This is a genomic window from Alloyangia mangrovi, from assembly GCF_002300555.2.
GTDB classification, from domain to species: domain Bacteria; phylum Pseudomonadota; class Alphaproteobacteria; order Rhodobacterales; family Rhodobacteraceae; genus Salipiger; species Salipiger mangrovi.
This window is the reverse complement of sequence record NZ_NTHN02000030.1, coordinates 1-54,381: the sequence shown is the minus strand read 5'-3', so window position 1 is coordinate 54,381 and position 54,381 is coordinate 1. Positions and strand designations below refer to the sequence as shown.

Here is a 54,381-nt window from a genome sequence, read left to right as displayed (position 1 = left end):
GCAGCTTGCCCCTTGACCGTCTCTGTCGAAGTCCGGGTCCACGTGACCTCTGGATCAAAGATTTCGGCTGAGGCAACGCCGGTCTCCAGGGCAATCGCGACGTCCTGCACGAATGCATTCTTGGGGGAGTTTCCGCAGTCCGCGGTCCCGATGATCTCCGTCGGGCCCATAGTCATGGGTCCGGCTCGCCACGCAAAGCGGCCTTGATCGCCGCGATGTCGATCCTGCGCATTTCCATCATGGCCGCTTGTGCGCGGGCCGAGGCTGCAGCGTCCGGGTGCGACAGCGCCTCCATCAGGACCCGGGGTGTGATCTGCCAGCGAAAGCCCCAGCGATCCTTGGCCCAACCGCACATGATCTCTTCGCCGCCATTGCCGACGATCGCATTCCAAAGCCTGTCCGTCTCGGCCTGATCGTCGGTGTAGACCTGGAGCGAGTAGGCATCGTTGGGCCGCACATGCGGACCGGCATTGAGCAATGCATAGGGCAAGCCCAGCAGAGTCATCTCAACCACCTGAACGCTGCCCGCGGGCCCGCTCGGCGTCTCGCCCCGCAATCGCACGATCCGGTCCACATGGCTGTCCGGAAAGGTTGCGGCATAGAACTCGGCAGCGGCTTCGGCCTCGGTGTCGAACCAGAGGAATACGGCGGCCTTGCGCCCTGTCATGGCCTGTCCCATTTCCGGTCAAAGGCAGCATCGCCGGTTCCGGCTGTGGTGATCCGGTGGTCGATAAGGGGCAACAGCCAGTCCGAGCGGCTCGTGATCGAGAGATGTGTGGTGTCCGGCAGAACCGCCAGCTGTGCCCCGATGAGCGCCGCCATATGCGCGCCATGCTCAACCGGGGTGAAGTCACTGTCACCAAGGGCGAGCAGGGTCGGAACCGCGAGCGTGGCAAGCTCCTCGTCACTCCAACCCCAGTCGGTGACAATGAAGGCCTGCAGCTGCGCAAAGGTGCGCTGGAACTGCTCCGGGCCATCCGGGTTGTCGGCGAAACCCGCCCGCATGCGGGCGAAGTCCTCTTCGCTCGGCACCAGCTCCAGCGCCTCCGGTAAAGGCGTGGCCTGTGGGTTCCGGTTCATCTCCGCGATGGCCGGATGCATCCCGTCGAGGTTCTGGCTGGCCGAGATCGCAGTCAGCGTGGCAAGGCGCTCTGGCGCGAAAACACCCAGATCCAGCGCCAACATGGCGCCCATGGAGAAGCCCACGACATGAACCCGCTCGACGTCGAGCGCGTCCAGCACGGCCAGGGTGTCTGCGCGCATTGCCGCCAAGGTGACCGGCGTGTCACGTCCGCCGGTCCGCCCATGGCCCTGTTGTTCCACCCCGATCACCGGGCGCCTTGCGGCGAGGGACGGCAAGAGGGCACCGAAGTCCGCTTCGATGGTGCCCATGCCGCCATGGAGCACGAGAAATGGCACCGTACCGGAGCCGAGATCGCCGTGTACCTGATAATAGATCCCGAGGTCCCCGGACATGGCTCGGCCCTCGGTATCCTGCGCCAGCGCGGGCGTGGCCATCGCTCCGACAAGGACCGAGGCCTGCATGGCCCCCTTGCAGGAGCGTGAAGTCGAAGTCAGGTTCATCATTTCCTCCTCCCATGCGTTGTGGTCTTCCCCTGGGAACGGCAAGCTGCCGTTCATGCCTCGCGGGTCTCGTCGGCCCTGGAGAAATGCGCGATCTGGTCCGCATGTGCCCTGGCAAACGCCGGCCGCGCACAAATCCGCTCGATGTAGGCATCGGTTGCGGGATAGTGGCCGATCCCACGAACCCAGGGCGGACGCAGGACGTCGGCCAGAATCAAATCCGCCGCGGTGAAGCGATCATTCACCAGCCAGTCGCGCGCCGTCAGGACGTCTTCCAGCACAGCAAGACGGGCCCGCAGCCAGCCCTCCAAGGGGTTCTCCGGCGGGGACGACAGTCCGACGAACCACCAGGGCACGCTGACCATCTCGACAGAGTTCAGGGCCGACAGGATCCAGGACAAGGTTTCCGCCCGCAGCATCCTCTCCTGCGGCATGAGCGCTTCGCTCTTCTCCGAGAGGTGCAGCAGACAGGCACCACTTTCGAACAGGCTGACATCCCCGTCCGTCAAGTAAGGCACCTGCCCGAAAGGCTGCATGGCAAGATGCTCTGCCCCGCGATCCTCGAAGGGCACGGAGCCCACGCGATAGCTCAGCCCGGCCTCTTCGCAGGCCCAGCGAAGCCGCAGGTCACGCACATAGCCCCGCGGCCCCTCCGGCACCCAGTCGAAGGTCCAGATCGTCAGCTGCTCTGGTGCCGTCTGGTTCATGGCGTCAGGCCGTGTCTTCGAAGATCGGCGTGAAGCTGCCCCACATCATGCGCTTGCCATCGAAGGGCATGTCCATTTCCTGCCAGCGCGGATCGGTTGCCATGCTGGCGCCGCACCTGTCGTGGCTTTCCTTGTCGGGCCAGATCATCCACGAGAAACAGACCGTCTCGCCGTCTTCCAACGCGACGGCCCGCCTGAAATCGGTGTGCTCGCCCGCGGGGACCTGGTCGCCCCAGGTCTCCATGATTTGCAGGGCCCCATATTCCTTGAAGAGCGGCCAAGCCTTGCGGGCACTTTCGATGTAGGCCTGCTTGTTCCCGTTCGGCACGGGGGTCAGAAATCCGGCTACATAGGTCATGCGAGTTCTCCTTGTTTCCTTTTAAGCTCCGCCATCCATTCATCGAAGCCGGGCGGCGGATTGCCCGTGAAGCCAGCAAGCTGATCGGTCAGGGCCTGTTGGAAGGCCGGCCGTTCGGTGGCACGCGCGACATAGTCGGCGAGGTTGGGGAAGGCTTCGACGAGCCCCTCGTCTTCGATGATCCGCAGAACGCTGACCATCATCAAGTCGCCGGCGGAGAAACCGCCGCCGAACCATTCAGCTGTGCCGAGGCGATCGGACGCTTCCTGCAGGCGTTCGTTGATCCGCTCATCGACGCCGGGAAGTCGCGGCTTGGCCCAGGGCTCGGCCACTTCAAAAATCGTCATCTGTGCCCGATCCATGATCGGCGGCTCCAGAGTGTTCAGCGCGGCAAACAGCCATTCCAGCGACAAGCTCTGACCCGCTGGCTCCGTCGGCCGCAGACCCGGGAACCGCTCTGCGATATGCCAGACGATCGCCCCGCTTTCGAACAGCGTGAGATCACCTTCCTCGTAGGTCGGAACCTGGCCGAACGGTTGCAGCGCGCGGTGCGCGGCTTCCTTCTGTTGCCCTTGTGAGAGATAGCGAACGGCGTAGTTCTGGCCCGTTTCCTCAAGTGCCCATCGAACCCGCAGGTCACGGACCTGTCCTTGGGCAAAGTCCGGCACCCAGTCGTAGGCGGTGATGGTGATGGCGGCTTCGGGATCAACCGGCATTGGACACCTCCGCCGGACCATTCTCGACGGCCTCGGCGCTCATCCACATGGGCTCCCAGATATGGCCATCGGGATCCGCAAAACTGCGTCCATACATGAAGCCGTGGTCCTGCGCCGGGCATGGGTCGGCCATGCCTCCGGCAGAAACCGCCGCTTCAGTAATGGCATCAACGGCTGCCCTGTCTTCACGGCTGATGCAAAGCAGCACCTGCGCCTCCTGCGCCGGATCGACGCGGCGACGATCCGTAAAAGTTGCCCAGAACTCATGGGTCAGCAGCATCACGCAAATGGTGTCCGACAGGACCATGCTGGCCGCCTGGTCGTTGCTGAACCGCGGGTCCAGGGAAAAGCCGATGGCCTCGTAAAATTCGACAGATCGCCTCAGGTCCGCGACCGGCAGGTTCACGAAGATCATTTGCGGCATTGCCATTCCTCCCTTGCCGTATCGTAATTAGGGACAGCGTAGCGGCATGAGATTACAAAAAGCAACTATGAAGAAACAAAAAGTAACCCTGTCGGCGAAATCCCCCCACGGACGGTGGTATGCAGATGCCTGCGGCACTGCCTTCGGGCTTGAACTTCTCGGCGAACGCTGGGCGATGCTGATCGTGCGGGAACTCATGTTCGGGCCACGCCGTTTCAGTGGCATCCGCGCAGATCTGCCTGGGATCAGCGCCAAGGTGCTGACAGAACGCCTTGCCGGCCTCGAGGCCAATGGTGTCGTCGTTCGTTCCACCGCACCCGAGCCAGCTCCGGCGCAGCTTTATGGCCTGACGGAATGGGGATACGCGGCCGAGCCGATCCTGCAGGAGATCGGCCGCTGGGCCGCCGCATCGCCATTGCACGACCCGACGCTGCCACTCTCCCCTGTCTCCTTCATGCTGTCATTGCGCACCATGCTGGATAAGGCAGCCGCACGCGGCACGTCCTTGGTCATAGTCTTTGAAATCGGGACGGCGCAGTTCACCGCCCGAATGGAAGACGGCGCCATGCCAGTGGAACGCGGCGCGGCGGAACGGGCTGGTCTCCGCTTCAAAGCGCAAGCCGCTCCACCCCTCGCGGCTGTCTTTTACGGGGACGTGGCGCCAGAGGCGGCTGGCGTGGAAGTCTTCGGTGATGCCGCTCAGTGCCGAGACTTCATCGCGCTCTTCAACCTCCCGAAGGCCCAGGCGAACGTGGCCTGCCCTCGACCGGGAGAAGACTGACAAAGCCTGTCGCCTGATAGACTTGGCCTCTGTTGAATCTGCCTCGGCTCGCCAAAGCGCCGGTGTCTTTGGTTGACTTCGGCATCCACCGGTCATTCAGGGGAGCTCGCACGCCGGCCGCGACCTGCGCAGTGCCGTCGTTCTTGCGGGATGCAGCGAACGGCGGCTCTCCGCCCTTCTAGCCCACGGCTGACTCCGTGCCGTCGCTGGAAGGGTCGGCTGTAAAGGGTTGGAAGGGGTCTTCTGCCATCAACGTTTCGGCCTCTGCCGCGCCAGCGTGCGATAGACGGTTGGCCGCGAGACAGAGAAGAGCTCGGCCAAGTCCGACACTGAATACTCCCCAGTTGCGTGCATCCGTGTCAACTCCGCCGCCTGCCGGTCGGAAAGCTTTGGCTTCTTGCCCCTCAGCTTCCCTTTGGCGCGGGCCACCGCCATGCCCTCGCGGGTTCGAAGCCGGATTAAGTCGGCTTCGAACTCGGCGAAGGTCGCCAGCACGTTGAAGAACATCCGCCCCATCGGATCGGCTGGGTCGTAGACCGTGCTTCCTAGCGCGAGCCGTACCCCGCGCTCAGATAGCCCGTCGGCGATGTCGCGCGCGTCCGGCACCGAGCGGGCCAGCCGGTCAAGCTTGGGCACCACAAGTGTGTCGCCCTTCCGCACGGCGGCCAGCGCCTGGGCAAGCCCGGGCCGGTCGCGGTTGCGGCCGGTCAGCCCATGGTCTGTGTAGATTCGCTCGGAGGCGACGCCAAGCATTTCCAGCGCCGCGCGCTGCGCGGCGAGATCCTGAGCGTCGGTGGACCAGCGGGCATAGCCAATACGTAGGTTTGTCATGGGGCAAGCGTAACGCAAGCGGCCCCTTCAGCGATAAACAAATCGTACCACCCTATCGAGACATAGTTTCCCCAACGGCAGAAGGAGCGCGAGGCGAAATCAAAACGTCCGTTGAACGATCCTCTTACGGACGCGAGTAAGCCGATTACCAGGGCAGCACGATCCATGTCGCGACTATGGGACGTCTAGCGGAAAGGGCGGGAACCGGACCTTCTCTGCGTGTGCGAACGCACCCTTGCCAGGACGTAGAAGCGGACATCCGCCAGGATCACGCCGCCGGACCCGGCGTGACCTACCTAGCGGGCGGGAAACTGTCGTTCGCTGCATCTCTTACGAACTGCTGTAGCTCGCCAGAAGCCGACACCACATCGCAATCGGCCCATGATGGAAGGTGACATCGCGCGAGCTGAGCAGGAAAAATTCCGCGAGTGGTTTACAAACAGGTATCTTAGGGTTGATATGCAGTTGAATGTTTTGAAGTTTGGGGCAGAAAATTGTTTGCAATAGGTATTCGGGCGACACCTAAGAAAGTAATCTTCGCCATTTATGACACTGAAAGTCAGAGCATCGTTGCTGTCGATGAGATAAAGATTCCGATAGCCTTCACTACTCCCGACGCATTGAAATATGTCAGAAGCAATCTTCTCGACATCCTTCGCGAATACGACATTCAGGCGGCTGGCGTGAGAACGACAGAGCCCAATGCGCAGTCCACCAACATAACGAGAATTCAGATCGAAGGCGTCGTTCTCGAAGCTTTCGCAAGCAGCTCACTTAAATCTTACTATATAGGCCATGTGTCATCAATCAGTGCACGCTTAAATATGGAAAGAAAAGACTTCAAGCCAATGATCGACGGAGCCAAGACCCCTGCGGTGGAAAATTGGATGGGTTTAAATAAAGAACAAAGAGAAGCTGTTTTCTGTGCGATGGGGGCCGAAAATGCTTAAACCTCATAATATTGCTGAAGTCAAATTTGAGGCTGTAAAAGAAATTGGCCAAGAGGGGCGAAACTCTACGGCCTATATTGTTCAAGACTTACAACTCGACGCGCAAATAGTCATGAAGCGCATCGAGAAGAAGAGTATCGCATCTGCAGATGAATATTTCCAAGAGGCGCGAACTCTCTACGCCTCCAGCCATCAGAATGTGGTTCCTGTCATCTATGCCTGCGAAGATGCAGAGCATGTTTTTATTGCGCTGCCATTCTTCAAGAACGGATCTCTCAAAGCCCTGATGCAGGAACGCAATCTAACGGTCCGCGAGATCGTAAGAACGTCCTGCCAGCTCCTGTCCGGCATTCACAATATACACTCCAAAGGCCTAATTCACTTTGATATCAAGCCTGACAATGTCTTGCTTTCCGACAGAGGCGAAGCTTTGTTGTCGGATTTCGGGCTGGCTAAACAAATGCACTTGGGGCAAGCAGAACAAAGCCGACTCTACCTTCCCATCACAGCCCCCGAGGTTGTGAACGGTGGTGGACCTTACGATTTGCGGTTCGACATCTATCAATTTGGCTTGGTTCTTTACCGGATGTGTTGCGGCGAAGGTTGTCTACGCGATCAGCTTGGACAGCTGGACCCCAAGAACTTTCTTCCACATCTTGCCAAAGTGCTTGCGGACGGGACCTACCCAGACAAGTCAACCTTTCCTGAGCACATTCCAGATAGACTACGAAAGGTCATTGTGAAATGCTTGTCCACGGATCCAAACGATCGCTACGGCTCCGCGCTCGAGGTAGCGAACGCTCTGGCCGATGTTGAAGACTGCTTGGACTGGACTTATGTCGTGGAAGCAGGCGAACGGTCTTGGGTCCGCCAGGAAGGTGAAACGGAAAAACGTTTTCGAATAGCTGGTGATGGCTCGACGGAGTTTACTGCTACGAAAAATGGCACTACTCGCAGGAAAAAAAGCGCACTGCAAGGCCTCCATGACAACAGCTGGAATAAGAAAAGTATTGAAGGGCGAAGGATGAAAGTGGTCAAAAATAACCCTAAGACTTACAGGCGCCGCGAAACTGCGGCTCCTAAAAGTCATAAGGTTATTTCGGATGCCCAGAAGAAAAAGGCCCTCTCGGATTTCACCAACGCCAGGATTTCTAATGGACTCTACATTGAGTTGCGTCCAAATCTTCCGTCTTCAAAACGCTAAAACTGTCTTTGAGAATCGACCTTCGAAGATGGTGTCGCCTGCTATTCACACAAGCGCCCCATTCGTCATAGCCTTCAAGGCTATCTGGGACCTTCGAACGACAAGTCCTAACTGTGCTGGGACCGGCCATCCGCTTAACAAAGGGCGAAGGTCGGCTCAGGGCCGGACGCGTTGCTCACCACGCGAGCAGCGCCCCCGCATGCCGCGTCTGTTTCCTGCCGCGCAGCGGTCGCATCAACCATAGTGCCGACTTCCGATTTTGCCGCCTGTTTGAAATCCAATAGGGCGAAGCGAAGATCGGTCGCGGTCCTCCAATGTTACGTGAAGCTTTGGCCATCATTCGATCAGTCACACTCACGGCTGCAGGGATGACCAATGACAATCCTGTTGGCACAGCCTAACCTGGCCATATGAATTCCTCTGATTGGTCCGACATAGAGAACGATGCAGTCGTGGCATCCTATTTCGAGATGCTCAGTGATGAGCTCTCGGGACGAAGCTACAACAAGGCGGCGCAGAACCGTGCGTTGCAAGAGCAGACAGGGCGGAGCCGCGGCTCGATCGAGTTCAAGCTCTGCAATGTCTCGGCCGCTTTTGTCGGGCTAGGCCTGCCGATCATCAAGGGTTACCGGCCGCGGTTCAATTTCCAGATATCGCTCGCAGAGGCTGCCTCGCGTTGGTTGGCGCGTCATCCCGAGTGGGAACTCGCCCTTCACCGTAAGGAAACCGCCGCGCTGGCAGAGCCACCCTCTCTCTTCGTAGGGACAGCACCTACGCTTCGAAACGCACCGCCACCCGAAGAACTAGAACAGATGCAGCGGGTCGCGCGGCACTTTGATGTTGCAGGACGCGACGAGCGCAATCGGGCTTTGGGGCATGCGGGCGAAGAGCGTGTCTTCCATCACGAGCGCCAGATGCTCAAACAGCATGATCGGGACGACCTGGCCCAGCGTGTTCGCTGGGTCTCAAAGGAGGATGGCGACGGCGCAGGCTATGATATCGCGAGCTTTACCCCGGACGGGCGCGCACGTCTGATCGAGGTAAAGACGACCAATGGATGGGAGCGCACACCATTTCATATCTCACGGAACGAGCTGGAGGTCGCCGCCGAGCGCCGCGACGACTGGTATCTGTTCCGTCTCTACGATTTCGCACGCGCTCCTCAGGCCTTTGAGCTGAGGCCGCCGCTTGACGCGCATGTCACACTTACCGCCACCAACTTCCAGGCCAGTTTTCAATGACGCAAAGCCACCGCATATTCGCTCGCACGATCGGTATTGATTATTCGGGCGCTGAGACCGCCGAGGCTAGCCTGAAGGGCTTGAGGGTCTATGAAACCTTCGGCGACAGTGAGGCGTGCGAAGTCTTGCCTCCACCGGGTCCCAAGAAATACTGGACCAGAAGAGGGCTGGCGGAGTGGCTACAGCAAGAGCTTGATGGTGCTCGTCCGACGATCGTCGGCATTGATCACGCTTTCTCTTTCCCAATGCGCTACTTCGAACGCCACGGATTGGAGCCGGATTGGCCAACCTTCCTCGACGATTTCTGCCGGCATTGGCCCACCGATCAACCTCACACCTATGTCGATTTCGTCCGACACGGGCATGTCGGAAATGGTGGTGCGCGGACGGGCGAACGACGCTGGCGCCGGCTGACGGAAGAAGCGACCGGTTCGGCCAAATCGGTGTTCCACTTCGATGTGCAAGGCGCTGTCGCCAAGTCGACCCATGCGGGCATACCTTGGTTGAAGCGCATCCGGGCTGCGCGCCCCGAGCTACACTTCTGGCCGTTCGATGGGTGGACCCCGGCTGCGGGCACGTCAGTGATCGCCGAGACCTACCCGAGGCTTTGGAGCTCCGCTTACCCCAAGGATGATCGAAGCCCGGACCAGCATGATGCCTATGTGATCGCACGCTGGCTACAGGAGGCTGATCAGCGCGGCGAGATCATTAATGCGCTGACGGCTCCGGAGCCTGAGCCGATTGCGGCTACGGGGCTAGTCGAGGGGTGGATCTTGGGAGCATCTTGGCCGCCACAGAAGACCAAGAGCGCACCACGCAAGAAGCGCACCGCTTCCGAGGGCAAAACGACAGAGCCTGGCTTCATTAATCGCAACCTGCAGGAGGTCGTGACGCGCACCGACCTGCCGGGAAACGACCACAATCAGGTCACCTATATCTTGAGGTGCCAAAGCTGCGACCATCGGTACGGGGCAAACGGGTCTGATATTTTCCAGCGCCGTTGCCCCGTTTGTGGAGCCGGACGCCCAGGTCTCCCGATCAGCTAGGTGGCATCATGGCTTACGCGCAGCATGGCGGGCTGGGCGACAACAGCGCGAATGTCCGCGACCACCTTCTCGACATGAAGCGGTCAATGTCACGCCTGGTCGGTGGTGCTCGATTTTTCATCGAATGTCGCGGATCGGCCAAGCAAGTTCTGCTTTCACCCTGTCGACATGTTAAATGTCAAAATGACTTTAGACATCCCATTGAAAACAAACAGGAATGATTCGCTCCCCCAGTTGACTTGCGAATCGCGAACCCACATGATTCGGGCATCCGTCAATTAGAATTGCCCAAGGTTCGCACATGAAAATCCACGGCGCAGCCGAGATCATCAAATGTCGTCTGCGGATAGAGGCAGGCTTTACGATCAAAGAACTTGCGGCCCATCTCGGGCGCAATCCTTCTACGATCAGCCTGGTCATTGGCGGTCACCGGAAGAGCCTTCCGGTCATAACTGAAATCGCGCGCCTGCTTGGCGAGGACCCCGAGGAACTGGCTTCGCTTCTCGCCCAACCCGAAGGAGAAGCCTCAATGACCTAAACCATCGATCTCGATGAAAGAACAAAGGCCCCGCAGCGCGAAGCGTGCAGAGCCCTTGGTAGGTTGGTCCCTTCTTTCATCCCACCACACCAGCGAAAAGTCAACAGGCACGCGTGAGCGGCTTGCTCCTGCGTGTCCTCGCAATCCGGTGCCGAACGGCCCGGAAACAGGGATGCTTTGCCATGAATATGCCAATCGAACGCAGTCTATACGCCCCGGTCACGCCGGTAGGTCGCGACCTATCCGGGATGCCTGAAGCCTTCCGCAGGGCCTATGGCCCCACAGAAGCGTTTCCCGATGATCTAACGGGGGAAGTCATTCGCGAAGATTGCCCCGTGCTTGCTTACCGCGGTCAGCGTCGGATCAATCCAAGGTCGCGATCTTCATGCAGAATCTTCGCCGTGTATCCCGACCTTGAGACCGGCTTCCCACGTATCTATGGCATGGACAGTGGAATTGAACACGGCAACTTGGTGGTCACGTTGATCGATCCGAGAGTTCGCCAAGTCCATGAGCAATTCGGTCCGGTGAAGTTTCGCAAGCCGGACGGCACTAAGGGCAGGCATTATTTCGACCTGCTGATCACCTACAAGACCGGACGCAGAGTTGCAGTTGCTGTCAAACCAACGTCTCGCCTGGCATCCGGTCGCTTTCTAGCCGAGCTGGAACAGATTAAGCGTGCCGTGGTACCGGACTTGGTGGACGAAGTCCGCTTGGTTACAGAGCAGTGCTTTTCACGCACTGAAGCCATTAATGCGGCGACCTATCTGCGGTTCTCTCTGTGCCCGGATGCTGAAGCTGACGCTCGCCTAGAAGAGACGGTGTCAGAACTCGACGGGGAACTGACCATTGCTGATCTGATTGTCCTCAGTCGCACGGGATCTCGGGGTTTCCGTGCGGTTTACCGTGCCATCTTTGAACAGCGCTTGGGCTTGGTGAGCAGGGGCAGCATCAACCTTCACTCGATCGTTCGGAGGCCGCAATGACAATCCGAATGAACTTCGATAGGGTTACACGCTACTACATCAACTCGGTCCCATATTTTTTCGAAGAAGCGGACGATCAGCACGCGTTTTTCCGACGAGATGACGGATCGGCCGCAGTCGAGCGTTTTACCTGGCCGACGCTGCATGAGATCGTGCAGCAACCAGAGTGGGACTACGATAAGTTATCCAAAAGCGTGGACGAGGCAAAATATCAGCCGAACCTCTATGCGTGCTTGCAGACGTTGTCGAAGGCGAACCAAACACTTGTTTCCAATCGTTGGTGTTTCTTCTGTGGAATCGACCGAAGATACATGGAAGGCGGTCTTATCTTGAAACCGCGTTCGGTTGCAGAACACTATCCTCAAATTAAGGCTTACGCCGCTGAGGAATGGAAAGCTTTTCATGAGATTTATGGCAGCAAATACTTCAGCTCCACCAGCAATGGCTTTGGCTTCGATGCATCCCCGACTAGCATTTTGAGGTGGTACCGCGCGGTTAAAAAATCCGGAGGCCGGATGGATGCTCTTCTCGATCGGCGCGGTAAGGCCTCCAAGCTCGACATTGATCAGGATAGTTACCTCTTCATCCAACAGCACCTGAGAGAGTATCTGCTGAACCAGCGTCATACGGGGCGTGAGGTTGTTGAGAACACGATTCGCGCGGTGAGGTGCGAAAACGAGCGTCGTGGCGCCGCCGGACTCCCTCTTCTGCAGACACGAGGCAAGACCGCACTCTGGGAATGGCTACGACGGTTCGATCGCTTGGAGGTCGACGCTGGTCGCGAGGGCAGCGCGATCGCGAAGCGTAGATATCTCGGGGTTGGAAAGACCGACCTTCCCAGCCGACCGGGTCAGGGCTTCCTGGTCGACGAATGGGAAATCGATGCGCGCACAATCATTTTAAATGGGCCAATGCGTGAAGGCCTTGATCAAAAAACCATCGACAAGCTTCCGCGGGGGCGCCGCTGGCTTTACGTTGTCATAGATGTGGCCACCAGGTACATCGTTGGTCTGGTGGTTGCATCGTCGCAAAATTCTGCATCGGCCATTCGCGCGCTGGAAATGGCGACACGTGACAAAGCAGACCTTGCCGCAGCTGCGGAAACCCAATCCAGCTGGAAAGGCTTTCCCTTTGAGAGCGTTGCAAGCGATACAGGATCAGCATTCAGAGCTGGCCCGACGACGCGCGCGGTCACCGAATCTCATGCGACATATTCCTATCCAAACGTGGGAGAGCCACAGTTGCGTGGCACCATTGAACGTGTGTTTCGCACGTTCACGCATCGAGCAATGCCATACATCCCGGGACGGACTTTCTCTAACCCAAAAGAGCGTGGTGACTATCCGACAGAGGAGGCTGCCGTCCTGACCGACGATCAATTGGCATTGATCTTCATCCGATATATCGTCGACGTCTATCACAACACGCTTCATCTTGGTCTCTTCAAAGAGACGCCTGCGGCGGCATTAGAGCGGCTCAGTGGCACTGTCGGAATTCCCCCTCAGTTGCCGCGTTCCATGCGCCGGAGGGCTTTCGGAATATGTCTAGAGCGCCAGGTAACAGCCAAAGGAATCTCGGTGACCGGGATCGCCTACAATTCTCGCGCACTCCAGGTGTTACGACGCCGACCTCAGAACACGAAGGTCACGCTCTATCTGGACCCCAACGACCTTGGCACGATCAGCGTCTGGACCGGAAAAGAATGGCTCGAGGTGGACTGCAGCGTCGAGAATTTTCACGGGGTGAAACTCGACGAATGGGTTGCCGTCGGACGGATTCTGCGACGCCGTTACGCTGGGCAGGCGGCCCTTGCCGCCGACACCATATGGGATGCGCTTCAGGCAATGCGTTCTCGGGCGAATGAGGCCATGCGGATCATGGGCGTGCTACCACAACAGACCACCGCAGAGGACGTGGAGCGCTTGGAGAAGGAACTCTACCTCGGGCTCTCGGTCATCGAAAACGAGGGGCCGGACTTTGAGGGGCTGGAACGCTCCACTGACGGGATCGGCTACATCATAGGCGATCCTGACGTCGGACAAAATGATGCACCGCCGGTCGAAGCTTTTTCTCCCTCTACTGATGTTCCTGATGATGACTATGATCCGGACGAAGACACCACCTGGTGGCAGGAAGGAGGTGATCTATGACACTCTGCCTTCAGCCGAGCGACGTCGATCGCAGTATCCAGGCACTGCGCCGCGACATCTTCATCGAAAATGCTGACGCGCAGCGCATCGCGTGTCAGATAGAAGGTTCTCTTCGCGAGTTCCTTGCGGCGAAAGAGCTTGGACACTCCTTCGACGCCAGAGGCGTCGTTGTTCTAGGCCGGAGCGGGACCGGCAAGACCAAGAGCGTCCTGCGTGCGCTCGAAACCCTCGGTTTACACAGAACGGCCGTAGGTCATTCTCCGCGCGGCCATGTCTTCGTTCCTCTCAGGGACGATGTAACCCTTCGCAAGCTCCGCATGCTGATTTCATTGGAATATGGCTGGACGCCAAAGGCTCGCGATTCCGCCGAGGACATATGGCAGTACGTTGCCGCCTACATCGAGAGGTTACAGACGCAAGTTCTGGTCTTGGACGAAATCCAGCATGTGCGTGCCGCAGGCGCCAAGGACCGCCAGTCCATGCGAGACGCACTGAAATCACTGGTGCAGCCCCAGAAAGGACAGGTCATCCCCATCCTGATCGGCACCCCGGAGTTCGCGGAAATCCTCAACTCGGACCAGCAGTTCAAGCGCCGGTACAGTGTTGTGCACATGACCGATCTCGATCCCGGCATCGATGCCTCTCGGGCAATAAAGGTTCTGGCGCGCTATTGTCGGGGGATGGGGCTAGAGCTCGGCAAAAGCGTGAAGACACGGGACTTTGCCGAGAGGTTGCTTCACGCCTCCTATTACGCTTTCGGCGAACTTTGTGAAATCTGCATCTTGGCTCTGAAAGCGGCTTTGGTCGCTCGCGACAAGGTGCTGGAGATCGAGCATTTCCGGTCCACCCATGCGCAACGCTTCGATTGCCTGGCAGAGATGAATCCGTTCATCGCTGAAGATTTCGTCAGCATACCCACAGATGTCAGCTTGGACGGGCGAAGGGGGCTGTGAACGTGCAATTACAACAGGTCTCTGCGCTCCCCGTCGCCTTGGCCGCCAAGGAGGGCGAGCCAGCATTCTCGACCCTGTCGCGTAACGCTTCGGCAAACGCTTCAAGGTCCACTGCCGAGTTTTGCACTGCAATGGGGGTCGGCAAGGCGGCGATCTGTGCTGGTGATCCGCAACAACTTAAAGCGTTGGCGGCGCTCACCGGCTCATCCGGCACAGACATGATCCTAAACAGTCCCCACAAGATCAGTGAGAAATACACTGAGCTTCATGGGCATCGTTTTCTGAGCCGGTCCATCCGCAAACACGATCTTGCCATCTGCCCCATTTGCTGGCGGGAGGATCTGTCGTTGGCCGATGGCCACTTGGACGGCTGCGCGGTCCGTTGGGAATGGTTGCCCCGCTTCATGAGTTGTTGCAGTCGCCATAAAATCGCACTGATTGAGCTACCTTACGCAGATTACACGACCTGCTATGACCATGTGCTTCGTGCTGAACTGGCGGAAGGATGGCTACATAGCCTGGAGGAGCGAGTTCAGCAGCAAGCCTTGTCGGTCTTTGAAAGCGTGGCTCTCGAGCGGCTTGAGCAGAACACCCAGATGGTGGACTGGTTGCCTGATATCCAGATCGACACCCTGGAACGTTGGTGCCTGGGACTGGGCGCGTTTATCGCCGAAGGCACCTTACGCCCCGATGCATCACCGCTCGCAACGCGGCGCGAACTTATCGATCTGGGCTTCTCGGTCACCCGTGCTGGGCACGCGAAGCTGCTTGATGAGGTCGATCAAGCGCTCGGACGGCATTCGACGCGGCTCAGCAAGACATGGTTTCACGGTTGGGCGCTGCAGGCCTCGATGCAGGACGAGCGGCGGGCGTTTCGCGACATCATGCTCGGCCTTATCAAGGATCAAGGCGACTACTGCCTATTGTCCAGACACCAGTACGCCCCGCCCGAAGTGCAGGTTGATGCGTGCATCAAGAAGATCGCCGAGACCACGGACCGATCCCGCAAATGGGTTAGGCGCACCTTGATCCTTGATGACCTTTTGCCCAACGGAAGAGTTCCGGTCGGCCTTGATGTCAGGGTACGCCTCAAAGCGTGCACCATGCACATAAAAGCGCTGGCCGAGAGCTTCGGGGCAGAGCAGGGCGCAAACTTCCTGGGTGTCGGCATCACGTTGTTCGAAGGCCTCGTCTCTGAAAGGGTGATTACACCGATTACGACCAAAGCCTTCAAGAAACCGCGTTTCAGCGCTGATATGCTGGATAATCTCCTCAACCGAATAAAAGCTCTGGTGATCCTCCAACCCGGTCATGCCCTCCGCAAAGATATGATCAGCCTCTCGCATGCATCATTTGTGTTGCGGTGCCCCGCGGGCCAAATTCTGCGCTTTCTTGAGGCGGGAGAGCTGCCCGGTTCCTACATCGTTACGACCGAGATCGGACTCGCTGGGCTGAGAATTAGCCATAAAGAACTGCTCGCTGCGATACGCCGTCAACAGCGTGCCGATTTGACGTTGGAGGAGGTGCGTAAGCGTTTGGCCCTGAGCAGCCGAGAGCTTCGCCAAGTGGTTGCAGCTGGGCTGCTCCATGTAGATCGTCGGCGACCCAATGGGCTTCGAAACGCCGCGGAGTTCATAACCTGCGACGATTATGAGGCCTTCCTAGCGAGGTTCCAAACACCAAAGACTGCTGCCCAACACCTCGGGCGAACGCCCAGAGAAGTGACGGCGCTGGTCATAGCTTCGCAGCTTAGCCCCGTGATTTCAGGAAGCGATGCACGGGTGTTCGACCGGGAGAACATTCTAAGCCTCTAAACTTCAAAGGCTTTCGCGGGCACTACTAGGTTGGTCCCGTGCTCATCAGGTCAAGAGACCTGTCCGCCTTATCCAACGTGAATACAAGTGAAATCTCGCCCTGTCGCTTACGCGGCAGGGCGAAGGCATTTCTGGTAGTACGATAGGGCGAGGTGCCGTGCTCGGCTGCGCGAGGCACCCTGTCAGGGGACTTTAATCCACGTTTGCGCCCAGTCAGTGTTATTCGGGCAAGACTGCGATCTGAGCCACAGTTTCATGGGCTTTGAGGAGCCATAGCGCGGAGGTTCCAGTCTTCCCCGGAAAAAGCTCCAAGTTGGTTGTGACGCCCAAAAAGAAAAAGATTCTGGATCAATCACTTGAGAACGTGTCAGATTCCAATCTTAACCGAACATCACACCTAACATACCGAAGTTACGAGACTTCCGGCCCGAGGGCGGTAGAAATGCCCCCGTAAGTGCCCCACTTTCCGCCCCCTGTTTTGCTGATGGTCTCCCGCATGCTCTGAGCATGGTCACGGGGTCATTTGCCGTGTGAGATTGAGCTGAACCCAACAAGCGACCCGGGCCATATGCAGATGCAGTGCCGGCTCTCAATTGAAGTGGCCAAAGGCCCCACCCATGAAGTCCGGGGTGAAATCCGCGCGATGGGGGACGGCGACGCAGTCGAGCGGGCGTTTTTTCCTGTGCAGGCCGCCGTGAGCCATGATCTCCGCGACACCGGCGACGCGGCGGGTCGTGTCCGGCGTCAGCCGGCTGACGCCGATCAAGGCGTCCAACGGCACGCCTCCGCGCACGTGTTGCGCGCCCGAACCCCGATGCGCAGCGCGCTTACGGTCCGGATGCCCTGCCGGAGTGCGCAGCTGCCTGCCGGGACAACCGGGGCCCGAAGCTGGTCCCGCCGAGAAAATACCCCATTTCAAGTGACAAGCACCCCCCGGGCGGTCAAGGCAAGGAAATGATCGTCTCGGTACCGTGAGCCGCGCGCCGCAGCGGCGTCCGGTGCCTCGGGGGCTGACGGGTCATGTTGAACTGGGGGGCTTTTTGACGGACCATTCACCCAAGGCGGACGAGGCAGGCCGCAGATCGGATACAGGATGCTGAACCGGATATTCAGACGCTCCAGACGTTTCCCGGCCGAAGAGAGCGACGAGATCGTGCTGCCCGTCGTCTGGCTGCTTGGCAAGACCGGTGCGGGAAAATCCTCGCTTGTCTGCGCCCTCACCGAGCAGTCCTACGCCGAGATCGGGGACGGCTTCCAGCCTTGCACGCGCTCCGCGCGCAGCTACGATTTCCCGCCCGGGCAGCCGCTTGTGCGCTTTCTAGACACCCGCGGGCTGGGCGAGGCGGGCTATGACCCGACCGAGGACCTCGCCGCCTGCCGCGACCGCAGCCACGTGCTGCTGGTGGTCTGCCGGCTCGATGATCCGGTGCAGGGCATGGTGGCCGACGCCCTGACGGACATCGTCCGGGCGGAGGCCGGGATGCGTGCCATCCTCGTGCTCACCGGCAAGGACCTCGTGACCGACCCGGACGCCCGCGAACGCGCCCGAGCGCACCATCGCCGCTCGCATGAGCCGCGCCGCGGGGCGGGCGCTTCCCGCGGTCAGCCTCACGCTGGCGCCGAGCGAGGCGAGCGATGTCGAGGGGCTCGACGCGCTGCGCGGGCACCTGCTCGAGGCGTTGCCGGCGGCGGGCCTTCTGCTGGAGAAGACCCGTGCCAGCGATGCCGAACAGATCGAGTTCGAGAAGCACAAGCGCTGCGTGCTCTCCTATGCTGGGGTGGCGCTTACCAGCGATCTCGCGCCGGTGGTCGGCATGGTCGCTGTGCCCGCCACGCAGCTCAAGATGCTGCACGAGTTGGGGCTGCGCTACGGGGTGACATGGGACCGCAAGGTCGGCGCGGCCTTCCTCAGCACAATGGGGCTCAGCATCGGCGCGCGCTATGCCACGAATTTCGGCCTGCGCGAGCTGGCCAAGCTGATCCCGGTCTACGGCCAGACGGTGGGGGCCGCCACCGCCGGGGCGATCAGCTTTGCCACCACCTATGCGCTCGGCAGGGCCGCCGCCTATTTCCTCTACCGCAGCGCGCAGGGCAGGGCGCCGAGCGAGGAGGAACTGCGCAAGGTCTACCAGCGCGCCTTCAGGAGGTCCTCGGATGAAGCTGACTGAGCGCCTCCGCCCGGCGCTGCTGCGCTGGGACCGGCTGCTGGCGGTCGCCGCGCTTGCGCTGCCCTTCGTGGCGGCGATGCTCGCCGGCTTCGCCTGGATGATCGAGCACGGCTGGCTCATCGAATTCATCGTCGGTTCGATCTCGCTTGGCGGGCTGGTCGCGCTCATCCGGCTGCTGCGGCTATGGATGCGCGGCCGCGCGGCTGGCGCAGCGCCCCGACCCGACCAGCTGCACGCCCGGGTCGATCCCGCCTGGGGCGAGCGCGAGATCGGCGCCTTCGAGGCGGCGCAGGTCTACATCGAGGAGAGAACCGCGAGCCCGCTGCCCTGGGAAGATCTGCAGCCAATCGCGCAGGAGGTGGTGCAGCGAGTGGCGGCGGCCTCGGGCAAGGGCGACAAGGGGGTGCTCGACTTCACCGTCCCCGAGGCGCTCCTGCTCATCGACCGCGTCGCCGTGCGCCTGCGCTCGGACATCCGCGACAAGGTGCCCTTTTCGGACAGCATCTCGGTCGGCACGCTGCTCTGGCTCTGGCAGCGCCGTGACGTCGCCTGGAAGGTCAAGAAACACGGCTGGAACGCCTGGCGGGTGATCCGCGCGGTCAAATCCCTGCCCACCGCCGTGCTGCGCGAGATCGAGGGGGTCATCGCCGAGGGGCATTCGTCCTTTGTCACCAGCGAGGGCACGGCCATCCTGCAGGCGCTCTTGCTCGAGGAAGTCGCGGCGGCGGCGGTCGAGCTCTATTCCGGGCGACTGCGGTTCTCGGACTCCGAGCTGCTCGACCTTGGCCTTGCCTCCAGCGACCTCGACCGGGCGCGGCTGGCGGCCAGCGACATGCCGCTGCGCATCGCCGTCGCCGGGCAGATCAGCGCCGGAAAGTCGAGCCTCGTCAACGCACTGCTCGGCGCCGACCTGGCCGAGGTCGACGTGATCCCGACCACCGACGCGCCCAAGACCTATCCCACGGATTTCGACGGGGTCGAGACGATGCTTCTCGACATGCCGGGGCTCGACGGCTCCGACAGGCTGGCTCGGACGGTTGCCGGGGAGCTGGCCCGTGCCGATCTCGTCATCTGGACCATCCGCGCCAACCGCCCCGCGCGCGAGATCGACCGCGCCACCATCGCGTTGCTGCGCGAGATCATTTCGGGCGACCCGCGGCGGCGGATGCCGCCGGTGGTGGTGGTGGTCTCATGCGTCGACGCTCTGCTGCCCGGCTGGCCCTTCCCAGAGGGTCATCTCACCGCCGAGGCCATGGAGCGCGTCACCGAGGTTGTCGCCGCCGTGCAGCAGGACATTGCCGACCCTCGCGCCACCGCCAACACGATCCCCGTGGTGCTCACCGAACCCGATTGGAACGTCGATCGCCTGCGCGCCCGCATCGACAGCCTGGTCGGCCCGGCGCTCGACACCCAGAGAAACCGGCTGCGGATCGAGGCGAAGACCAGTGGCATGCGCAGGGAGGCCGCCCGCGCCGGGCGCGGCCTGCGCGGCGCGCTGACGGCGTTCGGCCGGAAGTACGCGCAGGGCGACGATGCGCCCGAGGGCGAGAGCTAACCCACCGCGCGATACCGGCCGGACCCGCGTGGATATTACTGCCAGAAGCCGCGGTGCCCTTCGGCGACCTCTTCCTCTATCTCGCTGTAGGGGCCGCGCGTCTCGACCTTGCGCTGGCCGGCGCGGAACACCTCCTCGCAGGGCAGGTCGAGCGTCAGGTTCTCTGGGTTGTCGCCGGTCAGCACCGCAAGGCGCTTCTCGGTCATGCCGTAGACCACCGTGCCGATCCCGGCCCAGTAGCAGGCGCCGGCGCACATGCAGCAGGGCTCGACCGAGGTGTAGAGCGTGCAGCTCTCGAGGAATTCGGGCGCATAGAGACGGCTTGCCTCCTGCGCGACGAGCAGCTCCGCATGGCCGACGCCCTTGTCGTCGCTGTAATTGTTGCCCCGGCGCAGCAGCACCGCGCCATCCGGCCCGACCAGCGTCGCGCCAAAGGGGTGGTTGCCGGCGTCGCGGCTTTCCCTTGCGATGCGAATGGTCTCGCGCAGGTGCCTGAGATCGTCGTCTTTCATGACCGCTCCGGTATCTGGATGACTCGAGTCCTACCCGTCGAAGAGAGTTGATCGGGTAAGAATAATTCGCGCTGTGCGTGCGAAGAATGAGATCACCCGCCGGAGTGGTGTGCACAAGCCTGAATTTTCGAGAGAAATCTATTCGGTTGTGAAATTCGCCGGGAAACGCTTCATCCCGAGAGCGGACGACAAGCTCAATATTTCATCACCCGCTCTCAGCCACAAAATACTGCAGCTCGAAGCCGACTTCGAGCTGAGGCGCAGCGAAGGAGGCACGATCCTGTAGCGGCAGGTCGAGAAATGGCTCGAAGTAGACACCTGCCTGCGGGCGGCGCTTTCCAAGGTCGACAGTGCGGGTGGGCAGGGGCTTCTGGTCGGCGGCGGGGCTTGGTTCGCGGATAGGTTGCTGCCCGAGCTGGCCGGATTCCCCCGCGCCCGGGGCCAGGTGACCCGGCCAGGTGGCGAATTTACCCTCGTTTAACATTATGGAAATATTGAGTAATCAACTTTGAAGTTTTGTGATCTCTGGGGCACACGTCAAACGAGAAGTCCCTATATGAATCTACGCCAGGTTGATTTGATGAGCGGAAATCCGCCCTCTTGACGCACTGTCAGGTGAAGGAACAATCGCATGAGCTTCAAGCTTGCTGCCTTCGGGCTTGCCGCGTGCCTCGCAACCGCGGGCTGCGCGACCAAATCCGCGTATATTTCCGGTCAATATGTTTCGCCGTTACAGTTCCAGTCGTATTCTTGCAGCCAGGTTACCGAAGAAGCGCTGCGCATTTCCGAGCGGTCTGCGCTCGCGTTCAAGGTCCAGAACGCCAAGGCGCGGAACGATGCCGTCGCGGCGGGTGTCGCAATGGCGCTCTTCTGGCCCGCTGCCTTCTTCGTCGGGGGCAATGATGCCAATGCCTCGGAGGTCGCGCGGCTGAAGGGCACGATGGACGCCCTCGAGGCGGCAAGTATCCAGAAGCACTGCGGGCTCGAGTTCGTCCGCGCGCCTCTGCCCAAGTCTCTCTAAGTACACGCGCCCCGCTCCTTCCGGAGCAGGGCGCGAAACTTTTCCCACTTCGTGAAAATGGCCTTGGCTGGGAATCCCGGCGTTGCGGGAGCCCTTCCGGGGTGATCGCTCAGGCGGCGATCGCGTCGTCGATGGTCATGAAGAATTCGCCGCGTGTGAAGGGCATCGTCAGGATGCCGCTCGCGCCGAGCCCCTTGGCCAGCAGCGTGGTCGCCACCCGCGCGTAGCGGTTCAGCACCACGATGGGCTGGCGCTTGTTGCCCGCGCGCAGGTCGCGCAGGAAGTCGAACCCATCCTGGTCGGGCAGCTCGGGATCCAGCATCACAAGATCATAGAGCCCGCTTTCGATCAGCGGCCGGGCATCCACGGCAGTGGCGGTCTGAAAGGCATCATGGCCGCCCTCGGCAAGGATGCGATCCAGAGCGCTGCGCTGGTCCTGGTCGGGAAGGATCAGAAGAATCCGGGCCATGAAGGTCTCCTTATGAGGGGGTGACAGTCCCCCAAGGATGTCGGTGAAACACAGATCGCTCAACCGAGTCATCCCGAGGTTTACGTAGCGTCCACGTGGATAAGCCGGGGGGGAATGTGCGGGGTTTCCCTGCCGGTTGCCAAAAGGTCACGTCCGGACCTTTCTTGGCTGGAGGGGGTGGGGACGTCCTTACGGGCGCTGACGAAGAACTCCCGCGGAACGCGACTCCCTCTGTCACGCGCTCTTTTGGCGTGTGCGGCGATGCCGCTCTGCCCACCCGGCGCGGATTCCGCCACCCCGGGTCGGAAAGTTGCGGCATCCCGTGGCGGCCCTGTGATAGCGCTGAGCTTCGGATGATCAGGCCAGTGATGGAGCAAGCCATGGACCCCCGCGAACTCGAGATGACCGTGTTGATGACGCCCGACATGGCAAATTTCAGCGGCAAGGTGCACGGCGGTGCGCTGCTCAACCTGCTCGACCGCGTCGCCTTTTCCTGCGCCTCGCGCTTCTCGGGGCGCTACGCGGTGACGCTCTCGGTCGATCAGGTGACCTTCAAGCAGCCGATCAACGTGGGCGAACTGGTGACCTTCCGCGCGCGGGTCAACCATGCGGGGCGCACCTCGATGGAGATCGGCATCCGGGTCGAGGCAGAGGATATTCGCAAGGGCAGCCGCCGCCACACCAACTCGTGCTACTTCACCATGGTCGCGGTCGATGACGAGGGCCGCCCGGCCGAGGTTCCCGCACTGGAGGTCACCTCCGAACTTGAAAGGAAACGCCAGCGCGCCGCGGCGATCCGCAAGAAGCTGCGCGTGCAGTTCGAGGAAGAGATGCGCCGCGCCACCGAGGGCTGATCCGGGATCCGTCCCCGCGGGGACAGCCAGAAGGATCGCGGTCAGGCGCCTCGGGAAATCGGGGCGCCTTTTCTCATGCCGGGGCGCGTTGACAGCACGTCAACTAGAAGTTTAGATATGAATGATAGCCCCGAATATGAATAGTCCACTACGGTGGGCACCGGTGCGCATCCCCGCCAACACCACCGAGGAGCCCGCATGACAGCCCAACGCCACGGCCAGATCATCGCTGTCGATCCCGCGGGGATCGCCGAGTACAAGCGCCTCCACGCCGCGGTCTGGCCGCAGGTGCTGGCGATGATCACCGCCTGCAACATCCGCAACTATTCGATCTTTCTCAAGGAGCCCGAGAACCTGCTCTTTGCCTATTTCGAATATGTCGGGACCGACTTCGACGCGGATATGGCCAAGATGGCGGCCGACCCGGTGACGCAGGACTGGTGGGCGCTTTGCATGCCCCTGCAGCGGCCGCTCGAGACCCGCGACGAGGGCGCGTGGTGGGCCGAGGCCGAAGAGGTCTTTCATCTTGAATGAGCCGCGCCCAAAGTCGGAACGGTGCGGGGGGCTGCATGTCTGGATCCGTGCAATGTCGGGACGTCGCCCTTGGCGCGCCGAAGACATGGACGCGGGCGCCGGGCGCATCATAGAAAGGACGCGCAGCATCAAGGAGATGCGCCGCGAGGGCAGAGGACCCATCGGCCGGGATCGCCTGCCGGGGGTGTGATGGCTGCATGAGGGACCAGGAGGAAGAATGAATTTGGAAAAAAGACTTGCCGGCAAGAAGGCGGTGATCACCGCCGCCGGGCAGGGGATAGGCCGTGCCACCGCCGAGCGCTTCGCCGCCGAGGGGGCCGAGGTCATCGCCACCGACATCAACGACGCGGCGCTCGAAGAGCTCGGGCAGATCGCGGGCATCACCGCCAAGACGCTCAATGTGCTCGACGGCGCCGCGATCAAGGCCTTTGCCGAAGAGACCGGCCCGGTCGACGTGCTGTTCAACTGCGCCGGCATCGTGCATGCGGGCACGCTTCTCGAGGCCACCGAGGACCAATGGGATTTCGCCTTCGACCTCAACGCCAAGGCGCAGTTCCGGATGATCCGCGCCTTCCTGCCCGGGATGCTGGAAAACGGCGGCGGTTCGATCATCAACATGTCCTCGGTCGCAGGGCCGATCACCGGGCCGGTCAACCGGCTGGTCTACTCGGCCTCCAAGGCCGCGGTCGTCGGGCTGACCAAGGGCGTCGCCGCCGATTACGTGACGCAGGGCATCCGCTGCAACGCCATCTGCCCGGGCACGGTCGACAGCCCCTCGCTGCACCAGCGCCTGCGCGACACCGGCGACTACGAGGGCGCGCTCAAGGCCTTCATCGGCCGCCAGCCGATGGGCCGGGTGGGCGACCCGAAAGAGGTGGCCGCGCTGGTCGCCTATCTCGCCTCCGACGAATCCGGTTTCACCACCGGTCAGGCCCACGTCATCGACGGCGGCTGGACCACCTAAGACTTCAGAAGGAACTCCCCATGAAACTCGCACGTTACGGCGCACGCGGCGCCGAGAAACCCGGCCTGATCGACGCCGATGGCAAGCTGCGCGACCTTTCGGGCCATGTCTCGGACATCGCGGGCGATGTGCTGACCGACCTCGACAAGCTGAAGTCGATCGACCCGGCCTCGCTGCCGCTGGTCGAGGGTGAGCCGCGCTACGGCGCCTGCGTCGGCGGCACCCGCAAGTTCATCTGCATCGGCCTCAACTACGCCGACCACGCCGCCGAGAGCGGCATGGATGTGCCGCCCGAGCCGGTGATCTTCGCCAAGTTCACCTCGGCGATCTGTGGCCCGAACGATCCGATCATCATCCCGCGGAACTCGGTCAAGACCGACTGGGAGGTCGAGCTCGGCTTCGTCATCGGCAAGACCGCCAAGTACGTGAAGGAAGAGGACGCGATGGATCACGTCGCGGGCTTCTGCCTGATCAACGACGTCTCCGAGCGGGAATTCCAGGCCGAGCGCGCCGGCCAGTGGGTGAAGGGCAAGTCCTCGGACAACTTCGGCCCGACCGGCCCCTGGCTGGTGACCCCGGACGAGGTGGGCGATTTCGACAACCTCGGCATGTGGCTCGAGGTGAACGGCGAGCGCGTGCAGGACGGCTCGACCGCCACCATGGTCTACCGCGTGCCCTTCCTCGTGTCCTACCTGTCGCAGTTCTTCACGCTCGAGCCGGGCGACATCATCTCGACCGGCACGCCTCCGGGCGTCGGCCTCGGCTTCAAGCCGCCGCGCTACCTGAAGGCGGGCGATACGGTGGAGCTGGGCATCGAGAAACTCGGCACCCAGAAGCAGATCTGCGTGGACGACGAATGAGGCTGGCGCCTTGCCCCGCGCGCGGGCAGGGCAGCTGCCGAAAGCAACGCGGCGCGGTCCCATGGACCGCGCCGTTCGTCATTTCGGGACAGGCCCAAAGAGGGACCGGCCGAAAGCGGATCAGTTGAAACGCGAGGGGTAGATGAAGCCGTTGACCGGGTAGATGCTGCCGAAGGCGCCCGGGTTGCTCTCGAGACGGACTTCGGACCAGTCGTTGCGCGGCGAGACATCGACGACAGCCATCTTCAGCGAGATCTGGTTGCGGTGCCAATTGGCATGATCGACCAGCACCTCGCGCGGCGAGACGACTTCCGAGACCACGGCGACGTGTCCCATCGGCAGGCTGCGGGTCTTGCTGAAGGCCATGACCGCACCGATCGCTGGCTGGGTGCCGCGGTCGTAGAGGTTCTTGGCCTGGCCCCACCAGGTCTCGGCATTGCCGCGGATGTTGATGCCGCTGAGGTTGCGGGCGTAGGGAACGCACCAGACCCTCTGGCCGTTGGACTGCAGCTTCTGCGCCTCGCGCAGGGCAAGTTCCTGGCGCTCCGGGCTCAGTTCGAGATCCGAAAGGCGCTGGATCTCGGGTGCGCTGGAGCAGGCGGCGGTGATCATCAGAAGAAGCGCGCAGGCAACCGGCTTGGCGCGCGATGTCAGAGTGGCGTTTTCCACGCGCATTGTGTCCCTCGGCATCTTGTTGGTCTGCTCGGCGCCGCTGTTCCCGCGGCGGCCTCGATGGACAGCATGGTAAACTCAATGTTTGTAACAAATCGAAGAAAATGTGACCGCTCCGGAACCGGCGGATTTTCGCCTAGTCGTTCTCTTTCCGTTCCGGAAATTCCCCAAACATTCCGCGCCAAGTGATTAAAATTTAACCAAATCTGCGGAGCCAGCGGGTGGCACGCTCCCGCCTGCGGGGTCTGAACCAGGCTCTATTGCGAGTCAGCCAGGCGAATCCGTGATCTCGGAGAGATCGATCGCGACAAGGCCAAGCGCCCGGGCTGTCTCCAGCGAGAGCTGCGCGCTGTCCAACCCGCGTGTCGCCTGATAGCGGCGCACCGCGGCGCGGGTCGGGGCATCCATCTCGCCGGACACCGCGCCCGTGAATTCTCCGCGCGCCGCGAGGGCGCGTTGCACCGAGGCGATGAATTCGGGGGTCATCTGCGCCGGGCAGGGCGCCTCGAAGCGCATCTCGCCCCGCGGACGCACCAGTTTCGGCACCTTGGTGCGGCGGTAGATCGGCGCGCGCAGCACGGTGCCGTCCTCGGCGATCTCGGCCTGCACCACCAGCACCTCTCCCTGCACCTGCTCGTAGATCGCCGGGATGTGCTCGCGTGCCCAGCAGCTGCCATCCGCGGCCCGCTCGGGGGGGCAGCGGCGCCTCGTCGCCGGGCGCCTGCGGCGCGGCGCAGGCGGCGAGCAGCGCCAGCAGGGCGGGCAGGCAGGCGCGGGGCAGGATCGGGGGCATGGCTCGGGCCTCAGGTGGTCTTTTGCGGCGGACCCTAGCAACTGCCGCGGAGCCGGGGAAGGCCGGGGCGCCGCCCGGCGCGTGATCCGCGGGGCGCAGGCCGCGCTTTCGGCACGGAAAGCACAGTGCAGCCCTCTGGACCCGCCCCCGGTACGAAGGCTACAACGCGCCCTGACGAATGATGGAGACAAGGCCGATGGCGAAGATCACCTATATCGAGTTTGGCGGCACCGAGCATGTCGTGGAGGTTCCGAACGGCCTGACCGTGATGGAAGGCGCGCGCGACAACAACATTCCGGGCATCGAGGCCGATTGCGGCGGTGCCTGCGCCTGCTCGACCTGCCATGTCTACGTGCACCCCGACTGGATCGAGAAGCTGCCGCCGAAGGACGACATGGAAGAGGACATGCTCGACTTCGCCTTCCAGCCCGACGCCGACCGCTCGCGCCTGACCTGCCAGCTCAAGGTGACCGACGCGCTCGACGGTCTGATCGTGCAGATGCCGGAAAAGCAGATCTGAGCCAAGCGCTCGGATCCCCGCGCGGACTGATCCGCGCGCGCGCTGCGGCGCTGGCCCTGGGAATCGTCCCCGGGCTGGCGCTGAGCCTCTCCCTCGGCGCCGCGCGCGCCGAGACGCCTCCCGCTGCAAGCTACGCCGAACCCACCACCCGCTACGATCACGGCGTGCTGGGCGATGCGGTGGAATGGGGCGCGCTGCGCCTCGAAGGGCCCGATGGCCCGGTGCTCCTGCGCCTGCCGCAGACCCGCGTTTTCGAGGACATCGCGCCGCGCGTCGTGCCGCTCCCCGAGGGCGGCTGGGCCGCGCTGGTGGTCGAGAGCGATCTTTCCAAAGGCGCCCGGCTGGCGCTCTACACCCACGACGGGCTGCTCGCCGCCACCGATTTCATCGGTCAGGCGCACCGCTGGCTCGCCCCGCTCGGCGGCGCCGATCTCGACGGCGACGGCGCGCTGGAGCTGGCCTATGTCGACCGGCCCCACCTTGCAAAGACCCTGCGCGTGGTGCGCTACCGCCGCGGCGATCCGCAGTTGCGCGAGGTCGCCGCGCAGCCCGGGCTGACCAACCACCGCATCGGCTGGGATCACCTCGCGGGCGGTCTGCGCGACTGCGGCGGCGGCCCCGAGATCCTGCTGGCCGACGGTGATTTCTCCCGCCTCATTGCCGCGCGCCTCGTCGCTGGCCGCCTCGATCTGCGCGATCTGGGCCCCTGGTCGCAGGCCCGCTCCAAGGCAGCCCTCCGCTGCGACTAGCGCCGCGACATCCCGGGCTCAGAACCACGCACCCCGTCTTCTCTTTCCAAATACGCCCGCCGGAGGCGGTCCCCAACCCGCCACCAGGGCGCCGCCGGGGCAGTGCCCCGCGACCGAAAGGGGCTTTGCTTTCCCGCCCGGCGCGCGTACCCATGCTCAAATGAGAACACTCTTTCTTGGGGACGTGATGGGCCGCGCCGGGCGGGCTGCCATCGCCGAGACCCTTCCCCGCCTGCGCGAAGACTGGAAACTCGATTTCGTCGTTGTGAACGGCGAGAACGCCTCGAGCGGCACCGGGCTGACCGGCGCCCATGCCAAGCTGATTCTCGAGGCCGGGGCCGATGTGGTGACGCTGGGCGACCATGCCTTCGACCAGAAGGAAATGCTCACCTATATCGAGAGCGAGCCGCGCATCATCCGCCCGCTGAACTTCGCCAAGCAGGCGCCGGGCCGGGGCGCCGCGCTCTACACCGACCGCCGCGGGCGCAAGGTGCTGGTGCTGCAGGTGCTGGGCCAGGTCTTCATGAAGCGCGCCTTCGCCGATCCCTTCTCGGCGGTGGACGAGGTGCTGCGGCGCCACCCGCTCGGCGGGCAGGCGCAGATGATCCTCGTCGACGTGCATTGCGAGGCGACGTCGGAGAAGATGGGCATGGGGCATTTCTGCGACGGGCGTGCCAGCCTCGTCGTCGGCACCCACACCCATGTCCCCACCGGCGACGCGCAGATCCTGCCGGGCGGCACCGGCTACCTGACCGATGCCGGCATGTGCGGCGACTACAATTCCGTCATCGGCATGGACAAGGCGGAGCCGATGCGCCGCTTCGTCACCGGCATGGGCAAGACCCGCTTCCAGCCGGCGCTCGGCGAGGCGACGCTCTCGGGCGTGCTGGTCGAGACCGATGACCGCACCGGCAAGGCGACCTCGGTGCGCATGGTGCGCCAGGGCGGGCGGCTGGAGCAGGCCGGCCCCTGATGCGCCCGGCCATGCCCTTTCTTGCGCTGATCGCGGTCGGCGCGCTTTGGGGCGCAGGCCAGCCGCTGGCCAAGACCGCCGTTTCCGAGGGCTATCGCCATGTCGGCATCCTGTTCTGGCAGCTGGCGCTCGGCGCGCTGCTGCTGGGTGCGGTGACGCTGCTGCGCGGGCGCAGCCTGCGGTTCGCGCGTGCCGACCTGCCGCTGCTGCTCTTCGTGGCGCTGGCGGGCACGGTGCTGCCCGGCATCTCCTCTTATACCGCAGCCGTGCACCTGCCCTCGGGGCTGATCTCGATCCTGCTCTCGGCGGTGCCGATGTTCACCTTCCCGCTGGCGCTTGTGCTCGGCAACGACCGCTTCTCCTGGCGCCGCCTCGGCGGGCTCTCGCTGGGGTTGGGGGCGGTGGCGCTGCTGGTGCTGCCCGAGACCAGCCTGCCCGAGCCCGGCATGGCGCGCTGGATCCCGGTGGCGCTGATTTCCTCGGTCTTCTACGCGCTCGAGGGCAACGTGGTCGGCCGCTGGGGCACGCGCGGGCTCGATCCGGTGAAACTGCTGGCCGGGGCCTCGGCGCTCGGCGCGGCAATCGCCCTGCCGCTGGCGCTGCTGAGCGGCCAGTTCATCGACCCGCGCCCGCCCTGGGGCGCGCCGGACCTGGCGATCCTGGCCGGCTCGGCGATCCATGCGCTGGCCTATTCGGGCTACGTGGCGGTGGTTGCCTCGGCAGGGGCGGTCTTTGCCGTGCAGGTCAGCTATCTGGTAACTCTTTTCGGGCTCTTCTGGGCCATGCTCTTCCTTGGCGAGAGCTACACCGGGGCGATCTGGGGGGGCGCTGCTCATGATGTTGGCAGGCATGGCGCTGGTGCAGCCGCGCCCGCGCCGCATTCTTGTAAGCGCCGGAGTATCCGCTAAGAATGAGCGGCACTTCAAGAGCTCGGGCGCGCAGTGACAGGCGACGTACACGCATGAATTTCTTCGAACTGAGCCAGACGGCACAGGCCTGGGTCACGATCGGCACGGTCCTGGCCATGTTCCTGCTCTTCATCCGCGAGAGCTATCCGACCGAGGTGGTGGCCATCGGCGGCACCGCTTTCCTGCTGGCGGTGGGCGTGCTGCCCTACAAGGATGCGCTGAGCGTGCTGGCGAACCCGGCCCCCTGGACCATCGCGGCGATGTTCGTGGTGATGGGGGCGCTGGTGCGCACCGGGGCGCTCGACACTTTTGCCACCTACGCGCAGGCGCAGGTGCAGCGCCGGCCGAAAAAGGCCATGGCGGTGATCATGGGGGTGGTGATCCTCGCCTCGGCCTTCATGAACAACACGCCGGTCGTCGTGCTGATGCTGCCGGTCTTCGTGCAGATCTCGAAATCGCTCGGGCTGCAGCCCTCCAAGCTGCTGATTCCGCTCAGCTACGCGGCGATCCTCGGCGGCACCACCACGCTCATCGGCACGTCCACCAACCTGCTCGTCGACGGCGTGGCGCGGGCGCAGGGGCTCGAGGCCTTCAGCATCTTCGAGGTCACCCCGCTGGCGGTCATCCTCGTTGCCTGGGGCATGCTCTATCTCACCGTCGTGGGCCGCTTCCTGCTGCCCGAACGTCATTCCATGGCGGGCATGCTCTCGGACCGCTCGCGGATGAAGTTCTTCACCGAGGCGGTGATCCCGCCCGACAGCGACCTCATCGGCCGCGAGGTGCTTGGCGTGCAGCTCTTCAAGCGCGAGGGCGTGCGGCTGATCGACGTGGTGCGCGGCGACGAGTCGTTGCGTCGCAACCTCGAGGGGGTGACGCTGCAGGTCGGTGACCGCGTCGTTCTGCGCACCCAGATGACCGAGCTTCTGTCGCTGCAGCGCAACAAGTCGCTCAAGCGCGTCGACCAGGTCTCGGCCAAGGAGACCACCACGGTCGAGGTGCTGATCTCGCCCGGCTGCAAGATGGTCGGCCGCAGCCTCGGCGGGCTGCGCCTGCGCCGCCGCTTCGGGGTCTATCCGCTGGCGGTGCACCGGCGGAACCAGAACATCGGCCGCAAGATCGACGAGCTTGTGGTCCGCGTCGCGACACGCTGCTGCTCGAGGGCGCGCCCGAGGACATCAAGCGCCTCGCCGAGGAAATGGAGCTGGTCGATGTCTCGCGCCCCTCGGCCCGCGCCTTCCGCCGTGGCCATGCGCCGGTCGCCATCGGCGCCATGGGCGGCATTGTCGTTCTGGCGGCGCTCGGCGTCGCGCCGATCCTCGCACTCGCCGTGATCGCCGTGGCGGTGGTGCTCTTCACCCGCTGCATCGACAGCGACGAGGCGTTCTCCTTCGTCGAGGGTCAGCTGCTGGCGCTGATCTTCGCCATGCTCGCCATCGGCGCCGCGCTGGAGAGCTCGGGGGCGGTGCAACTGATCGTCGGGGCGGTGGCCCCGCTGCTGGAAACGCTGCCGGGGCCGCTGCTGGTCTGGGCGGTCTTCCTGATGACGTCGATCCTGACCGAGGCGGTGAGCAACAACGCCGTCGCAGTGGTGGTCACCCCGATCGCCATCGGGCTCGCGCATCACCTCGGGATCGACCCGCGGCCGCTGGTTGTGGCGGTGATGGTGGCGGCCTCCTGCAGCTTCGCGACGCCGATCGGCTACCAGACCAACACGCTGGTCTACGGCCCCGGCGGCTACCGTTTCTCGGACTTCCTCAAGGTCGGCGTGCCTCTCAACCTGACCATGGGCATCCTCGCCTCGGCGCTGATCCCGCTGTTCTTCCCGCTCTGAGCGGGGCGGGGGCGGCAATAGCCAAGGCTGCTACTGCCGCCCGCGCCCTGTTGGGGATGAGATTCAGTTTCTATTAGGGTTTACCGATCATTCTATCGCGGAGCGTTTTTCTGCGATGGAAATGTCTCTCATTGAACGCGGTGGAGGCGGAGGTGGCCTCGGTCGCCGAAGCACCGCCGGGAGAGGTAGGCCGCTCAGAGTTTTTACGAGTTCCGAGGTAGATGATGCTTTTGAAGCCAATAATTTGCGCAGCTGCGCTGATCGCAGCGGGCTCCTCCGCAGATGCCCTCACAGCGACTTTCACGGACAGCTATTACTCCGCCAGCGGCGTTTACAGTTCGGCATTCGACTTTACCGAGTTGATCACGGCGGCCGCAGATCACGACGTCGACTTCGAGGTCATCGCCGCCTTCGTTTCTTTCGAAGGATACACGCCGGAGGTTTGGAGACAGACTAGAACCAGTTACCATTCAGAAAGATGGTGCTCTCGCCGCGTCTGGACCGGATACGCCTACGTCTGCGTGGCTTACTATAGAGAAACCGAGGCCACGTGGGACCGTGGAGACAACATCGACGACACCGCGCATGTGGTTTTCTCCTCCGGTGACGCCCTGTCTGACGCGACCTATGCCCTCCCGGTGGAAACATCGACCATCAGTCACTCGTCGTCCTCTTCAACTCACAACACATACACCAACTTTGCCATGTTCGGCCCGGTCTCGGATCGGATCGACGCAGGCGCTGCCCTGCTGAACGATCTCGCGGACGGCATTCTCGGATACACCTACACGCTCACGGGCGATCCGTTCGAGATGTTCTCGGTCAGTCTGGGCCTGGAATATCAGGGCTACGACGCCTCGTCCGTCGCGCCGGTGCCGCTGCCGGGCGCCTTCTCCGGGCTGCTCGGTGCGGTCGCAGGGATCGGACTGTTTGCCCGCAGGCGGAAGGGAGGCGCAATGGCCTGACTGTCAGCCTCGTGGCGCGCCTCCCGCATCCCTGCAAAACAGGGGCGCCGGGCTTGCGGGGGCAGGGGGCTCTGGGGTATGAGACCGCGATATTCCACATGACAGACGAGGCAAGGGGTCCACATGGCCGGCCATTCCAAATGGGCAAACATCCAGCACCGCAAGGGCCGTCAGGACGCGGTGCGCGCCAAGCTCTTCTCGAAATTCTCCAAGGAGATCACCATCGCCGCCAAGATGGGCGATCCCGATCCCGAAAAGAACCCGCGCCTGCGGCTCGCCGTCAAGGAAGCCAAGAGCCAGTCCATGCCCAAGGACAACATCGAGCGCGCCATCAAGAAGGCGATCGGCGGTGACGGCGAGGATTACGAGGAGATCCGCTACGAGGGCTACGGCCCGAACGGCGTTGCGGTGATCGTCGAGGCGATGACCGACAACCGCAACCGCACCGCCTCCAACGTGCGCTCGACCTTCACCAAGAACGGCGGCAACCTCGGCGAGACCGGCTCGGTTGCCTTCATGTTCGAGCGCAAGGGCGAGATCATCTACAAGGCCGCCGCGGGCGATGCCGACACCATCATGATGGCGGCGATCGAAGCCGGCGCCGAGGATGTCGTGAGCGACGACGAAGAGCACGTCATCTACTGCGCCGACACGGACCTGAACGAGGTCGCCACCGCGCTCGAGGGCGAGCTCGGCGAGTCGGAATCGACCAAGCTGATCTGGAAGCCGACCACCACCACCGAGCTCGATCTCGACTCGATGCAGACGCTGATGAAGCTGGTCGATGCGCTGGAAGACGACGACGACGTGCAGCGCGTCACCACCAACTTCGAAGCCTCCGACGAGGTCATGGCGCAGCTCTGATCCGCAGCGCCTGGACATGTGAAAGGAGCGGGGCCCGGCCCCGCTCCTTTTTGTTTGACCGCTGGACGCGCGTCAGATTTCGACGCGGGTGATCGCCAGCTCGACCACCCCCGGCTCCGTGCCGGAATAGGTGGCGGTCAGCGCCAGGTCGAGATCGCCCAGCGTGATATGCGTGTGCTGCGCCCGGCGTTCGCCGCCACGGTCCTCCAGCTTCTCGCCGATGCGCAGGACGAACTCGTTGCCATCATGCGCCATGCTGTCGAGCGCCCGCTTGGGCATCACGCCCGAATAGAGCTCGACCCGGTCCGCGGTCGACTTGGGGCAGGCGCCGAAGACGATGAAGAAGGCGCTGAGCGGCCCCACGCTCTCGTCGTGGAAATCATGGCGGAAGCCGATCGAGGCGCCGACCCCGCCGGCGCTGTTCTCGGCGGTGGCGCCTACCGCCTGAAAGCCCGAGATCACCTCGGGCGGCAGCGCCGCCTCGAGCCAGTCCCCGGCATGCAGCGCGTCGCCCATGCGGTGCCATGTCAGCTCGGTGTCATTGGCGATGACGAATTCCACCTGCTGCGCCGGGGCAGGGTGCTGCATGGTGCCGAGATCGCCGCGCATCGTCTCGAAAGCACCGAGGATATCATGCGCTGTAATGGGGATGCTGTGCGGGGGACTCCCCGAGTTGGTGGCAAAACCTGCCATGACAAAATCTCCTGGAAATGGACTTCTTGCAAAAATACGAAGCCCAGTTTGCCGCAATCGGGGCTGCGCACCAACAGGCTTTGTGTGGCAGGCGGCAAACCGCCAGCGCGGGACCCTTGCCTCGCGCCGGGCGAGGCGTCAGTTTGGCGCCGAAACATGCAGCCGCTTCAAGACCCGCAAGGACCCATGACCCAGTATCTCGACATGCCGCATTACCGCCTCGCCTATGTCCACACGCCGGGGGAGGGGCCGACCGTGGTCTTCCTGTCGGGCTACAAGTCGGACATGGAGGGCACCAAGGCGGTACACCTCGAGGCCTGGGCTAAGGCCCGGGGGCGTGCCTTCCTGCGGCTCGACTATTCCGGCCACGGCCAGTCCGGGGGCGCCTTCGAGGAGGGCTGCATCGGGGATTGGGCGGCGGACGCGCAGGCGGTGATCGAACATGCCACATCCGGCCCGCTGATCCTCGTCGGCTCGTCGATGGGCGGCTGGATCGGCAGCCTGTTGACCCAGCGGCTCCGCGACGTGCGCGGATTCGTCGGCATCGCCGCCGCGCCGGATTTCACCGAGGACGGCTTCTGGGCCGGTTTCTCCGAGGCCGAGCGGACCGAGGTGATGGAAAAGGGCGTCGTCTACCTGCCCTCGGCCTATGGCGATCCCTATGCCGTCACCCGCAAGCTGATCGAGGACGGGCGCGAGAACCTCGTGCTGCGCGCCCCGCTGCCCATGTCTTTCCCGGTGCGGCTGGTGCAGGGCACGGAGGACGAGGCGGTGACCCGCGAGACCGCGCTGCGCCTGCTCGACCACATCGACAGCCCCGACCTGCGGCTGACCCTCGTGAAGGGCGCCGACCACCGCTTTTCCGAGCCCGACAACCTGACCCATATCGAGACCGCCATCGTCGAAGTCGGCGGCTGAGGAGAGACCATGGACCATCGCATCAGCCTGATCACCCTTGCCGCCCGCGACCCCGAGGCGCTGGCGGGCTTCTACGAGGCGCTGGGATGGCAGCGCGTCGAGACCGTGCCCGGCATGGTGGTCTTCGACCTGCTCGGGCAAGCGATCGGCATCTACTCCCGCGATGCGCTGGCCGAGGACATGGGGGTGGCCCCCGAGACGCTCGGCCACGGTGCGATGACGCTGGCGCACAACGTCGGCTCGGCCGAGGAGGTGGACGCCCTGATGGCCGCGGCCGAAGCGGCGGGGGCCAAGATCCTGCGTCCCGGCGGCGGGGTGCACTGGGGCGGGCACATCGGCTATTTCGCCGACCCCGAGGGTCACGTCTGGGAGATCGCCCACAACCCCTTCTCGCCGCTCAGGGCCGAGGATGGCGCCTTCCGCTGGCGCGGCTACTGAGCGGCGCGCAGGGCTTTCTTAACCACGCGTGCCTAGGCTGCCTCCGGCAAGGGAGGTGGCCATGCAGGGCTTCGATCCGCAGTTCCGGGACTATGCCGACTACCTGCGCCAGCTGGCGCAGCAGGTCTGGTCGCGCCGCAGCCTCGGCGGTGAACAGGCGCTGGAGCGTTTCTGGCATCCCCATGTGATCCTGCGCCGCCCCGGCGGCATCGACTTCGGACCCGGCGCGCTGCGCGCCGAGGTCCTCGAGCTGGTCTCGGCCCTGCCGGACCTCGAGGCGCTGACCGAGGACGTGCTCTTCACCGGCACCCCGCAGCGCGGGCTTCTCGGCGCGCAGCGGCTGCTCTGCTCAGCCACCCACGGTGGCGAGGGGGTCTTTGGCGCCCCAAGCGGCGGGCGCCTGCGCTTCCGGATGCTCGCCGAGCTGCACGCCAAGGACAACCGCGTCGCCGATCTCTGGGCGGTGCGCGACACCGGAGCGATCCTGCGCCAGCTCGGCCTGTCCGTGCGGGACTGGGCGCGCTGGCGGCTTTCCGGGCGCGACCCCGACACCCAGCCGTTCCGTCCGCAGGTCGACGTGCAGGGCCCCTACACGGGGCAGGGCGGCGACAGCCACTGGGGCGAAGCCTATGCCGCGCTGCTCGAAGAAATGATGGGCGGTGGCTTCTCGGTCGCCCCGGCGCGCTACGATCCCGCCGCGCGGCTCTGCCTGCCGGGTGGAGAGATGCTGCGCGGCCCTGAGGGCGGCGAACGCTTCTGGCTGGGGCTGCGCGCCGCCTTCCCCACGGCCAGCTTCACCCTCCACCACCGCATCGGCGCCGAAGAACCGCGGTGTCCGCCCCGCGCCGCGCTGCGCTGGTCTCTCACCGGCCGGCACGAGGGTTGGGGCCGCTTCGGCCCGCCAACCGGGGCCGAGGTGCACGTCATGGGCCTCAGCCATGCCGAGTTCGGCCCGGAAGGGCTGCGCCGGGAGTGGTCGCTCTACGACGAGGCGGCGGTCTGGATGCAGATCCACCTCGGCACCGGCGCGGTGCCGGTGCAGGAGGCCGGTAAGCCCGTCACGGCACGCCATGGCTAAGGCGCCTGCGGCTCCGCCCGGATCCCCTGCGCTGGGATCCGCGGCGGCGCGCCGCCGGTGCCGTGACTTCCTGCTTTCGCTGGGAATCTCTGGCATATAGTCTACGTCCCACTGCAGGGACCGGCGCATCGGGCGCCGCGAAAAGTCCCGCGGTTTGACGACAGGGCAGAACGGACTTGGTGACCCAGCTCACGCATCTCATGCGCGCGGCCCCCGCCGCGCGGAACGACACCCCGGACATCCGGCGGGGCCAGCATGGCTGAGCCGCTCGTCCTGCTGCCGGAAACCATGTGCGACGCGCGGCTCTACGGCCCGCAGATCGCCGACCTCTCGCGCGAGATGGCGGTGATGGTCGCCCCCGTCCACCTCGGCGACCGCATCGAGGAGATCGCCTCGACGCTGCTCGATGTGCTGCCGCGCCGCTTCGCGCTGGCGGGCTGCGGCTTCGGCGGCATGGTGGCGATCGAGCTGCAGCGCCGCGCACCGGACCGGGTGACTCGGCTGATGCTGATCGGAAGCTCGCCCCTCGCCGACACACCGCAGCAGGCCGACGAGCGCGACCGGCTGGTGATCAAGGCCCGCGCCGGCAAGTTCGCAGAAGCGGTCGAGGCGCTGCTGCCCGAGGAGAGCCTCGCCGAAACCCCTTATCGCGACGAGATCATGGCGCTGGTGCGGGACATGGCCGAGGGCTTCGGCCCCGATGTCTTCGTGCGGCAGGCGCGGGCGTTGCAGCGGCGGCGCGATCAGCAGGCGGTGGTGCGCAAGCTGCGCATCCCGGTGATGATCGTCGCCGGCACGCAGGACACGCTCTATCCCGAGAAGCGCCAGAGCGTGCTCGCCGAGCTGATCCCCGGCGCGGTGCTGCGGATGATCGCCGGCACCGGCCACCTGCCGATGCTCGAGGATCCGGACGCGCTCAGCGCCGCGATCCGCGCGTGGATGCGCCTGCCTATTCCGCGCTGAGTCGCACCGATGCTTGACCGCCCCCGCGCCGCCGCCTATGGGAGCCGGGCGTGGAGGGCCGGGCGGCCGCTGCGGCGGGTTGACCGCCGGAGAGGAAAGTCCGGACTCGCTGAAGCATCGGTGCCGGGTAATGCCCGGGCAGGGCAACCTGACGGAAAGCGCCACAGAGAAGAGACCGCCGCCCTCCGGGGCGGTAAGGGTGAAACGGTGGGGTAAGAGCCCACCGGGGGGCTGGCAACAGGCCCCGCATGGCAAGCCCCACCGGGAGCAATGCCAAATAGGGACCCCGCGCGGGGCATGATCTCTTCGGAGATATCGCCGCAGGGCCGCTTCAGCCCGAGGGGTCCGGGTTGGCAGCTTGAGCCGTGCGGCAACGTACGGCCTAGAGGAATGGTCGCACAGGGGCGGGGCAACCCGCTCTGGACAAAATCCGGCTTACAGGCCCTCCACGCATGATCTCCCTTCGGCCCGATCCGGGCGCGCTGGGGATGAATTTGGGGAAAATCCGTCTTCCTCGCGATTCCCGGCCCGAGAGCTGTTGACTCCGGGCCGCGGCTGGGTAAAAGGCGGGCTCCAAGAGATTTCACGGGCGGCTTTCGCCCCCCCGTTGCAGGAGAAGAAGAATGGCGAAGCCGACCACCATCAAGATCCGCCTGAACTCGACCGCCGGGACGGGCCATTTCTACGTGACCAAGAAAAACGCACGGACCATGACCGAGAAGATGACCGTGCGCAAGTACGACCCGGTCGTGCGCAAGCACGTGGAATACAAAGAAGGCAAGATCAAGTAAGCCTTCTTGATTTCGGATCACGAGAGCCGCACGGGAAACCGCGCGGCTCTTGTCGTTTCTGCGGTAGGCCTCCCGGCCAGGGCAGGGCGCGGATTTCCCTGATCTCCTAGACACTTGCCGGGTTCCGCATGCAAAAGTGGCCCATGGTATACCGCTAAGGCGTTGATTTCACTGCATGACGGGCATTCCGTCACGTGGGTTTCGCCGCTCTCTCCTTCGTGAGATTCTGCGTCGCAGATATTTGGCCGCCCGAGTCGCGGTCCCTCCCTCCCGAAGCGCTCCGCGCAGACCCGAAAGAGTCCGTTATGACCAAAGCTCCCCTCCTGGCCGCCCTGGCCATCGCCCTTCCCATGTCGCTGCCGCTGGCTGCTTCCGCCGCGTCGCTGACCCTCTCCGAGCCGCTCGCCGGGGGCACCCTGCGCGAGGGCACCGTCGATATGTCCGTCTACACCCAGCCCGTGGACGAGAACGGCATCGAGGTCGTCGCCTTCTACACCGAGCGCGCCGGCGCCGAGCCGCTGCGCCTTGCCATGCGGCTCGAGGACGGCGACAGCACCACCTTCGGCCTGCCGGGTGTCTCGGGTGTCTCCTATCGCTTCGAGCGCGCCGCTGATGCGGTCACCGTGACCAGCGCCCCGGCCCGCAGCGAGCTTGCGCTCAACTGAGCGGGCTCCCTGTCGCACGTGCAAAAGGCCGTCCCCGCGGGGACGGCCTTTTTGCTGCAAGTTGGCCCCTCGCGCGGGCCCCGGCGCTCTGCTAGGGGTCGCGCCATGAAGCAGGGGCCGGGCGGCGATGGACGAGACGCGGATCATTCTTGAGGCAGGACCGGGCGGCGCAGCGGCGCTTTTCGAACGTCCGCGCGAACTGGTCACCGCCTCGAACCCCGCCGGGGCGCTTGTGGCGCTGGCGCGGCTCGAGCAGGCCCGGGCCGCGGGCTTCTGGGTCGCGGGCTATGCCGCCTACGAGCTGGGCTTCGCGCTGGAGCCGTCGCTGGCGCACCTCTGGGAGCCCGGTGCCCCGCTGTTGCACTTCGGCATCTTCGACGCTCCGCAGGACGCCTCGGCGGCGCTGGCAGAGATGCAGGGGCGGCGCGCGCGGGTCACCTCCGTGACGCCGCTCTGGTCGCGTGATCGCTATGCCTCGGCCTTCCACGAGATCAAGAAGATGCTTGCGGCGGGTGACCTTTATCAGGTCAACCTGACCATGCCGATGGAGGCCCGTTTCGAGGGCACGCCCGGGGATCTCTGGGCGGCGCTGCGGGCCTATCAGCCGGTCGGGCACGGCGGCTTTGCACAGCTCGGGGGCGAGACGATCCTCTCCTGCTCGCCCGAGCTTTTCTTCGGGCTCGACGCGGACGGCCGGATCGAGGTGGCGCCGATGAAGGGCACCGCCCCGCGGGGCGCCACCCCGGCCGAGGACGATGCGCTGCGCGACGCGCTGGCGGCGGACGAGAAGAACCGCGCCGAGAACGTGATGATCGTCGATCTGATGCGCAACGACCTGTCGCGGCTGGCGCGGCCGGGCAGCGTCAAGGTGCCCGAGCTCTTGAAGGTCGAGCGCTACGCGACGGTGCACCAGATGGTCTCGCGCGTGGTGGCCGAGCTGGAGGGACGCCCCTCGGTGCCGGAGCTGCTGCGGGCGATCTTCCCTTGCGGCTCGATCACCGGGGCGCCGAAGATCGCCGCGATGAAGGCCATCCACCGGCTCGAGGGCTGGCGCCGCGGGGTCTATTGCGGCGGGCTCGGCTGGATGGCGCCGGATGGGTCGGCGGAGTTCAACGTGGCGATCCGCACGTTGAGCGTGACCGGCGCAGGCCGCGCCCTGCTGGGCGTCGGCGGCGGCATCGTGCAGGACAGCAGCTGCGAGGCGGAATACGAGGAGGCACTGTGGAAAGCCCGATTCCTGACCGGATTGATGCAGCAGGGCTGAGCCCCGACCTGCGGCTGATCGAGACCCTGCGCTGGGAGCCCGGCAGCGGCCCGCTGCGCGGCGCGCGGCACGTTGCGCGCTGCCTGCGCAGTGCGGCGGCGCTCGGCATTCCGCTGGAGCGGGCGGCGCTGGAGGCTGCGCTCGAAGGGTTCGAAGCCGAGGGTCCGCGGCGGCTGCGGCTGACCGTGGGGCGGGCGGGGGACATCGAGATCACCTCGGTGCCCTTCGATCCCGCCGCTGTCCCCGCGGGGACGCGGGTGATGCTCTGCGCCGCGCGGCTCGACCCCGGGGACGCGCTGCTGCGCCACAAGACCACCGCGCGCGCGCTCTATGATGCGGCGCTCAGGGCGCGGCCCGAGGGGGTGGATGAGCTGCTCTTTCTCAACACCCGCGGCGAGCTCTGCGAGGGGGCTTACACGAATGTCTTTCTGGAGCGTGAAGACGGCGCACGGGTGACCCCGGCACTGTCCTCGGGGCTGCTGCCGGGGGTTCTGCGCGAGACTCTGCTGGAGGAGGGCGCCTTTGCCGAGGCGGTGGTGAGCCTTGCCGACCTGCGGCGCGCGAAACGGCTCTGGATCGGCAATGCGTTGCGCGGGCTGATGGGGGCGGAGCTGCTGCCCGGAGAGGTGCTGTCTCCGCTCTGAGCCGCTTTACGCCTCGCCCAAAGAAAAACCCCGCCAGACCGGGGGTCTGGCGGGGCCGGGATGCGCGCGCCGTGGCTGCGATTACTCGCGGTTGCCCATCAGCTGCAGCAGGAACATGAACAGGTTGATGAAGTCCATGTAGAGGTTCAGCGCGCCGACGATCGCGGATTTGGCGAGCCATTCGCTGTCGCCGTGGGCGGCGTGCTGGATGTAGGTGTTCTTGATGTTCTGCGTGTCATAGGCGGTCAGGCCGGCGAAGATCAGCACACCCAGGATCGAGATGGCGAAGTAGATCGCCGGCGAGCCGAGGAAGATGTTGATGATCGAGGCCACGAGGATGCCGATCACGCCCATGATCAGGAACGAGCCCCAGCCGGAGATGTCCTTTTTCGTGGTGTAGCCCCAAAGCGAGAGGCCGGCGAAGGCGATCGCGGTCACGAGGAAGACCTGGGCGATCGAGAAGCCGGTGAAGGCCACGAAGATCCAGCTCAGCGACAGGCCCATCACCGCCGCGAAGGCGTAGAAGAAGAGCTGCGCGCCGGCGGCGGACAGGCGGTTGAGGGCTGCGCCGAAGGCGAAGACCATGATCAGCGGGGCGAACATGACGATCCAGCCGAGGATGTTCGGCTGCAGAGTCGCCGGGTCGCGGAAGACCGCCAGAAGGTTCGGGCTCGTGCCCACGGCCCAGGCGACTGCGAAGGTCAGCAGCATGCCCACGGACATGGTCGCGTAGACCTTGTTCATGTGCGCGCGGAGCCCCGCGTCAATCTGGGCCGCGCGTGCGCCAGCCGCGCCGTGGGTCCGGATTGTGTTGAAGTCTGCCATCGGGTCGTGTCCTCCGAGTTGAATATGTGCAGCAGCAATATAACTGTTCGGGTCCGATATTGGCAGCACCCGCGTCCTTTTCAAGAAGGGCGATGCGCAAAAGAGACTGTTTCTGAACTAAAATTGCCCTCTCCATGCGCGCCGCGAAGTGACGGACCTGGAGAGGGCAGTGCGGGCCCCGGGGGGAGCGGCCCGAAAAGCGGAACGGCGCGAGGGGCTTGCGGCGGGCCTCAGAGGCGCCAGTGGCCCGGCGCGTCCCAGAAACCGCGCTTGGCTTCCTCGAGCGCCTGACGCTTCGTCAGACCGAGATCGCGCAGCAGGTGATCGTCGAGTTCGGCGAGCTTGCGGCGCTGCCGGGCGAGGCCGAGCAGATCGACGAAGCGGGTCAGGAGCGGGGCGCGGCGCAGCGGGCGGTGGCCGATCCGGGCGCGGGGCAGGGCGATATCACGGGGCATGAGGCTATCCTTCACATATGCTGATGTGTCTCGGTGTTTCCATGTTGCTGTGTGATGGGTTATGCTCCTCGGGCGGAAATCTGTAAAACGAATGTTTCTGAAGCGATTCATCACGGAGCTTGATGCATGCGAAACCTCGACCTGACGACCCTGCGCTCCTTCGTGGCGGTGGCGGATGCCGGCGGGGTCACCCGCGCGGCGGGGTTCCTGAACCTGACGCAATCGGCGGTCTCGATGCAGCTCAAGCGGCTCGAGGACATGCTGGGGCTGGCGCTGCTCGACCGCTCGGGGCGCGGCGTGGCGCTGACGCCCGCCGGCGAGCAACTGCTCAAATACGCCCGCCGCATGGTCGAGATGAACGACGAGATCTACGCCCGGCTGACGCGGCAGGACTGGGAGGGCGAGATCGTGCTCGGCGTGCCGCATGACATCGTCTACCCGGTGATCCCGCGGATCATGAAGCGCATGCAGCGCGACTACCCGCGCGTGCGGGTGCAGCTGATCAGCTCCTATACCTCGGATCTCAAGGAGCAGTTCGCCCGTGGCGCCATCGACGTGATCCTCACCACTGAAAGCGCGCCGGGCGAGGGTGGCGAGGCGCTGCTCGAGGTGCCGCTGCGCTGGTTCGGCGCGCCCGGCGGCACCGCCTGGCGGAGCAAGCCGCTGCGGATTGCCTTTTCGCGCCGCTGCGGGTTCCGGCCGGTCGCCATCACGCAGATGGAGCGCGAGGGGCTGGACTGGGAGCTGGCGGTGGATTCCGAGATGGACAGGACCATCGAGGTCTCGGTCTCGGCGGACCTTGCGGTGACGCCGATCCTCGAGGGGCACGCGCCGCAGCATTTCGAGATGATCCCGCAGGGGGTGCTTCCCGACCTTGGGCTGCAGCAGATCTGCCTCTATGGCTCGGGCGCCAAGCCGCAGATCATCGAGCCGCTGCAGGAGATGCTGCGCAGCGAGTTCTGCGCCCTGCGCCGCCGCCCCGAGCTGGCGGCGGAATAGGGGTCAGCCGGGGATCTCGATCACCACCTTGCCGGTGGAGGCGCGGCTGCGCAGCAGCTCGAGCCCCTCGGCCACGCGCGACAGCGGCAGCACGTGGCTGACGTGCGGGTGCAGCTTTCCCTCGGCGTGCCAGGCAAAGAGTTGTGCCAGCGAGCCGGTCAGCGCCTCGGGGTGGAACTTCAGGTAGCCGCCCCAGTAGAGCCCCATCACGGTGAGGTTCTTGACCAGCAGGTGGTTGGCCTTGATCTGCGGCACCGTGCCGCTGGCGAAGCCGATGGTGAGGATGCGGGCCTCGGGGTTGCAGGCGCGGAAGGCGGCGTCGAACTGATCGCCGCCCACCGCGTCATAGACCACGTCGGCGCCGCCGAGCGCCTTCACCTCGGCGCGGATGTCAGCCTCGCGGGCGTCGATCAGGTGATCGGCCCCGGCGCGGCGGGCGACCTCGAGCTTTTCCGGCCCGCGGGCGCAGGCGATGACCCGCGCCCCCATCAGCTTGCCGATCTCCACCGCCGTCAGGCCCACGCCGCCGGCCGCGCCGAGGACGAGCAGCGTCTCGCCGGGCTGGAGCCGGGCGCGGTGATCGAGGGCAAGGTGGCTGGTCCCATAAGCAATCTGAAATCCGGCGGCGACGGTACTGGACATGCTGCCGGGCAGGGGCACGGCGCGGGCGGCCTCGAAGACGCCGTATTCCGCCAGGCCGCCCTGGCCGCCGAAGAGCGCGACGCGCTCCCCGGGGCGGGGTTGGGTAACCCCGGGGCCGACCGCATCGACCACCCCGGCGACCTCCATCCCGAGGGTGAAGGGCGGCTCGGGGGTGTCTTGGTAGCGGCCCTCGATCATCAGCAGATCGGCAAAGTTGAGCCCGCAGGCCTCGATCCGGAGGCGAATCTGTCCGGGGCCGGGTACGGGGAGGGGGGTCTCGAGGAGATTCGGAGGAGTGCCGAACGAGTCAATCCGATAGGCTAGCATTACATATCCCTCGGTATAGGTTTCCGGTTTGCCTGCTTAATTTGAGGCCTGTCGCGCTCAGAACTTGGCAAAAATGTGAAACCTTCGAAAGCGACGTTAAGTCATTGTTTGGATTTACAACCGTGGAGTGCAACCCGATGGCGGTGCTCATCGATAGCGGCGCAACTCCCTTGATCTGAAGCGATCAAGCACGGTAGCTTTCGTTCACGTAAAAAGTGTGGCTCCGGCCGCTGCTGTGAGCGGTCGGGTTTTTTTGTTAGTGCTCTGTTTTTTTTTCGCAGAGCGAGTGAAAGGAAGAAACGATGACGCATCCCGTGGACGTGCATGTGGGTAAACGTATTCGTCACCGCCGCTGGCTTGTCGGAATGACGCAGCAGCAACTCGCAGAACACGTTGGTATCAAGTTTCAGCAGATCCAAAAGTACGAGACCGGCGCGAACCGCGTCAGCGCCTCCCGCCTGTGGGATATCGCCGACGCGCTCGAGGTGCCGGTGAGCTTCTTCTTCGAGGGGATCGAGAGCGACCAGCAGGCCGAGGACACGGCCGCGGCGCCCGCCAGCCCGGCCATGCCAGCGGACATCCTCGGCGACAAGGAAGCGCTCGACCTGGTGCGCTCCTACTACGCGATCCCGGAGAACCAGCGCCGCCGGCTGTTCGAACTGGCCCGGGTGCTCTCGGACGTCGCTTGAGCCTCGGCGCCCCCTGCGTTAGCTGGATCCCGTAGGATCGCGCAGCAGGGGGCCGTCATGGCTGAGACTTCCACCGATATTTCCGCACAGATTTCCGCAACCCTGGCCGAAGAGCTCTGGCAGACCGCCGGCGAGATGGCCGAGGCCGCGCGTGCGGCGATCCTGCCGCATTTCCGCGCCGAGGGGCTTGGCGCGGACAACAAGCTCTCCGAAGGGTTCGACCCAGTGACCGTCGCCGACCGCGCCGCCGAGCAGGCGATGCGCGAGGTTCTGGCAGCACGGCGCCCGATGGATGCGATCCTCGGCGAGGAATTCGGCCGCGAGACCGGCGAGAGCGGGCTGACCTGGGTGCTCGACCCGATCGACGGCACCCGCGGCTTCCTGTCCGGCACGCCGACCTGGGGGGGTGCTGATCGCCCTGTCGGATGCCACGGGCCCGGTGCTGGGGGTGATCGACCAGCCCTATACCTCCGAACGGTTCGAGGGCGGGCTTGGCCGCGCCAGCTGGTCCGGGCCGCTGGGCACGCGCCCGCTCGGCGCGCGGCCCGCACGGCCGCTCTCCGAGGCGATCCTTTTCACCACGTTCCCCGAGGTCGGGACCGAGGCCGAGGCCGCGGCCTTCCGCCGGGTGTCGGCGCAGGCGCGGCTGACCCGCTACGGCATGGACTGCTATGCCTATGCGCTGCTTGCGGCGGGGCAGATCGACCTGGTGATCGAGGCCGGTCTGCAGGCCTATGACGTGCAGGCGCCGATCGCGGTGATCGAGGCCGCGGGCGGCTTGGTCACCGACTGGCAGGGCGGCAAGGCGCATGAGGGCGGGCAGGTCTTGGCCGCTGCGAATGCCGAGATCCATGCCGCCGCGCTGGCGCTGCTGAACCGCTGAGGGCGCCAATTCTTCGGCAAATCCGGAAACAGCCTCACGCGGGGCCAGCCTTTCCTTCGGTGCCCCGAAGGGGCAGGGTGGCGGCAACCACCCGAGGAGCCCCGAAATGAGCGAAATCCTGATCCGCAACGCGCGCACCGTCCTGACCATGGATGATGCCGAGACCAAGCTTGCGGATGTCGACATCCTGCTGCGCGACGGGGTGATCGCCGAGATAGGTCCGCGGCTCGAGACCGTGGGCGAGGTCGTCGATGCGCGCCACTGCGTGGTGACGCCGGGGCTCGTGAACACCCACCACCACCTCTACCAGGGGCTGACCAAGGCCGTGCCCGGCGGCCAGGACGCGCTGCTCTTCGGCTGGCTGCAGACGCTCTACCCGATCTGGGAACGCTTCGGCCCCGAGGAGTTCTACGTCTCGGCGCAGGTCGGGCTGGCGGAGCTGGCGCTCTCGGGCTGCACGCTGAGCTCGGATCACCTCTATCTCTATCCCAACGGTGCGCGGCTCGATGACAGCATCGCCGCGGCCGAAGACCTGGGCGTGCGCTTCCATGCCACCCGCGGCAGCATGAGCATCGGCGTCAGCAAGGGCGGGCTGCCGCCGGATTCTCTGGTCGAGCAGGAGAGCGCCATCCTCGAGGATTGCATCCGGGTGATCGACGCCTTCCACGACCCCTCGGAGGGTGCCATGGTCCGCGTCGGCGTCGCGCCCTGTTCGCCCTTCTCGGTGAGCCGTGAGCTGATGCGCGACAGCGCCATCCTCGCCCGCGACAAGGGGGTGATGATGCACACCCACCTCGCCGAGAACGACGAGGATGTCGCGTATTCTCTGGAGAAATTCGGCTGCCGCCCGGGTCAATACGCCGAGGATCTGGGGTGGACCGGCCCCGACGTCTGGCACGCCCATTGCGTCAAGCTCGACGGCAAGGAGATCGACCTCTTTGCCGCGACCCGCACCGGCGTGGCGCATTGCCCCTGTTCCAACTGCCGCCTCGGCTCGGGCATCGCTCCGGTGCGGGCGATGCTGGACGCGGGGGTGAACGTGGGGCTCGGTGTCGACGGCTCGGCGAGCAACGACATGGCGAACCTCATCGGCGAGGCACGGCAGGCGATGCTTTTGCAGCGGGTGCAGAACGGCGCCGATGCGATGAGCGCCCGCGCGGCACTGCGGGTGGCGACGCGAGGCGGGGCCGAGGTGCTGGGCCGCCACGATTGCGGGCAGGTTGTCATCGGGATGCGCGCCGATCTGGCACTTTGGGACGTCAGCGGGCTGGGAAGTGCCGGGTCGTGGGATCCGGCGGCGCTGCTGCTGGCAGGACCGCAACAGGTGCGGCACCTTTTCGTCGAGGGGCGGCAGGTGGTGCGTGACGGACGCATTGCGACGATAGACATTGAGGCCGCATTGCGCCGCCACAGGGAAATGGCGCGGACACTCGCCGGGTTCGGCTGAGCCCGAGACGGATACGACCGGAGGATTTCATGCGACGAGCCCTGACAGCCCGCCTGCTGCCGCTTGCCTTCTGCGCGGCGCTTTCCGCCTGCGTGGTGGTGCCCCTGCCGCAGACCGACACCGGCGGGGAGCCCGCCCAGTTCCTCGAGAACCCCTCGGGGGCGCAGCTCAACGCGCTGCGCCAGAGCAAGGGGCTGGCGGCGCTGAGCTATTCGCCGGTGTTGCAGAAGGTGGCGCAGGGCCATGCCGACGACATGGCGCGCATGCACGAGATGACCCACATCGGCAGCGACGGCAGCACCATCGGCGAACGCATCAAGCGCCGCGGCTACAACCTTCGGCGCGGCGCCGAGAACATCGCCGAGACCGGCCGCGGGCTGGGTCGGGCGATGGAGATCTGGACCAACTCGCCGCCGCATCTGTCCAACATGCTGATGGAGGACGTCAAGGAATACGGCCTCGCGCGGAACGGCGACTACTGGGTCATGGTGGTCGCCCGGGTGAAATGACGCCGCCGCAGGGCGGGGGGCTGGGGTGCGCCGCAGGCTTGCCGGGCGGCCCCGCTGCGCCATCTATCTGCAAGGCCTGTTGTACCGGAGAGTGCTCATGAAACTGCCCAAGTGGCTTGCCCTGACCCTGCTGCCGCTGGCGCTTGCCGCCTGCGTCGACGTGCGCGCGCAACCCGGAACCGGCGTCAGGACCGTCTCCGCGCCGGTGTCCGTGGCCAACCAGCCTGCCGCCCGCGGCGAGGTCGAGGGGGCGAGCATCTACGAGCTGCGCCGCGCGCCGTCGCAGGTCGTGCAGAGCTCGCAGGCCGAGGCCGCCGCGGCCTTCAACGGATGGCGCCGCGCGCAGGGGCTCGCGCCGCTGAGTCGCTCGGCGCAGCTGCAGCGCGCTGCACAGGCCCATTCCGACGACATGGCGCGGATGAACAAGATGAGCCACGTCGGCAGCGACGGCAGCCGGGTCGGCGCGCGGGCGCGGGCGGCGGGCTACGATTACCGCCACGTCTCGGAAAACGTCGCCATGACCCCGCTCGGGATCGACAGCGCGATGGAGCTCTGGGCCAAGTCGTCCTCGCACCGCGCCGCCATGCTGCGCACCGATGTGCGCGAGTTCGGCCTCGCGCAGAACGGCCGCTACTGGACGCTGGTCATGGGCGTGCGGAAGTGAGGCCGGGGGGCGCGGGCCGCACCCGGCCCGGGCCTCAGAGCATCTGCCGTCCGGCCACGTAGGTGGCCCGCACCGCCCGGTCGTCGCCCATCATGATGGTCGGGAAGAGCGCCTCCCAGATGTCCTCAGCCTGCGCCACGCGCTGCGCGATGGCCGGGGTCGAGGCAAGGTCGAGCACGGTGAAATCGGCCTCGAGCCCCGGTGCGAGGTTGCCGATCCGGTCCTCGGCCATGAGCGAGATCGCCGAGCCCTGAGTCGCCAGCCACAGCAGCGCAGAGGGGTGCAGCGGGTGATGGCGCAGCTGCGCCACCTCGTAGGCCGCCGCCATGGTGCGCAGCATCGAGAAGGACGAGCCGCCGCCGGTGTCGGTGGCCAACCCCACCCGCAGCCCCGCCTTGGTCAGCCCGTCCATGTCGAAGAGCCCCGAGCCGATGAAGGTGTTCGACGTCGGGCAATGCACCAGCGCCGCGTTCACCTCCTTGAGGCGCGCATGCTCGCGCGGCTCGAGATGGATGGCGTGGCCGTAGAGGCCGCGCTCTCCCAGCAGCCCGTAGGCCTCGTAGGTGTCCAGGTAGTCGCGCGCCTGCGGGTAGAGCGATTTCACCCAGGCGATCTCGTCGGTCTGCTCGGACAGGTGGGTCTGCATCAGCACCTCGGGGTGCTCGGCCCAGAGCGCGCCGAGCGCCTGCAGCTGCCCCGGCGTCGAGGTCGGCGAGAAGCGCGGGGTGATCACGTACTCTGCCCGCCCCCTGCCGTGCCAGCGTTCAAGCAGCGCCTTGCTGTCATCGTAGGCCGATTGCGCGCTGTCGCGCAGGAACTCGGGGGCGGTGTCGCGGTCCATGCAGGTTTTGCCGGCAAAGACCCGCATGCCCCGTGCCTCGGCGGCGCTGAAGAGCGCCTCGACCGACTCGGGGTGGATCGTGCAATAGGAGCAGACCGAGGTGGTCCCATGCGCCAGCAGCAGATCGAGATAGCGCCCGGCGATCTCGTCGGCGTAGCTGCGCTCGGCAAAACGCGCCTCGGTGGGGAAGGTGTAGTGGTTCAGCCAGTCGATCAGCCGCTTGCCCCAGCTCGCGATCATTCCGGTCTGCGGGTAATGCGCATGCGCGTCGACGAAGCCCGGCACGATCAGCGCCGCGCCATGATCCACCAGCTTGGCGGCGGGGTGGGCGGCGCGCAGCGCCTCGGCGGTGCCGATCTCGCGAATCACCCCGCCCTCGACCAGAAGCGCCCCGGCGTTCTCGTGGCGCGCCGCCTCGGCCCCTTCGGTGAAGGGCGAGCCGGTGAAGCTCAGGGTCTGCCCGAGGTGCAGGGTCGGCGAAAGGGTCTTGCTGCTGCTGGGGGCCATCTCGGTCCTCGTGGTTGCGACCGGCCTAGGATGCGGGCGGCCAAGATCAAGCGCAATGCGCCTCTGTTGCTCGTTCCCGCAATCCCCTAAGGTTTGCGCGAACGGCATTCAACGGGGCAGGCATGACCGAAGAGACCGGAAACCCGGCGACGGAAGAGACCCGCGAAGATGAGACCAACCCGCTGGAACGCAAGGTGGTCTCGGCGATCCTCTATGCGGTGGATGTCGGCGACCGCGAGCAGCTCGTCGCGCTGATGGAGCCGCTGCACGCCGCCGACATCGCCGACCTTCTCGAGCAGATCAACGCCTACGACCGGATGCGGCTGATCAAGCTCTACGACAAGGAGTTCGACGGCGAGATCCTCTCGGAGCTCGACGAGTCGATCCGCGAGGAGGTGATCCGGGCACTGACCCCCGAGGTGCTCGCCGAGGCGGTGCGCGAGCTCGATTCCGACGATGTGGTCGACCTTCTGGAAGACCTCGACCAGGCGCAGCAGGATGCCATCCTCGAGGTTCTCGAGGACAGTGACCGGGTCGCGGTCGAGAAATCGCTGACCTACCCCGAGTATTCCGCCGGCCGCCTGATGCAGCGCGAGGTGGTCATGGCCCCCGAGCATTGGAACGTCGGCGAGGCCATCGACTTCCTGCGCAGCTCGGACGACCTGCCCGAGCAGTTCTACCACATCATCCTCGTCGACCCGAAGCTGCGCCCGGTGGGCAATGTCTCGCTCGGCAAGCTGATGGCGGCGCGGCGCGAGGTGCTGCTGAAATCGCTGGTCGAGGAGACCTTCCACGTCATCCCGGTGACCCGGCCCGAGGCCGATGTCGCCTATGCCTTCAACCAGTATCACCTGATCTCCGCGCCGGTGGTGGACGAGAACGAGCGGCTGGTCGGGGTGATCACCATCGACGACGCCATGGCCGTGCTCGACGAGGAGCACGAGGAGGACATCCTGCGCCTCGCCGGGGTCGGCGACGAGAGCCGCATATCGGACAGCGTCTTCGCGACTGTGCGGCAGCGCACGCCCTGGCTGGCGGTGAACCTCGGCACGGCGCTGCTGTCGAGCCTGGTGATCGCGCAGTTCGAGGATGTGATCGCGCAGATCGTGGCGCTGGCAGTGCTGATGCCGATCGTCGCCTCCATGGGCGGCAACGCCGGCACGCAGGTGTTGACGGTGACGGTGCGGGCGCTGGCCACCAAGGATCTCACCGGCTCGAACTTCTGGCGCGTGGTCGGCCGCGAGATCGGCGTCGGCATGGTCAACGGCGCGGTCTTCGCGCTGGCCATCGCGGTACTCGAATACCTGTGGTTCGGCTCGCCGATGCTGGCGATGGTGATCTCGCTGGCGATGGTGATCACCCTGCTGACCGCCGCCTTTGCCGGGATCATGGTGCCGGTGACGCTCGACCGGCTGAAGATCGACCCGGCGCTGGCCTCGGGCACCTTCGTGACCACCACCACCGATGTGGTGGGCTTCCTGTCCTTCCTCGGCCTCGCGGCCGTCTTTCTGCTCTGAGGCCCCGCATGACAGCGCATCAGGACCTGGCCCTCCGCAAGCGCGCCGCCCGCGCCGAGGCGGCGCTCCGCCGGAAAGAGGCCCATGCGGCCGATGCGGGCGCCGGGGCAGGGATGCTGAGCTCGGTGCTGGCGGGCTACCGCGGCGTGCCGCTCTCGGGGTACATGCCGATCCGTTCCGAGATCGACCCGCTGCCCGCCATGGCCGAGGCGGCGGCGCATGGCCCGGTGGCGATCCCGGTGATCGAGGCGCCGGGCGCGCCGCTGCGCTTCGCCCGCTGGGAGCCCGACATGGCGCTTGTGCCCGGCGCCTTCGGCGCGCTGGTCCCCGAGGCGGCCGAGTTCCTGACCCCCGAAATCCTCATCGTGCCGCTGCTGGCCTTCACCCGCTCGGGCCACCGGCTGGGATATGGCGGCGGTTTCTACGACCGCACGCTCGAGGCGCTGCGCGCCGCCCGCCCGGCCTATGCCATCGGCTTTGCCTACGGCGCGCAGGAAGCGGGGGAGATCCCGCTCGAGCCCACCGACGCGCCGCTCGATCTCATCGTCACCGAGCGCGAGATCATCACCCCCGCCCGCTGACCCGCAGCCCGGCAAGAGCAGCGAAGGGCGGCCCGCTCGCACGGCCCGCCCTTTCTTCTAGGTCCAAATATCCCGGGGGAGTCCGCGCAGCGGACGGGGGCAGAGCCCCCCATTTCCCTGCAATGTCATGCCGTGCGCGGCGGGGGCAGCGCCCCCCCAACCCCTGCAGGCTCAGAGCGCCCGCCAGCCGATGTCGCGGCGGCAAAAGCCTTGCGGCCAGTCCACCGCATCGACCAGCGCATAGGCGCGGGCCTGCGCCTCGGCAAGGGTCGCGCCCCGGGCGGTGGCGTTCAGCACCCGGCCGCCGGTGGCGACGATCTTGCCGTCCTTCTCGGCGGTGCCGGCGTGGAACATCTGGGTGAAGCTGTCCTCGGGCAGGCTCTCGAGGCCGGAGATCACCGTGCCCTTCTCGTAGGCGCCCGGGTAGCCTTCAGCGGCCATGACCACGGTCATCGCGTGGTCGTCGGCCCAAGTCACCCTGGCCTCCGACAGGCGCCCCTCAGCGCAGGCGTGGAGGAGGTCCAGCACCTGCCCGCCGAGGCGCATCATCAGAACCTGGCACTCGGGATCGCCGAAGCGCACGTTGTATTCGACGAGGCGCGGCGCGCCGTTCTCGATCATCAGTCCGACGTAGAGCACGCCCTGGTAGGGGGTGCCGCGGCGGGCCATCTCGGCCATGGTGGGTTTGACGATCTCGTCGAGTGCCCTCTGCGCGACCTCGTCCGAGAGCACCGGAGCGGGGGAATAGGCGCCCATGCCGCCGGTGTTGGGGCCGGTATCACCCTCGCCGACGCGCTTGTGGTCCTGCGCGGTGCCGATGGGCAGCACGTCCTCGCCGTCGACCAGCACGAAATAGGACGCTTCCTCGCCGGTCATGAACTCCTCGATCACCACCTCGGCGCCCGCGCCGCCGAAGGCACCGCCAAACATGTCGTCGATGGCGTCTTCCGCTTGCGCCACGGTCTCGGCGATGATCACGCCCTTGCCGGCGGCAAGCCCGTCGGCCTTGACCACGATCGGCGCACCCTGCGCCCGGACATGCGCCTTGGCGCTCTCGGCGTCGGTGAAGTGGCCGTAGCCGGCGGTCGGCGCCTTGGCGGCGTCGCAGATTTCCTTGGTGAAGCTCTTCGAGGCCTCGAGCCGGGCGGCTTCCTTCGAGGGGCCGAAGACCAGCACCCCCGCTTCGCGCAGCCGGTCGGCGACGCCGGCGGCGAGCGGCGCCTCGGGGCCGACGATGACGAGGTCGATGGCGTTCTCCCCGGCGAATTCCGCCACCGCGCCGCCGTCCTCGACGTCGAGCGAGGCGCATTCGGCGATCTGCGCGATGCCGGCGTTGCCCGGGGCGACGATCAGCTTGTCGCACTTGGGGTTCTGCATCACGGCCCAGGCCAGGGCATGTTCGCGACCGCCGCCGCCGAGGATGAGGATGTTCATGAGGCCCGCTCTCTCAAGGTAAGGATCGCGGGCTTCCTAGCGGGGGCGGGGGGGATCTGGCAAGAAGGCAGGCCGCGGGCATCTTTCCCTCGCCGCCGCCGGGCGCTACTCTGGGGGCAACACGGGCGGCGCAGCCTGGACAGGGCACTCAATCCGCAAGACGGGGCAAGACAGGGCAAGAGGGGCACCATGGACCTTTTCGAAGACGACACCCCCGGGGATGCAGGCGACGGCAACATGCCGGAATTCACCGTCTCGGAGCTGTCCGGCGCGGTGAAACGGGTGATCGAGGGCGAGTTCGGCTTCGTGCGGGTGCGCGGCGAGCTCGGGCGCATCTCGCGGCCGCGCTCGGGGCATCTCTACCTCGACCTCAAGGACGACGCCTCGGTCATCTCGGGCATCGTCTGGCGCGGCGTCGCCTCCAAGCTCGACATGCAGCCCGAGGAGGGGATGGAGGTGATCTGCACCGGGCGGCTGACCACCTATCCCGGCCAGTCGCGCTACCAGATCATCATCGAGGACATGCGGCCTGCGGGCCTCGGCGCGCTCATGGCGATGCTGGAGAAGCGCAAGGCGATGCTGCAGGCCGAGGGGCTCTTCGATCCCGCGCGCAAGAAGCCGCTGCCCTTCCTGCCCGAGATCATCGGCGTGGTCACCTCGCCCTCGGGCGCGGTGATCCGCGACATCCTGCACCGGCTGCGCGAGCGTTTCCCGCGCAAGGTGCTGATCTGGCCGGTGGCGGTGCAGGGCAAGACCTCGGCCGCCGAGGTCGCCCGTGCCATCGAGGGGTTCAATCGCTTCACACCGGGCGGCGCGCTGCCGCGGCCGGACCTGCTGATCGTCGCGCGCGGCGGCGGCTCGGTCGAGGACCTCTGGGGCTTCAACGAGGAGATCGTGGCCCGCGCCGCGGCGGCCTCGCGGATCCCGCTGATCTCGGCCGTGGGCCACGAGACCGACACCACGCTCATCGACTTCGTCTCTGACCGCCGCGCGCCCACCCCCACCGCCGCCGCCGAGATGGCGGTGCCGGTGCGCATGGAGCTGCTGGCGCGGACCGGCGAGGCGCAGCTGCGGCTCACCCGCGCGCTGACCCACCGGCTCGAGGTGCGCGG

The 54,381-nt window shown here is 65.1% G+C and carries 59 protein-coding genes, 1 other RNA gene and 3 pseudogenes (1 of these 63 only partly in view); 43 read left to right on the top strand and 20 right to left on the bottom strand.

The genetic code is table 11. From position 1 onward, the window contains the following. From CLG85_RS16340 to CLG85_RS16310, 7 genes are all read right to left on the bottom strand, one after another. Positions 1–110, bottom strand: the 5' end (the start) of a protein-coding gene (locus CLG85_RS16340; RefSeq protein WP_235865316.1) for a nuclear transport factor 2-like protein. 193 nt of this gene lie to the left of the window's left edge; only the first 110 of its 303 coding nucleotides appear in the window; its start codon is at positions 108–110; the stop codon falls past the left edge of the window. A 62-nt stretch (positions 111–172) separates the two neighbouring features. Continuing rightward, on the bottom strand, positions 173–667 hold the full coding sequence (locus CLG85_RS16335) for a VOC family protein (RefSeq protein WP_095881179.1): 495 nt from the start codon (positions 665–667) through the stop codon (positions 173–175). After that, a complete protein-coding gene (locus CLG85_RS16330; protein WP_095881174.1) occupies positions 664–1,641 on the bottom strand; it encodes an alpha/beta fold hydrolase in 978 nt (325 codons plus the stop codon). The genes CLG85_RS16335 and CLG85_RS16330 overlap by 4 nt, the downstream gene beginning before the upstream one ends. Further along, complete coding sequence (locus CLG85_RS16325) at positions 1,638–2,291, bottom strand: glutathione S-transferase family protein (RefSeq protein WP_095881173.1); 654 nt, start codon at positions 2,289–2,291, stop codon at positions 1,638–1,640. The genes CLG85_RS16330 and CLG85_RS16325 overlap by 4 nt, the downstream gene beginning before the upstream one ends. Before the next feature lie 4 nt (positions 2,292–2,295). Continuing rightward, positions 2,296–2,649 carry a DUF1428 domain-containing protein gene (locus CLG85_RS16320; RefSeq protein ID WP_095881172.1) on the bottom strand — a complete coding sequence of 118 codons (354 nt, stop codon included), beginning with the start codon at positions 2,647–2,649 and terminating at the stop codon, positions 2,296–2,298. Further along, complete coding sequence (locus CLG85_RS16315) at positions 2,646–3,365, bottom strand: glutathione S-transferase family protein (protein ID WP_095881171.1); 720 nt, start codon at positions 3,363–3,365, stop codon at positions 2,646–2,648. The genes CLG85_RS16320 and CLG85_RS16315 overlap by 4 nt, the downstream gene beginning before the upstream one ends. Continuing rightward, positions 3,355–3,789, bottom strand: a complete 435-nt coding sequence (locus tag CLG85_RS16310; RefSeq protein WP_095881170.1) for a VOC family protein — start codon at positions 3,787–3,789, stop codon at positions 3,355–3,357. The genes CLG85_RS16315 and CLG85_RS16310 overlap by 11 nt, the downstream gene beginning before the upstream one ends. Positions 3,790–3,835: 46 nt before the next feature. Here CLG85_RS16310 and CLG85_RS16305 point away from each other — a divergent pair, with 46 nt between their 5' ends. Continuing rightward, positions 3,836–4,570 carry a winged helix-turn-helix transcriptional regulator gene (locus tag CLG85_RS16305; protein WP_235865315.1) on the top strand — a complete coding sequence of 245 codons (735 nt, stop codon included), beginning with the start codon at positions 3,836–3,838 and terminating at the stop codon, positions 4,568–4,570. Between the two features lie 249 nt (positions 4,571–4,819). Here the strand turns inward: CLG85_RS16305 and CLG85_RS16300 are convergent, their stop codons facing one another. Continuing rightward, entirely contained in the window at positions 4,820–5,401 is a 582-nt protein-coding gene (locus CLG85_RS16300) for a recombinase family protein (RefSeq protein ID WP_095881168.1), read from the bottom strand. A 494-nt stretch (positions 5,402–5,895) separates the two neighbouring features. Between CLG85_RS16300 and CLG85_RS16295 the strand changes: the two genes are divergently transcribed. The 9 genes from CLG85_RS16295 to CLG85_RS16255 all read left to right on the top strand — a co-directional run bounded on the left by CLG85_RS16295 (position 5,896) and on the right by CLG85_RS16255 (position 16,283). Next, positions 5,896–6,351, top strand: coding sequence for a hypothetical protein (locus tag CLG85_RS16295; RefSeq protein WP_095881167.1), 456 nt, complete (start codon positions 5,896–5,898; stop codon positions 6,349–6,351). Next, positions 6,344–7,555, top strand: coding sequence for a serine/threonine-protein kinase (locus tag CLG85_RS16290; RefSeq protein WP_260349613.1), 1,212 nt, complete (start codon positions 6,344–6,346; stop codon positions 7,553–7,555). Before CLG85_RS16295 ends, CLG85_RS16290 begins: the two co-directional genes overlap by 8 nt. 410 nt (positions 7,556–7,965) lie before the next feature. Further along, positions 7,966–8,796, top strand: coding sequence for a protein NO VEIN domain-containing protein (locus tag CLG85_RS16285; protein ID WP_095881165.1), 831 nt, complete (start codon positions 7,966–7,968; stop codon positions 8,794–8,796). Continuing rightward, positions 8,793–9,842 (top strand): hypothetical protein, encoded by a 1,050-nt coding sequence (locus CLG85_RS16280; RefSeq protein WP_260349612.1) that lies wholly within the window; start codon positions 8,793–8,795, stop codon positions 9,840–9,842. Before CLG85_RS16285 ends, CLG85_RS16280 begins: the two co-directional genes overlap by 4 nt. Before the next feature lie 301 nt (positions 9,843–10,143). After that, entirely contained in the window at positions 10,144–10,380 is a 237-nt protein-coding gene (locus CLG85_RS16275) for a helix-turn-helix domain-containing protein (RefSeq protein ID WP_095881164.1), read from the top strand. 182 nt (positions 10,381–10,562) lie between these two features. Beyond that, positions 10,563–11,366 carry a PDDEXK family nuclease gene (locus CLG85_RS16270; protein ID WP_141244455.1) on the top strand — a complete coding sequence of 268 codons (804 nt, stop codon included), beginning with the start codon at positions 10,563–10,565 and terminating at the stop codon, positions 11,364–11,366. 8 nt (positions 11,367–11,374) lie between these two features. Then, positions 11,375–13,516: a TnsB C-terminal domain-containing protein gene (locus CLG85_RS16265; protein ID WP_217989703.1), complete on the top strand. Its 2,142-nt coding sequence runs from the start codon at positions 11,375–11,377 to the stop codon at positions 13,514–13,516. After that, positions 13,513–14,469, top strand: a complete 957-nt coding sequence (locus tag CLG85_RS16260) for an ATP-binding protein (protein WP_095881161.1) — start codon at positions 13,513–13,515, stop codon at positions 14,467–14,469. Before CLG85_RS16265 ends, CLG85_RS16260 begins: the two co-directional genes overlap by 4 nt. A 2-nt stretch (positions 14,470–14,471) precedes the next feature. Next, complete coding sequence (locus tag CLG85_RS16255) at positions 14,472–16,283, top strand: TniQ family protein (RefSeq protein ID WP_176476496.1); 1,812 nt, start codon at positions 14,472–14,474, stop codon at positions 16,281–16,283. Between the two features lie 589 nt (positions 16,284–16,872). Here CLG85_RS16255 and CLG85_RS16250 read toward each other — a convergent pair. After that, the gene (locus CLG85_RS16250; RefSeq protein ID WP_095881159.1) at positions 16,873–17,058 is read right to left on the bottom strand and encodes a hypothetical protein; all 186 of its coding nucleotides are present in this window, start codon (positions 17,056–17,058) and stop codon (positions 16,873–16,875) included. A 318-nt stretch (positions 17,059–17,376) separates the two neighbouring features. Between CLG85_RS16250 and CLG85_RS27780 the strand changes: the two are divergent. Beyond that, a pseudogene (locus tag CLG85_RS27780) lies at positions 17,377–17,652 on the top strand (GTPase); the annotation flags it as partial. On the opposite strand, the gene CLG85_RS16245 reads toward CLG85_RS27780, so the two are convergent. Further along, a complete protein-coding gene (locus tag CLG85_RS16245; RefSeq protein ID WP_260349607.1) occupies positions 17,602–17,841 on the bottom strand; it encodes a hypothetical protein in 240 nt (79 codons plus the stop codon). The pseudogene CLG85_RS27780 and the gene CLG85_RS16245 sit on opposite strands and share 51 nt — an antisense overlap. A gap of 10 nt (positions 17,842–17,851) precedes the next feature. Between CLG85_RS16245 and CLG85_RS16240 the strand changes: the two genes are divergently transcribed. Both CLG85_RS16240 and CLG85_RS27775 read left to right on the top strand, forming a co-directional pair. Then, positions 17,852–18,451 carry a YcjF family protein gene (locus CLG85_RS16240; protein ID WP_260349605.1) on the top strand — a complete coding sequence of 200 codons (600 nt, stop codon included), beginning with the start codon at positions 17,852–17,854 and terminating at the stop codon, positions 18,449–18,451. Next, a complete protein-coding gene (locus CLG85_RS27775) occupies positions 18,438–20,006 on the top strand; it encodes a GTPase family protein (protein WP_375796931.1) in 1,569 nt (522 codons plus the stop codon). Before CLG85_RS16240 ends, CLG85_RS27775 begins: the two co-directional genes overlap by 14 nt. 35 nt (positions 20,007–20,041) lie before the next feature. Here the strand turns inward: CLG85_RS27775 and CLG85_RS16230 are convergent, their stop codons facing one another. Next, positions 20,042–20,518, bottom strand: coding sequence for a nucleoside deaminase (locus CLG85_RS16230; RefSeq protein ID WP_224844749.1), 477 nt, complete (start codon positions 20,516–20,518; stop codon positions 20,042–20,044). Positions 20,519–21,149: 631 nt separating this feature from the next. On the opposite strand from CLG85_RS16230, the gene CLG85_RS16225 reads away from it, so the two are divergent. After that, a complete protein-coding gene (locus CLG85_RS16225; RefSeq protein WP_095883061.1) occupies positions 21,150–21,539 on the top strand; it encodes a hypothetical protein in 390 nt (129 codons plus the stop codon). Between the two features lie 109 nt (positions 21,540–21,648). Here the strand turns inward: CLG85_RS16225 and CLG85_RS16220 are convergent, their stop codons facing one another. After that, positions 21,649–22,008, bottom strand: coding sequence for a response regulator (locus CLG85_RS16220; RefSeq protein ID WP_176476643.1), 360 nt, complete (start codon positions 22,006–22,008; stop codon positions 21,649–21,651). Positions 22,009–22,388: 380 nt separating this feature from the next. Here CLG85_RS16220 and CLG85_RS16215 point away from each other — a divergent pair, with 380 nt between their 5' ends. The 4 genes from CLG85_RS16215 to CLG85_RS16200 all read left to right on the top strand — a co-directional run bounded on the left by CLG85_RS16215 (position 22,389) and on the right by CLG85_RS16200 (position 25,220). After that, complete coding sequence (locus CLG85_RS16215) at positions 22,389–22,862, top strand: acyl-CoA thioesterase (RefSeq protein WP_095883063.1); 474 nt, start codon at positions 22,389–22,391, stop codon at positions 22,860–22,862. Between the two features lie 198 nt (positions 22,863–23,060). Continuing rightward, entirely contained in the window at positions 23,061–23,396 is a 336-nt protein-coding gene (locus CLG85_RS16210; protein ID WP_095883064.1) for an L-rhamnose mutarotase, read from the top strand. Positions 23,397–23,613: 217 nt separating this feature from the next. After that, positions 23,614–24,360 carry an SDR family oxidoreductase gene (locus CLG85_RS16205; RefSeq protein WP_260349604.1) on the top strand — a complete coding sequence of 249 codons (747 nt, stop codon included), beginning with the start codon at positions 23,614–23,616 and terminating at the stop codon, positions 24,358–24,360. 20 nt (positions 24,361–24,380) lie between these two features. Beyond that, positions 24,381–25,220, top strand: a complete 840-nt coding sequence (locus tag CLG85_RS16200) for a fumarylacetoacetate hydrolase family protein (protein WP_095883066.1) — start codon at positions 24,381–24,383, stop codon at positions 25,218–25,220. Between the two features lie 120 nt (positions 25,221–25,340). Here the strand turns inward: CLG85_RS16200 and CLG85_RS16195 are convergent, their stop codons facing one another. Then, positions 25,341–25,895 carry a CHAP domain-containing protein gene (locus tag CLG85_RS16195; protein WP_176476645.1) on the bottom strand — a complete coding sequence of 185 codons (555 nt, stop codon included), beginning with the start codon at positions 25,893–25,895 and terminating at the stop codon, positions 25,341–25,343. 264 nt (positions 25,896–26,159) lie between these two features. Continuing rightward, positions 26,160–26,522, bottom strand: a complete 363-nt coding sequence (locus CLG85_RS16190; protein ID WP_260349603.1) for a peptidoglycan-binding domain-containing protein — start codon at positions 26,520–26,522, stop codon at positions 26,160–26,162. Between the two features lie 359 nt (positions 26,523–26,881). On the opposite strand from CLG85_RS16190, the gene CLG85_RS16185 reads away from it, so the two are divergent. The 7 genes and pseudogenes from CLG85_RS16185 to CLG85_RS16155 all read left to right on the top strand — a co-directional run bounded on the left by CLG85_RS16185 (position 26,882) and on the right by CLG85_RS16155 (position 33,495). Further along, positions 26,882–27,205, top strand: coding sequence for a 2Fe-2S iron-sulfur cluster-binding protein (locus CLG85_RS16185; RefSeq protein ID WP_224844739.1), 324 nt, complete (start codon positions 26,882–26,884; stop codon positions 27,203–27,205). Between the two features lie 164 nt (positions 27,206–27,369). Continuing rightward, a complete protein-coding gene (locus tag CLG85_RS16180; RefSeq protein ID WP_311735005.1) occupies positions 27,370–27,954 on the top strand; it encodes a VCBS repeat-containing protein in 585 nt (194 codons plus the stop codon). Between the two features lie 160 nt (positions 27,955–28,114). After that, entirely contained in the window at positions 28,115–28,927 is an 813-nt protein-coding gene (locus CLG85_RS16175) for a TIGR00282 family metallophosphoesterase (RefSeq protein ID WP_092429610.1), read from the top strand. Between the two features lie 11 nt (positions 28,928–28,938). Beyond that, complete coding sequence (locus tag CLG85_RS16170; RefSeq protein WP_311735004.1) at positions 28,939–29,835, top strand: DMT family transporter; 897 nt, start codon at positions 28,939–28,941, stop codon at positions 29,833–29,835. A 53-nt stretch (positions 29,836–29,888) separates the two neighbouring features. Then, a pseudogene (locus CLG85_RS16165) lies at positions 29,889–31,666 on the top strand (SLC13 family permease). Between the two features lie 221 nt (positions 31,667–31,887). Further along, complete coding sequence (locus tag CLG85_RS16160) at positions 31,888–32,631, top strand: hypothetical protein (RefSeq protein WP_095880843.1); 744 nt, start codon at positions 31,888–31,890, stop codon at positions 32,629–32,631. A gap of 123 nt (positions 32,632–32,754) precedes the next feature. Further along, a complete protein-coding gene (locus CLG85_RS16155; RefSeq protein WP_095880842.1) occupies positions 32,755–33,495 on the top strand; it encodes a YebC/PmpR family DNA-binding transcriptional regulator in 741 nt (246 codons plus the stop codon). A 72-nt stretch (positions 33,496–33,567) separates the two neighbouring features. Here CLG85_RS16155 and CLG85_RS16150 read toward each other — a convergent pair whose 3' ends face one another. Then, positions 33,568–34,188 (bottom strand): hypothetical protein, encoded by a 621-nt coding sequence (locus tag CLG85_RS16150; RefSeq protein ID WP_095880841.1) that lies wholly within the window; start codon positions 34,186–34,188, stop codon positions 33,568–33,570. Between the two features lie 186 nt (positions 34,189–34,374). Here CLG85_RS16150 and CLG85_RS16145 point away from each other — a divergent pair, with 186 nt between their 5' ends. The 9 genes from CLG85_RS16145 (at position 34,375) to CLG85_RS16105 (ending at position 40,949) form a co-directional block, all read left to right on the top strand. After that, positions 34,375–35,106 (top strand): alpha/beta fold hydrolase, encoded by a 732-nt coding sequence (locus CLG85_RS16145; RefSeq protein WP_095880840.1) that lies wholly within the window; start codon positions 34,375–34,377, stop codon positions 35,104–35,106. Positions 35,107–35,115: 9 nt separating this feature from the next. Next, positions 35,116–35,544 carry a VOC family protein gene (locus CLG85_RS16140; RefSeq protein WP_095880839.1) on the top strand — a complete coding sequence of 143 codons (429 nt, stop codon included), beginning with the start codon at positions 35,116–35,118 and terminating at the stop codon, positions 35,542–35,544. A 61-nt stretch (positions 35,545–35,605) separates the two neighbouring features. After that, complete coding sequence (locus CLG85_RS16135) at positions 35,606–36,622, top strand: ester cyclase (protein WP_260349601.1); 1,017 nt, start codon at positions 35,606–35,608, stop codon at positions 36,620–36,622. 255 nt (positions 36,623–36,877) lie between these two features. Further along, positions 36,878–37,585 (top strand): alpha/beta fold hydrolase, encoded by a 708-nt coding sequence (locus CLG85_RS16130; protein ID WP_095883864.1) that lies wholly within the window; start codon positions 36,878–36,880, stop codon positions 37,583–37,585. 50 nt (positions 37,586–37,635) lie between these two features. Further along, positions 37,636–38,039: RNase P RNA component class A (rnpB, locus tag CLG85_RS16125), an RNA gene on the top strand. Positions 38,040–38,208: 169 nt separating this feature from the next. Beyond that, on the top strand, positions 38,209–38,376 hold the full coding sequence (gene rpmG / locus CLG85_RS16120; RefSeq protein WP_007799108.1) for a 50S ribosomal protein L33: 168 nt from the start codon (positions 38,209–38,211) through the stop codon (positions 38,374–38,376). A gap of 305 nt (positions 38,377–38,681) precedes the next feature. Then, positions 38,682–39,041 (top strand): hypothetical protein, encoded by a 360-nt coding sequence (locus tag CLG85_RS16115; protein ID WP_224844725.1) that lies wholly within the window; start codon positions 38,682–38,684, stop codon positions 39,039–39,041. 127 nt (positions 39,042–39,168) lie between these two features. Continuing rightward, positions 39,169–40,305, top strand: coding sequence for an aminodeoxychorismate synthase component I (locus tag CLG85_RS16110; protein WP_260349599.1), 1,137 nt, complete (start codon positions 39,169–39,171; stop codon positions 40,303–40,305). Continuing rightward, on the top strand, positions 40,263–40,949 hold the full coding sequence (locus CLG85_RS16105) for an aminotransferase class IV family protein (protein WP_260349597.1): 687 nt from the start codon (positions 40,263–40,265) through the stop codon (positions 40,947–40,949). Before CLG85_RS16110 ends, CLG85_RS16105 begins: the two co-directional genes overlap by 43 nt. An 81-nt stretch (positions 40,950–41,030) precedes the next feature. Here CLG85_RS16105 and CLG85_RS16100 read toward each other — a convergent pair whose 3' ends face one another. Both CLG85_RS16100 and CLG85_RS16095 read right to left on the bottom strand, forming a co-directional pair. Then, on the bottom strand, positions 41,031–41,774 hold the full coding sequence (locus CLG85_RS16100) for a Bax inhibitor-1/YccA family protein (protein ID WP_095883329.1): 744 nt from the start codon (positions 41,772–41,774) through the stop codon (positions 41,031–41,033). 230 nt (positions 41,775–42,004) lie between these two features. Beyond that, positions 42,005–42,229, bottom strand: coding sequence for a DUF1127 domain-containing protein (locus tag CLG85_RS16095; protein WP_095883328.1), 225 nt, complete (start codon positions 42,227–42,229; stop codon positions 42,005–42,007). A 126-nt stretch (positions 42,230–42,355) separates the two neighbouring features. Between CLG85_RS16095 and CLG85_RS16090 the strand changes: the two genes are divergently transcribed. Further along, positions 42,356–43,228: a LysR family transcriptional regulator gene (locus CLG85_RS16090; protein WP_095883327.1), complete on the top strand. Its 873-nt coding sequence runs from the start codon at positions 42,356–42,358 to the stop codon at positions 43,226–43,228. Between the two features lie 3 nt (positions 43,229–43,231). On the opposite strand, the gene CLG85_RS16085 is transcribed toward CLG85_RS16090, so the two are convergent. Next, on the bottom strand, positions 43,232–44,197 hold the full coding sequence (locus tag CLG85_RS16085) for an NADPH:quinone oxidoreductase family protein (protein ID WP_260349596.1): 966 nt from the start codon (positions 44,195–44,197) through the stop codon (positions 43,232–43,234). A gap of 302 nt (positions 44,198–44,499) precedes the next feature. On the opposite strand from CLG85_RS16085, the gene CLG85_RS16080 reads away from it, so the two are divergent. From CLG85_RS16080 to CLG85_RS16060, 5 genes and pseudogenes are all read left to right on the top strand, one after another. Continuing rightward, on the top strand, positions 44,500–44,886 hold the full coding sequence (locus CLG85_RS16080) for a helix-turn-helix domain-containing protein (RefSeq protein WP_095884084.1): 387 nt from the start codon (positions 44,500–44,502) through the stop codon (positions 44,884–44,886). A gap of 135 nt (positions 44,887–45,021) precedes the next feature. After that, positions 45,022–45,769, top strand: a pseudogene (gene hisN / locus CLG85_RS16075) (histidinol-phosphatase). A 106-nt stretch (positions 45,770–45,875) separates the two neighbouring features. After that, entirely contained in the window at positions 45,876–47,216 is a 1,341-nt protein-coding gene (locus tag CLG85_RS16070) for an 8-oxoguanine deaminase (protein ID WP_095884453.1), read from the top strand. A gap of 29 nt (positions 47,217–47,245) precedes the next feature. Then, positions 47,246–47,725: a CAP domain-containing protein gene (locus tag CLG85_RS16065; RefSeq protein WP_095884454.1), complete on the top strand. Its 480-nt coding sequence runs from the start codon at positions 47,246–47,248 to the stop codon at positions 47,723–47,725. Between the two features lie 97 nt (positions 47,726–47,822). Next, complete coding sequence (locus CLG85_RS16060) at positions 47,823–48,389, top strand: CAP domain-containing protein (RefSeq protein WP_260349594.1); 567 nt, start codon at positions 47,823–47,825, stop codon at positions 48,387–48,389. 34 nt (positions 48,390–48,423) lie between these two features. On the opposite strand, the gene guaD is transcribed toward CLG85_RS16060, so the two are convergent. After that, positions 48,424–49,737, bottom strand: a complete 1,314-nt coding sequence (gene guaD, locus CLG85_RS16055; protein WP_095883938.1) for a guanine deaminase — start codon at positions 49,735–49,737, stop codon at positions 48,424–48,426. Between the two features lie 122 nt (positions 49,738–49,859). On the opposite strand from guaD, the gene mgtE reads away from it, so the two are divergent. After that, positions 49,860–51,254, top strand: coding sequence for a magnesium transporter (gene mgtE / locus CLG85_RS16050; protein WP_095883939.1), 1,395 nt, complete (start codon positions 49,860–49,862; stop codon positions 51,252–51,254). An 8-nt stretch (positions 51,255–51,262) separates the two neighbouring features. Next, positions 51,263–51,835, top strand: a complete 573-nt coding sequence (locus tag CLG85_RS16045) for a 5-formyltetrahydrofolate cyclo-ligase (RefSeq protein ID WP_224844703.1) — start codon at positions 51,263–51,265, stop codon at positions 51,833–51,835. A 171-nt stretch (positions 51,836–52,006) separates the two neighbouring features. On the opposite strand, the gene purD is transcribed toward CLG85_RS16045, so the two are convergent. Then, complete coding sequence (gene purD, locus CLG85_RS16040; RefSeq protein ID WP_260349592.1) at positions 52,007–53,269, bottom strand: phosphoribosylamine--glycine ligase; 1,263 nt, start codon at positions 53,267–53,269, stop codon at positions 52,007–52,009. A gap of 189 nt (positions 53,270–53,458) precedes the next feature. On the opposite strand from purD, the gene xseA reads away from it, so the two are divergent. Next, positions 53,459–54,381, top strand: a 923-nt coding sequence (gene xseA, locus CLG85_RS16035) for an exodeoxyribonuclease VII large subunit (protein ID WP_260349589.1), incomplete at its 3' end; no start/stop codon positions are given.

Bases quoted from the DNA above. Each gene is read 5' to 3' on its own strand.
- CLG85_RS16335 (WP_095881179.1), bottom strand. From the start codon at position 667: ATGACAGGGCGCAAGGCCGCCGTATTCCTCTGGTTCGACACCGAGGCC.
- CLG85_RS16330 (WP_095881174.1), bottom strand. From the start codon at position 1,641: ATGAACGGCAGCTTGCCGTTCCCAGGGGAAGACCACAACGCATGGGAG.
- CLG85_RS16325 (WP_095881173.1), bottom strand. From the start codon at position 2,291: ATGAACCAGACGGCACCAGAGCAGCTGACGATCTGGACCTTCGACTGG.
- CLG85_RS16320 (WP_095881172.1), bottom strand. From the start codon at position 2,649: ATGACCTATGTAGCCGGATTTCTGACCCCCGTGCCGAACGGGAACAAG.
- CLG85_RS16315 (WP_095881171.1), bottom strand. From the start codon at position 3,365: ATGCCGGTTGATCCCGAAGCCGCCATCACCATCACCGCCTACGACTGG.
- CLG85_RS16310 (WP_095881170.1), bottom strand. From the start codon at position 3,789: ATGCCGCAAATGATCTTCGTGAACCTGCCGGTCGCGGACCTGAGGCGA.
- CLG85_RS16305 (WP_235865315.1), top strand. From the start codon at position 3,836: ATGAGATTACAAAAAGCAACTATGAAGAAACAAAAAGTAACCCTGTCG.
- CLG85_RS16300 (WP_095881168.1), bottom strand. From the start codon at position 5,401: ATGACAAACCTACGTATTGGCTATGCCCGCTGGTCCACCGACGCTCAG.
- CLG85_RS16290 (WP_260349613.1), top strand. From the start codon at position 6,344: ATGCTTAAACCTCATAATATTGCTGAAGTCAAATTTGAGGCTGTAAAA.
- CLG85_RS16285 (WP_095881165.1), top strand. From the start codon at position 7,966: ATGAATTCCTCTGATTGGTCCGACATAGAGAACGATGCAGTCGTGGCA.
- CLG85_RS16280 (WP_260349612.1), top strand. From the start codon at position 8,793: ATGACGCAAAGCCACCGCATATTCGCTCGCACGATCGGTATTGATTAT.
- CLG85_RS16275 (WP_095881164.1), top strand. From the start codon at position 10,144: ATGAAAATCCACGGCGCAGCCGAGATCATCAAATGTCGTCTGCGGATA.
- CLG85_RS16270 (WP_141244455.1), top strand. From the start codon at position 10,563: ATGAATATGCCAATCGAACGCAGTCTATACGCCCCGGTCACGCCGGTA.
- CLG85_RS16265 (WP_217989703.1), top strand. From the start codon at position 11,375: ATGAACTTCGATAGGGTTACACGCTACTACATCAACTCGGTCCCATAT.
- CLG85_RS16260 (WP_095881161.1), top strand. From the start codon at position 13,513: ATGACACTCTGCCTTCAGCCGAGCGACGTCGATCGCAGTATCCAGGCA.
- CLG85_RS16245 (WP_260349607.1), bottom strand. From the start codon at position 17,841: ATGGTGCGCTCGGGCGCGTTCGCGGGCGTCCGGGTCGGTCACGAGGTC.
- CLG85_RS16240 (WP_260349605.1), top strand. From the start codon at position 17,852: ATGAGCCGCGCCGCGGGGCGGGCGCTTCCCGCGGTCAGCCTCACGCTG.
- CLG85_RS27775 (WP_375796931.1), top strand. From the start codon at position 18,438: ATGAAGCTGACTGAGCGCCTCCGCCCGGCGCTGCTGCGCTGGGACCGG.
- CLG85_RS16230 (WP_224844749.1), bottom strand. From the start codon at position 20,518: ATGAAAGACGACGATCTCAGGCACCTGCGCGAGACCATTCGCATCGCA.
- CLG85_RS16225 (WP_095883061.1), top strand. From the start codon at position 21,150: ATGAGCTTCAAGCTTGCTGCCTTCGGGCTTGCCGCGTGCCTCGCAACC.
- CLG85_RS16220 (WP_176476643.1), bottom strand. From the start codon at position 22,008: ATGGCCCGGATTCTTCTGATCCTTCCCGACCAGGACCAGCGCAGCGCT.
- CLG85_RS16215 (WP_095883063.1), top strand. From the start codon at position 22,389: ATGGACCCCCGCGAACTCGAGATGACCGTGTTGATGACGCCCGACATG.
- CLG85_RS16210 (WP_095883064.1), top strand. From the start codon at position 23,061: ATGACAGCCCAACGCCACGGCCAGATCATCGCTGTCGATCCCGCGGGG.
- CLG85_RS16205 (WP_260349604.1), top strand. From the start codon at position 23,614: ATGAATTTGGAAAAAAGACTTGCCGGCAAGAAGGCGGTGATCACCGCC.
- CLG85_RS16200 (WP_095883066.1), top strand. From the start codon at position 24,381: ATGAAACTCGCACGTTACGGCGCACGCGGCGCCGAGAAACCCGGCCTG.
- CLG85_RS16195 (WP_176476645.1), bottom strand. From the start codon at position 25,895: ATGCGCGTGGAAAACGCCACTCTGACATCGCGCGCCAAGCCGGTTGCC.
- CLG85_RS16185 (WP_224844739.1), top strand. From the start codon at position 26,882: ATGGCGAAGATCACCTATATCGAGTTTGGCGGCACCGAGCATGTCGTG.
- CLG85_RS16175 (WP_092429610.1), top strand. From the start codon at position 28,115: ATGAGAACACTCTTTCTTGGGGACGTGATGGGCCGCGCCGGGCGGGCT.
- CLG85_RS16170 (WP_311735004.1), top strand. From the start codon at position 28,939: ATGCCCTTTCTTGCGCTGATCGCGGTCGGCGCGCTTTGGGGCGCAGGC.
- CLG85_RS16160 (WP_095880843.1), top strand. From the start codon at position 31,888: ATGATGCTTTTGAAGCCAATAATTTGCGCAGCTGCGCTGATCGCAGCG.
- CLG85_RS16155 (WP_095880842.1), top strand. From the start codon at position 32,755: ATGGCCGGCCATTCCAAATGGGCAAACATCCAGCACCGCAAGGGCCGT.
- CLG85_RS16150 (WP_095880841.1), bottom strand. From the start codon at position 34,188: ATGGCAGGTTTTGCCACCAACTCGGGGAGTCCCCCGCACAGCATCCCC.
- CLG85_RS16145 (WP_095880840.1), top strand. From the start codon at position 34,375: ATGACCCAGTATCTCGACATGCCGCATTACCGCCTCGCCTATGTCCAC.
- CLG85_RS16140 (WP_095880839.1), top strand. From the start codon at position 35,116: ATGGACCATCGCATCAGCCTGATCACCCTTGCCGCCCGCGACCCCGAG.
- CLG85_RS16135 (WP_260349601.1), top strand. From the start codon at position 35,606: ATGCAGGGCTTCGATCCGCAGTTCCGGGACTATGCCGACTACCTGCGC.
- CLG85_RS16130 (WP_095883864.1), top strand. From the start codon at position 36,878: ATGGCTGAGCCGCTCGTCCTGCTGCCGGAAACCATGTGCGACGCGCGG.
- rpmG (WP_007799108.1), top strand. From the start codon at position 38,209: ATGGCGAAGCCGACCACCATCAAGATCCGCCTGAACTCGACCGCCGGG.
- CLG85_RS16115 (WP_224844725.1), top strand. From the start codon at position 38,682: ATGACCAAAGCTCCCCTCCTGGCCGCCCTGGCCATCGCCCTTCCCATG.
- CLG85_RS16110 (WP_260349599.1), top strand. From the start codon at position 39,169: ATGGACGAGACGCGGATCATTCTTGAGGCAGGACCGGGCGGCGCAGCG.
- CLG85_RS16100 (WP_095883329.1), bottom strand. From the start codon at position 41,774: ATGGCAGACTTCAACACAATCCGGACCCACGGCGCGGCTGGCGCACGC.
- CLG85_RS16095 (WP_095883328.1), bottom strand. From the start codon at position 42,229: ATGCCCCGTGATATCGCCCTGCCCCGCGCCCGGATCGGCCACCGCCCG.
- CLG85_RS16090 (WP_095883327.1), top strand. From the start codon at position 42,356: ATGCGAAACCTCGACCTGACGACCCTGCGCTCCTTCGTGGCGGTGGCG.
- CLG85_RS16085 (WP_260349596.1), bottom strand. From the start codon at position 44,197: ATGCTAGCCTATCGGATTGACTCGTTCGGCACTCCTCCGAATCTCCTC.
- CLG85_RS16080 (WP_095884084.1), top strand. From the start codon at position 44,500: ATGACGCATCCCGTGGACGTGCATGTGGGTAAACGTATTCGTCACCGC.
- CLG85_RS16070 (WP_095884453.1), top strand. From the start codon at position 45,876: ATGAGCGAAATCCTGATCCGCAACGCGCGCACCGTCCTGACCATGGAT.
- CLG85_RS16065 (WP_095884454.1), top strand. From the start codon at position 47,246: ATGCGACGAGCCCTGACAGCCCGCCTGCTGCCGCTTGCCTTCTGCGCG.
- CLG85_RS16060 (WP_260349594.1), top strand. From the start codon at position 47,823: ATGAAACTGCCCAAGTGGCTTGCCCTGACCCTGCTGCCGCTGGCGCTT.
- guaD (WP_095883938.1), bottom strand. From the start codon at position 49,737: ATGGCCCCCAGCAGCAGCAAGACCCTTTCGCCGACCCTGCACCTCGGG.
- mgtE (WP_095883939.1), top strand. From the start codon at position 49,860: ATGACCGAAGAGACCGGAAACCCGGCGACGGAAGAGACCCGCGAAGAT.
- CLG85_RS16045 (WP_224844703.1), top strand. From the start codon at position 51,263: ATGACAGCGCATCAGGACCTGGCCCTCCGCAAGCGCGCCGCCCGCGCC.
- purD (WP_260349592.1), bottom strand. From the start codon at position 53,269: ATGAACATCCTCATCCTCGGCGGCGGCGGTCGCGAACATGCCCTGGCC.